The organism is Haliscomenobacter sp. (assembly GCF_041740695.1).
Lineage (GTDB): Bacteria > Bacteroidota > Bacteroidia > Chitinophagales > Saprospiraceae > Haliscomenobacter.
Genome location: NZ_JBGSLK010000051.1, coordinates 1 through 44306, shown reverse-complemented (window position 1 = coordinate 44306; position 44306 = coordinate 1). Strand labels below are relative to the sequence as shown.

Sequence of the window (44306 nt, the reverse complement as noted above, 5' to 3'; positions counted from 1 at the left end):
ATTGCGAGAAGAAACGCTGAAATGGGGCAATCTCTTCTGCAGTTGTTTCAATCCCAACTTAATCCAATTGCGAGTTAATTCTCCAGGCTCGTAGCGATCGATGATGTCGAGTTTCAATCCCAACTTAATCCAATTGCGAGAAATGCGCAAGGCCTTGGGCGACGGCATCCAGTTAAGTTTCAATCCCAACTTAATCCAATTGCGAGCTGTCACAAAAATATACATTATTCCTTAACAACCAAATAAATATCCAAATGTCAAAGAGCGTTTTGGAGCATCAAAAATCGTCGATGTACAATAAGCGGATTTTACCGGGAGATCGACGACTTTTTGTGATGACCCGCCGTAGAAAATCATAAGTCTTTGATTTTTAGCCTATAAAAAATTGTCGGTACTCATTCTTTCCAGTCCAATCACCTCTTTATCCAGCCAACGGGCGTCGCGGCTTTTAAAAAGGATGAAGCTATCCTCGTCTTTTTTCATGATTTTTTGGGCTTCGACGACAAGCTCTTGCAATTTCACCGGGGTGATTTCGCCCTCGAAGACCGAATTCTGGATCCAATTTAAGTAACGGCGGCACAATTTCAGCATTTTACCCACCCTTTTTTCATTGACATCGTAAACGGCGATTACATACATACAACTCAATTTAAAACTTGAATTCAATGCACTAAAATTGGCCTACCGACACAATCACACCCACATAACACACCCACACCCATTCTTCACCACCACATTTTGAACGGTTTGTACTCCCCATCGCCCAGTAGGTGTTTGGTGAGTTTGTAACATTCGAGGCGGATCAGGTGTTTGTAGCTCACTTTTTTGTTGAGGCTGCGGTGTTGGATGGTTTCATTCATGCGTTCGTCCCAGTGCTTGGCGAAGGTTCGGGCACCTGATTCTTTGAGCAGGCATTTGTTGAGTTCCCAGCGGAAATCTTTGTCTTGAATCACTTTTTTATTGAGTAGGGTAAAAATGAGTCGGTCTACCAATACGGGTTTGAAGATTTCGGCTAAATCCAGCGCGAGGGAATAGCGTCGATAGCCGGGTTCGTGCAAAAAGCTGATGGTGGGATTGAGCTGGGTGTGGTAAATTTGTTTGAGGCACTGGGTATAACAGAGCATGTTTCCGTAGGAGATCATGGCATTGACCTCGTTTTTGGGAGGCCGTTTGCTACGTCCGCCCATGTCAAAATCGAGCAGGATTTCGTCAAAAGCCTGGTAATAGTTTTGGCGAATGTTGCCTTCCACCCCCATCAATTCACTGCTGGTTTTGGCCTCCGCCAAGCCTTGCCGTAAATCTTCGATGGCCGCAATTTGCAGCCCCAAATCCCGCTCGCGATTGCCGTAATAGCGCAGCACCCGCAACATATTGGCAGCAGCTCCTTCCAGCAGACTGCGGGCAATGGGCATACGTCGTTTGGCTTCGGTGTAGGCGCGGGTTTGGGCAATTTGCACCTTGCCCGCCAGCAGGTAGTCCCGGGGCATGAATGAACCGGTGTAGTGCTCATAGTAGTTGAAAAAATGCACACAAATGCCTTCCTGCCCCAGAAAGTTGAGTAAGGCCGAGTTGACGTCCAGTGCGCCAAAGATGTACAATTCCTCCACCGACTCGACGGGCAAATGCCGGGGCTGGCCTTCGACGCCCTGCTCGTCCACGGGGCTGAATTTCAGGGTGTTGTCTTTGCGCGAGAGGCGACCGGGATTGAAGAGGTAATAGGGTTTTTTCATGGAATGTACTTGATTTATCGTCACTTAGTTTTATGCTTGCATCCAACCGCGGAGCGGTTAAATTTTGAATAGCCCCGGTCGTCCGGGGTGAAAATAGTGCCGCGTGTTTAGCAACCGCGGCAGCGGTTGAACGGATTGGATTACTGTATTCAACCGCTGCCGCGGTTGTGAAACACATCCATTTTCGCCAAATCCCCGGACGACCGGGGCTATTCAAAATTCAATCGCTCCGCGATTATACGGGTAGCTCAACAAGGAACTTTTTTGATCAAAAATCAACAGCCTTTTTTTCAATCCTCGTCGCCTACGTAGCAATAATCATAATAAGAGCAATTCTTACAAATGCTTTTGTTGATCACTGGCGGGCATTCTTCCTGGGCCAAAATCTGTTCGATATCGCTCAGCCATCCTTCAATGAGGGGAATGTCCTGCTCGGGGTCAAATTCCAGCTGTTGCCGTTGCCGCAGCGTGGGGTACTCAATGATGCCCCGTGCCCCCTCAATGCCATTGCGGTGCAACACGTAGAGGTAATAGCGCACCTGGGCGAGGTGCGCTTGCTCCATTTTGTCGCTCTTTTTGGTTTCGTGTACGGTGTTGGTCTTGGCGTCGTAGTAGTCGATTTTGATGCCGTCGAGCTCCAATTGGGTGTTTTTGGCCGCCCGTTCGGGGTAGGTGCTTTCACCAATGAGTTTGCCTTCGTACACCACGTCGGAGGTGTGCTCCATGCGGATGCCGTGGTGGTGGAGGTACATTTTCCGCTTGCAAGTGTGGAAGTATGCAACGATGGTAGCTGTAAAAAGCATTCATTTAGGTTTAGAGTTGATTGTCATTCAAGTCCAGCATCGATAATTCCAGATATTTTAGCAAGCCTAATTCGTGATCGTAGGGTTTTTTCAACAACCAAACCGGGATGTCAATCTGTCCAGTATTTTTTTTCACAAAAAATCTTTCTGATACTAAAGTTCCATCTTTTCTCCAACGTTGGAATTCATTCTTCCGAATCCCTACTTTCAGCATGTCCGCATGGATAAAATCGAATCGCTTGATCCTTTCCTGGAAGTCCGCTTTTAACTCGATAGGAAGCACTTTAACTCCATCAAATTGATCGTAAAAATCCTGTTCACTCTTTTTGTCTTCATTAAAAGGTACCAGCACATGTTGAATGGAATACCTCAGACTGTCAGCTACTTGATTGAATGCCTGCTGTTCTTTTTCAGAAAACCCAGGATAGACAAAGTCTATTTTGTGTTGCAAGCCTAATTCATCAACAATGCCATCATTTTCGGCTTCTATTTCGCGTAGCGTGACTAAAGTTCGTTCACATACATCGGTAGGATAAATGAAGCGGTCTTTGTCATTGCGCTGTTCAAAGACAAAACAAGGGCAGGGTGCTTTTTTAGTAGCTCGATTCACCCGCCCAAAGCGTTGCAATAAAGCATCCAAAGGAGCAAGTTCAGTATAAATGACGTCGTAATCGATATCCAGACTGACCTCTATAGCTTGGGTGCCCACCAACAAATCGGGCAATTGATCACTTTTTAATTTTGCTTCTTTGGCTGCCCGATCTTCCCCGTTGAAAGCACTGTGTAAGAGCAGGCAATTTAGCCCAGTTTGGGATACTGTTTGGTAAATGTCCTGTGCCCTTTGGACGGTATTGCACACCACAAGTACTTTTTTGCCAGCAGCTACATCGCCACTGATCAAAGGCAGCGAATCGGTGATTTCGCCACCAAGAACCCGAACTCGATGGCGTTTGAATTTTTGGTACAATTCAGTAGAAGCGGCAAGAATACTGAGCTCACCGATGGTTTTGGCAATCAACGCCTTTAAAAAGGAGGGTAGGGTAGCGGTCATTACAAAAGCCTTTACCCCACATTTGCTGATGCTGTATTCCAAAAGTACCATGATTTGGGCCAAAACACTCGGATCATAGGCGTGAATTTCATCAAAGATAAAGTAGGCACCAGTCCATTCAAATATTCCTTTTTCGTACCCCTTTAAACCAAAAATATGCTTGATTAACTGAAAGGGTGTCACTACCCTGAAAGGAGTCATCATTTCACGGAACTGCTTTTTGATGACGGGAATTTGCGCTTTGATTTTTTGGGTATCACCTCCAAATTCTTCAAAAAGTTCGCGGTACAATACTGCATCAAGGTTACCGTGCAACATACCAACCATTGGACTTAGTTCAAGCCCTGGAGTGCCAAGCCTCTTCCACATGGCATTAATTGAGGCGGTAAAAGGCAAAATGTAAAACACCATCCCTCGGCCATGCTCCTGCATTTGTTTGCGCGTCCAGAGTAGTGCTGTCTCCGTTTTGCCCGACCCAGTTGGAGCAGTGAGTATTGCTGAACCAAGGATTTGTGCGGCATTAGTTTGATGCGCATAAGGGCTGCTGAGTTTTTGATCTAAAAAATCGAAATGACTTGGATCAATGATCTGCAAATCTTTTTTGCGGATGAATGCAGAGGCCAGATGATCACAGTGTTTTAGGGCACCCGTCAGCATTAGAAGTGGATGCGCATGGGGAATATTGCGCTCATGCATTTGTTTTTTGTATCGTAAAAAAATGCGCTTGGGGTCATTCACTTTGTACGAACCTATTGAAAATCCATACTGTTTGAGCAACTCCAGCACGGCATTGCTGTCTACCGACTTAAATTGATTGGCAAAATCTCCCTCATCATATAACTCAGTACAGTGCTGTAACAACTTGTTGAAAGGTTTGTGGTGCCCAGCTACCAATTTTTCGATCATGCTCAGGTGCTCGGCAGGAATTTGTAAACCAGACACAAAAGGCAATGAAAAAAGTTCGTGCCGCTGTCGTTCCCATCGCTGCTTCCGATGATGCAACAACACTTTTTGAAATTCAGCATGGGCCTTGCCCAAATCATGGAAGACGATTGTGGTATGCAACAGCTCCCAAAATTCAGGCAAGGCGGCAATCTGTTGAACTTGTGGAAATGCCTCCAGCAGATAAGCTTTGATGTCTAGCAAATCGTCATTGTGTTCGGCCAGGGTTAGCGGCCGGGTGTTGTCCTCATTACTAGACTTGGCTAAGATCACTGATGACATAATCCTGGAGTTTGAAATGGTGGAAATAAATGTCTACTCCATCCTTTTGTAAACTGTTGTCGCGAAAAGCAGGGATTTTAGTTGGTAAATCAAAGTTGTTGAATCGAATGACGGAAAAAGGTTCTGTACCAATGTTTTGCCGAGGAAAAGTATTGGTAAAGTACTTCGGCAGTGCCTGAATCACCCCGGGCAAATAGTTGCCTTTTAAAGGAACAATTTGGCCTCTGACCTTATTGGCTTGTTCGATTTCGACTAATTCAATTTCTGAAATTTGCTCCACACTTGCCAAATCACTTGATCTCCCCAACAATAATGGATAGACAGGTGCACGGAAGTAATCAACAATCTCCGGGTTGCTGCAATAAAGGGAAAGCCTGGTTTCAAACAAAAACTCCCGCTGGATCACATTTGACTTCGCCGAATTACTGCCTTGGCCCTTTTTCCCGGCCTCAATCATATAGATGGTTTCCAGGTCAACCTCTTTGGCTGCAAACTCAAAGTAATAGCCAATCTCCAACGCTTCGTGTTCGAGGTATTGGCCCGCTGCTGCATTGATCAGCCCCAAAACTGTGCTCAATGGTGGGACTTCCAGAGTGGGTTGAAGCCCACTAATCAGATTGGGGTACCGAAAACTAGCCGTCCAGGAGCTGATGTCCAAGCGGTAAGTTTTCATGGAATCTGACTTTTGACCTGAGTAACGTACTTGTCTATGCTTTCGTTGATGGAACCAAGCTCTACCACATCAGGATATTGGCTTTTCAACACTTCCAACTTTTGGACATCATCGCTGCCCAAAAAACCACTGCGATGACCAATGAATACTTTGCCTTGGATTTGCGCTTTGAAATCGCGGATGATTTCTTCTATGCCATCTACATTCAGCTCGAAAACTTGATCACTAATCCCTTTTGAAGTAGCAATGTGTGAAAAGGGGTGATTGCCCGAGTTGGTAGTAGCTAGGATGACGAATTTAGGCGTAACATCGGCCATGTTATTGGTCTGCATCGCGCCTCCGCTCAAGAATTTTAGCGCAGCCAAAGTGTCCTCAATGCGCTGAATTCGAATGGCTTTGTCCAGTCTTACTAACTGATGCGCTTCGCCTTTTGCAGTAGGTAAGTGTGGATCGGCTATTTCGCTCGAACCTGCTTGCGCAAGTGCTTCTTCACGGAGTTTGGCAGATAAATTTTTGAAACCTGTTTTATTGTAGGAGGCAAAAGTACCGACAGCTTCCAAATCCAGCGAGAACATCCCTTTCATGATCGCGCTGTATTCCTGTTTGGTATAAGGAACTGCGTCCCCTTCATGGCGGGACATACTCGACCAGTTTTCTTCTACTTGTACCGATGTAACGGACACAATAGCCGAGTTTTTAAGCGGAGAAGCCCTGGTAACAGTAACATCCTCTTTCTTTTCTTTGCCTTTTTCATCCACCACTACCTCTTTGGCCGCTTTCATGTACCCAAATACATCATCATCGGCAAATTGGATTGGGTTGGCGGCAGTAAACGCTACCTTAGCTTCTCTGGTGATGGGCGAAAGACCCCAATTGAAAGTTTTTTGTAGGGTATTGCGCCACCAGTAGCGCCAGGCTTGGCCAGAAACATAAGTATAGTTGCGGCCGTTTTTGCGAATACGCTTGGTCGCTACACCGTTCTCGGCGTCGGTTGAATTGGATTTTCCAGCATTGTTGAGTGCAACAACGTCTACATCAATGAGGATAAAGCCTTGTGTCTTTAAGTTTTTCATTGTTGATGAATAATTGATGATTAGTTGAATTGTTGTTCTTCCTCTTTTAACTCCTCTTCGCCTTCTAAATCTACGGGAATGTTTTTGTCGCAGAGCTTTTCATACAGGGCAATTAGTAACAGGTCTTTGATTTCCAAACCATAAGCACCTTCTGGGAAAAGTTCTTCTACAAATTCCTCCAAAGTAATGAGTGGGCGCGCAGGCTTTTTTTCCTGATAATGGTCGCCAATCGTTTGGATCAAAAAGCGCTTGAGTTGCGAGACATTGGCTACCTCCAACCGCAATCGATTCAAGCGGCGTTTGATTTTGTCTTCATCCTCAATGAGGTAATCCGCAATTTGGCGGATTTTGGCCAAGGTTGTTTTTTTCATGTTGTGAAGTTGAGTTTGGTACAATTCTACAATGGGCCAGATATTGAATGCCTCTTGCTGATGGTATTTGTTTGCACTCCATTTCAAGAAGTCTTTTAAGATGTTTTGACCTTGTAGAAGTTTAGTGTAAATGATGTTGAACCAGATGCGGTATTCATTGAAACCAAAGTGCTGTGTTTCTTTTTTTACTTCCAGTTCGTATTGTTCAGTAGTGCTGTTGTAGGTTGCGCCGCGATTCTTTGAATTGCGGTAAAAATCGCGCACAAAATTTTGCCAGGTATTGCGGTAACTGATTTTCATTACTTTGCGGTAGAAGGCAAAGAGTCGCTCCGAAAAACAATAGAGATTGATTTCTGGAGAAGCACCAAAATTGGTGAAGTGGTACAAGTGAATTTCTACAGGCTCATCGTCTTCAATCACTACTTGCACCGAACCTATGCATTTACTGGCAAAATCAAATAAGGCATTGGCAGGGTTGGTAAACTCGGATTTGAGCACTCCTTTACCTTGTAGTTGACTCAGCTCACGGATGTTCGAGGTGAAAATTTCTTGGACAAAAAGCTGCTCGACCTTTTCGTTGTTGCTACCCAATACGGCTATGTTTTTACCAAGCTGTAGGGCACCTAAGGGGACAAAAAACATCCGAATAATCACCTCTTTGGCTACTTTGAGCCCTTCTTGGAAACCGTGATGGAAGTTGATAAAAGTGCCAGAGCCTGCTAGAATGTGATTGTCACGCCCCGTACTGAAAAGTCTGGTTGCTTGTCCTAGAATCCGACAATAACCTTGTTCAAAAGGCTCCTCGTTGCTGAGTAACCTGCGGAAATAGGCCATTGATTCTTCTTTTTTTCGTTCGCCTACGAATGCGGGCTGGGTTATTTTGGAGTTGAGAAAAAAAGCATTGATACTTCCGCCCCAATTCCGAACATAGATATCGGTTACCTCCTCAATCAATTGGAGAATGTTTTTGTCTGGGCTTTTCTCTTGGAGCAATTGGAAAATATGTGCTCCGGTATCGGCAAATGGATCACCTGTTCTTTGGGTGAGGTATTCCAGATTGTAATCTAGTGTTGCCATATGGTTAGGTTTAGCAATTTATCAATTCGATTTAATTTGTATTTCTCATAGGTCTAGCCAACTCCACACCCCCAAACCCCATCGCATTTTTCTCCCCAACCCCCGCCAGCAACGCCAACTTCAACAACTCCGGCGACCCATACAACCTGAATCGATACTTGTACCCCCTTACCCGAGTATACTGCGGCGTGCCCGCCATCAAGTCAATTTTTTTCTCTTTGGCCTCGTTCGAGAGCATTACAAAACGAGCAGCACTGGAGTCGCCTGCAATCAGTCCAGCCGTTTGAGCGGCAGCAAATTTGCGTTCCAGGTTGCCGATGATCTGGGCGGGGTACTGTTCATCAAAGGGGCGCAGGTATTCGCGGCTCAGTTTGCCTTCGGGCGTGTTGATCACCGTACTCACCACCACCGGGGAAACCGTAAACAAATCGATGCTTTCACCCAGTGGTGGGAGCATGTCCATTTGAATGGAGCGGATGACGAATTTTGCACCAGATACCTTGTCGCCCAAGAAAAAAGCTCCGGCCTCTTTGAACAGGCCCATCACCATCACTTGCGCGGCCTGTTCGGCCAGGAAATGGATCGAAAAGCTAATCTCGGGGTGCAACAGGATCAGGCGATCGCGCTCGATGCGGTGTTTGACGGTGCGCAATTCGCTGAAGGAATAAAACTTGTAGCGCCGATTGCCTTCTACGTAGCCTTCCTGGTGCAGGAGCTGCGCCAGCACAGGGTCACCGTATTCCAAAACCCGGTAAATCCAGGAGGAGAGTGGGTATTGGTAATTGATGGGCAGTACAGCGTTCTTTTCTAATGCTTGCAGGGTCAGTGTGAATTTCATGGATAGTGGTTTTCGGTTTACAATGTATTTACGAATACGTGAGAAAAAGGTTACAACCCTCCCTCTTTTTATATTGACAAAATTAGTCAAGCACTGTGCAGAATTACTGCATTTTACTTTTTACCTTGAAAAAAAAATCAAAAGGCATGTCGCGCAATGGTCAAGCTTTTGACAGGTATTTGGAAATCAATAGGTTGTTTAATCTGCGTAAAGGCGAAACGGCGGTCGTTACCACCGAAGAAATGTTGGAAAAACTGGGCATCAGCGAGCGGCAGTGGCGTGAGGATGTAAAAAAGTTGAAAGAAATGGGCGCACCCTTGGCCTACGATGGCCGCAAACGGGGTTGGCGCTACACTGAGCCTTTTAATTTTTCGGACAATATTCCGTTAACGGTGGAAGACATCTACAATTTGCGCTTGGCCGTTAGCACCCTGGCCCAACTCAACCAGATTGCCGATTTTAAAGACCTGCCGCAAACGGTGAATAAAATCCGCAAATCGGTGGGACGTTGGGTCGACCACGAAGCCCAGCACAAAGCCATTTATTTCGACCCCTTGCCGCATTACGAAGGCAGCCGCCATTTGCCATTCTTTATGGAAGCCATCGAAAAAGAGCGCCAGGTGCAGTTTGATTATTTTTCTTTTCAGGCAACTGCCCCCAAGAATTACCTATTTGATCCCTATTTTTTGCGGCAGCACCACCAGCGCTGGTATGTGGGTGGCTGGTCGCACGACCCCAATGAACAATTTATCCGCACTTTTCCACTGGAACGCATTGAAGGAGAGCCCCTTTTGACGGGTTCATTCATTGATTTTGCCCAGAAACCCAAAGATTTTAATCCGGTAACCTATTGGCAGCATGTGATTGGCATCAATCGTCCCGCTAAAGGGCCAGTGGAGGCGGTTATCCTCCAGTTCAATCGGGTCCAAGGCAAATATTTTGAATCCCAACCTTTTTATCAACCTTACCAAATCCTGGAAAGAACCGAAGAAAAACTGGTCGTGCAATTGGATTTGATGATTGAAATTGAATTGAAACGCAAGATCGCTTCTTATGGGGATGAACTGCTGGTGCTCAGCCCAGCAAGTTTGAAGGAGGAAATGACGCGCTTTTTTCAAAAGGCGGCGCAACGCTACGGAAGTGAAACAAGCTGAGCAATTCTTTTACAATCAATCACAAAAAAACAACCCAAAGCAAAGCGCTGTCAACGTCTAACTTTGTGTCCTCCGAGTCCTCATTTTTTTTCCTTTGTGGTAAAAAAATGCCGCTTTGGCTACACGTTATCGTTCAAACATTAAGGTGCGTGGCACCGGAACTTTTCCACTGTTTCGGTGCTACGCACCTTAAATACACTGCTTGGCCTAAATGCTATCGACGTTTCGCGGCTCTGCCGCTGGTCGTAAACACTGAATGGTGCAAATTGTATAACTTTTTGTCGCAACAACTTTACAAAACTAAGAGTCGGGCGACAACTCTTCAACCTTTCAACTTTTCAACTTTTCAACTTTTTTTGCTGACATACGGATAATACCGCACATAATCCACCTCCATCTCCGCCGGAAACGCAGCTTTATCGATCCCTTTTTGGCCGCCCCAACCACCACCAACCGCTACATTCAAAATCAAGTGATGAGGATGATCAAATGGCCATTCCTTCCAGGTTGCATTGTCGGGTTTGTCAAAACTGAAATACTCCTGATCGTCCACGAATATTTTGATGTTGTTGGGCGTCCAGTCGCAGCGGAAGGTGTGGTAGGCTTCTTCCAGGCCGGGGACAGCTTTTTTGGTGCCTTTCTGGGTGCCTTGCACGTGGTTGAAAGCAGCGCAGTGGATGGTTCCATGGACATGTTCTACATCAAATCCCACGTGTTCCATGATGTCGATTTCACCATTGTCGGGCCAACCCTTGCTGCCATAAGGCGCATCGCTGAACAACATCCAGATCGCAGGCCAGGTGCCCACACCTTTGGGTAGTTTGGCCCGGGCTTCAAAACGGCCATAGGTGAAATCGCCCTTGCCTTTAGTGACCAAACGGGCGGAGGTGAATTCGCGGTGTTCCATTTTTTCGTTGCGGGCTTCAATGGTCAAATGGCCTTTTTCTATCCATACGTTGGTCGGGCGATCGGTATAGCATTGCACTTCATCGTTGTACCAATTGCAGCCCAAGTCGTAGCTCCATTTTTTTTCGTCGGGTTTCCCAGCTTTGTTGAACTCATCTTTCCAGGCTGGTTTTTTGGCAAAGTTGCTTTTTTGCACTTGGGAAAAAAGAAGACAAGGGGCTATTAGCCAAAGTAATACACTCCAAAATAAACAAGAAGTGATGGCGTTGCGAACTGCGTTTTGCATGTGTATCGTTTTTTTATCCATTAGAAATCGTGACGAAATAACTAAATGACTACAAGAAAGCCTATATTTGCAGCTAAATAAATATTGACATGTTAAGTCGTAGGAACGTCCGCATAAAAGTCATGCAGATGCTCTATTCCTTAGGGAGAGATAAGAGCCTGAAATTTGATGAAGCCATGTTGAGGTATCGCGATAAGGTGAACAAATCGTTCGAGCTATATCTTTTCAATCTGTTGTACCTGATCCGAGTTGCCCAGTTTTCCATTCAAGATGCCGATTCCCGGCGTACCAAGTTAAGACCAAGCGAAGATGACAAAAAGTTTGAGGCCAAATTGGCTCACAATCCCTTGATGGAGTCTTTGAGTAGAAATGAAGGCCTCTATCGCCTATTCAAACAATACAAGACGGAAACTTTCCTGGACGAAGACCACATTCGCTCGTTTTACAACGAATTGTCCAAAAAAGAAGAATACAACCAATACGTTTACAATGATGCGACTACCAACAAGGATCACGAAGAAATGCTTTTGTTGTTGTACCGCACCTTATGCGCCAATGAGCTGTTTTTAGAACTGAACGATGATACCTTCGCGCAGTGGGAGGATGATGAGTCTTTGATCATTGGTTCCATCAAAAAAACGCTGAAGGCACTGCCCGCCGAAAAGGATTTCTTCGAAGCTTACAAGCCCAATGCCGAAGCAACAGTTGACTTTGGTGAATTGCTTTTGCGCAAAGTTCATCACGAAGACGAACAATTGCTCAAAGTGATCGAACCCACCCTGCGCAATTGGGATGTAGAGCGAGTGGCGGTCATTGACATGATTTTGCTCAAAATGGCTTTGGCCGAGCTAATGACTTTTAAATCAATTCCTTCCAAGGTTACGCTCAACGAATTTGTTGAAATTGCCAAAAATTACAGCACAGATAAGAGTAAGGATTTCATCAACGGTATTTTGGATCGCCTGCTCAAACAATTGGCTGAAGAAGGGAAAATTTCCAAAGAAGGCCGTGGTTTGATTGGTGACTAAACGCATTAGGTTTCGTCTACAATTGAATATAACAAATATCATTGGGAAAAGTCAGTTTTTCTAATGAGATATAGTTATATTTGTTACAAAACCTATTTGAAACCAATCTACTGCAACATGAGAACGCTTTTACTTACCCTCACGCTCGCATTCGTGCTGAGCCTCCCAATTGTACAAGCACAACACGATTTGACCAAAGATTACATCGCGGTTCGTGCCCTGTTTCCCAATTACCAATATCAAATTGCCAATGAGTGGAATTGGGATGATTTTTCTGCTGGCTTTGAGTTTGAATATGGCCGCCATTTGAGTGGCCCCCTCAGCCTGGCTTTCCCTTTTAAGATTGGCAAAGCCAATTACCCCATCGATGCCACTGGCAATAGTGTAACCGAAGGTGGTTTATTCAACCTGGACGCCTTGCTGCAGCTCCGGCCCTTCAATTCCAATGTTTTTATTAGCCCTAATATTTTTGCGGGTTTGGGCGCCAATTATGAAGATTTGCGCAGGATGAATTTTGCCCTTCCACTGGGGATTGGGCTCGACTTCAAACTGGGTGGCGGAGTTTACCTCTCTACCAAAGGGGAATACCGCATTGGGTTTACTGAGCTGCGTGACAACATCCAATTGGGTGCTGGTCTGAAATTCTTCCTGGGTGGAGTCCCAGACAATCCTGCCGGAAAGGACACCGACAAGGATGGCATCGTGGATACCGAAGACCAATGCCCCACCATTCCTGGTACGGCCAAAGCCATGGGTTGCCCCGATAACGACGACGACGGTATCGCCAATACCAAGGATGCCTGCCCGGAAGAAGCGGGCCCTGCATCTACCAACGGTTGTCCCGACACGGATAACGATGGAATCATCAACAGCAAAGACGAGTGCCCGACCGAAGCAGGTACGGCCGCAAATAACGGCTGTCCCGACTCAGACAACGACGGCGTCATCAACAGCAAGGATCAGTGCCCTAACGAAGCTGGTCCAGCCAGCAACAACGGTTGCCCGATTCGGGATGCTGATGGTGATGGCATCGTAGATGCCAACGATGAATGTCCCAACGCTGCTGGCCCTGCCTCCACCAAAGGTTGCCCCGACCGCGATGCGGATGGTATTGCCGATAAAAACGACGCTTGCCCAGACGTGAAAGGTACTGCTGCCAATCGGGGTTGCCCGGATACGGATGGTGATGGCGTAATTGATAGCGTGGACAAGTGCCCCAATCAGCCTGGCCCTGCCAGCAACAATGGTTGTCCAGAAATTACCCAAAAAGACAAAGAAACCCTGAGCTTTGCCGCACGCAACGTACAATTTGAATCGGGTAGCTCGGTGTTAAAAGCTGGCTCCAATGCCATTCTGGATCAGGTAGTGGACATTTTGAAGCGTTACTCAGACTACAGTGTACGCATCAGTGGCCATACCGATAGCTCGGGTGGTGATGATTTGAACCTCAAATTGTCCAAAGCACGGGCCAAGGCTTGTAATGATTACCTGGTGTCCAAAGGCATCAGCGCCTCAAGGTTGACTTATGATGGTTTTGGTGAAACGCGGCCAGTTGGCAACAATGCTACGCCACAGGGACGGACACTGAACCGCCGAACTGAGTTTGAATTGTATCAGAAATAAGTAATCAATTGATTCGTGGGGTGCCAGTTTAGGGCGCTCCACGAATTATTTATACAAAAGGCTAATCTCCTCAACCTACCTTCAACCACCCCGTAATACTCATGCGTGGTGCCTGCGTCAGCAAGACCTCGTGCTCCAATTCGCTGCTTTTAAAAAAGACACATTGGCCACTGAGTGGGGCAATGGTTTGCACCCGATCGCTGTGGTAAATGCACAATTCACCACCATCTTCGGGCAGCCAATTTTCATTCAGGTATAAAATCATCGAAAAAGCCCGGCTTTTGTCGCTACGAAACTGATCGAGATGACGCTTGTAAAAACTCCCCTTTTCATACAAGGCGTAATGGAATTCGTAGCCACTAATGCCTGTATAACAACTCTGATTCAGGTAAAGTACAAAGCGATCCATCAGTTCAAAAAAGCTGTTTTCCAGTGGATGTTTGTGTTGGCGATCCAGCCAGTAAATCTGGTCGCCCCGGGTGCTTTGATCCTGATGGTGTACCTCTTGATTGCCGATTCCGGCGGAGTGGAATTGTTGGCCAACGTGCAGCTCGATCAAATGTGCTTTTAACTGGGCTGCGAGCTGCTCCCCCAGAAAATCTTCACTTAACCCTACTTTATCTGCGATAAAACTGTCGATGAGGCAATCAAACTGCTCGTGCAATAGTTTGGATTGAGGTCTGCATGGCGTAAAACCCTGAGAGGGGTAAGGTAGGGCTTTAATCTATACATTCTGGTAATTGAGGGTCAAATACCTGGACTATTTCTAAAACCAGTTATTGCGCTCAGCTGTATGCTTAAATTTGTTGAATTAAAAGTGATTATAGCGCATGAAGGAAATTTTGGATGAGGATTTTGGTGAAAAGGCTAAAGGTGATTTTTATGCAAAATTATCCTTTGGTGCAGCCATGCTGACCTTGTTTTTGTTGGGATATTTATGGGTTACAAGACCGCTTAGGATGAATGCATGTTTTGGCATAAGTCATCATATGTTGGCCCTAAACATAATTCAGTTTTCCACATTGTTTGGTTTCATTTTTGGTTTAATCAGCATGATAAAAAAAGAAAACTCAAAAACCATGGAGCGAGTAGGAATTGGTTTAAATTTTGCCTTTGTATTTTTTATTCTTTGCCTCATCATCGCTAGACAAATAATTGCCTTTTAGTACGAATTTTGGGGATTCGAGGTTTTGGCTACGCATAACGCCCCTCAAACGCTAGCACCACCTCCAAAAGTTCCTCATCCAATTTCCCCACTACAAATTCTAAAATCTCCTGCGGAACTACTTTGTAATAGGCCGCCGCTATCCCACCCGCAATACAAGCTATCGTATCACTATCCCCATTCAGCGAGATGGCTAGTCGGATCGTATTTTCATAATCGCTACCGTCCAAAAAAGCAACAATGGCCTGTGGCACCGAGCCTTGGCATGAGACATCAAAGCCATAATGTGGCCGCAGGGATTCAATCGTAAAATTCAGGTCGTAAGCAAAAGTATTGGCGATGTATTGCCGGATTTCGGCTTTACTCTTGCCCGTCCGGGCCAGAAAAACCGCAGCGGCCGTCGCTTGAGCACCCTTGATGCCTTCGGGGTGGTTGTGGGTGACTTCGGCGGATTGTTTGGCTACCGCCAGCACCTGATCCAGATCATCATAAGCAAAACCAACCGCGCTGACCCGCATGGCTGAGCCATTGCCAAAACTGCCATAAGGCTGCCGTTCTTCGGATTCGAGCCATTTTCGGAAGGTGCCACCAAAACCTCGGCCGGGGTATTTGCGGCCATATTCCCAGATGGTTTTGGCATAATCTTTTTGGTTCAGGATACAATCGGCAACAGCTACAGTGAGGATGGTATCGTCGGTGAAGCGGCAACGCTCATCGTAAAAGTCGAAGTCGAAACTGTCGATTTCCTTCATTTCGTAAATGGAACCAATGACGTCGCCAGCAATGGAACCGAGGATGGTCGGGTGGGAGGGTAGTTGAATCATGTACTTAGTTTTGTTTTGAAACGAAGTCAACTTATTTTTAGTTCCCAACCGATCAGTTATTTTAAAAAAACTCCGCCAACCCACAAGAAAGGGTGTGCGTGTGAGGTGTGAACGTGTGAGTGTGTCGCCAACCCATGGGAATCCCACGATTTAAATCGTGGGTTATATCCGTGGGAGGCCACATCACAATTCAGCCCATGACTTTAGTCGTGGGTTGTATCGTGGGTTGTATCGCGGGTTGTATCGTGGGTCGCAGGGAAAACATTCCGCACAAACCCCAACACCTCCGGAAAAAACCACCGAAACTCCTCATCCATTTCCTCCCTAAAAACCTTCAGCGTCTCCACCGCTCCCTCCAAATGCTCCGGCATAGAGGTTCGGCTTTTCATGCGCATAAAGGTGTACTCCAGCCCCTCATACACGCCATAACTGCGCAACCAATCCGCTTCGACCATACCTTGCACCCTTTTTTGCATGATCGCTGACATACTTGGCAGGTACAGATGCAAAGCCGCATAAGCCTTCTGGCGGAAGCTGCTAAAGTCCTCAGTGGTATACTCCGCCCAATTGTGGGTCAAAAAATAGTCGTAATACACGTCTACGAGCACCGGCGCATACTTGCGGTGGCGCGGATACAAGCGCTGGATGCTCTGGCGGACTGCTGCGTGGCTGTCCGTATAATGATCGATCTGCCGGTGCAGCACAATGCCTCGTTGCACTTCGGCTGGCAATTCATTCACTTCCCGGTTGCTAATAAAATCAGCCAGAAAATTTCCCGCCATCAGGCCTGGATCGTCGCCAGATAAGAAAAAATGAGCCAAAAAATTCATGGTAAAGTTTATCTTTGCCGCGCCTTTTAAAAAATAGTTGAAAAGTTGAAATGTTGAAGAGTTGAAAAGCAGTCTGAAAGATTTTTAGTTGATAAGACCAATGGCCTTTTATACTATCAAACTTTTGAACTTCATTTCAACATTTCAACTCTTCAACATTTCAACTTCTCACAACTTTCTCGCAATATGGCACTAAAATGTGGAATTGTTGGCTTACCCAACGTAGGAAAATCTACCCTTTTTAATGCGTTGACCAATGCCAAGGCACTGGCGGCCAATTATCCTTTCGCTACCAAGGAGCCCAACGTGGGCATGATCACCGTGCCTGACCGCCGGATGGACAAGTTGGTGGAACTCATCGGCCCGCGCTCCGTGGTGCCTACTACCGTAGAAATTGTCGACATCGCCGGTTTGATCAAGGGCGCCAGCAAAGGTGAAGGTTTGGGCAACCAATTCCTGGGCAATATCCGGGAAGTGGACGCCATCATTCACGTGGTGCGCTGCTTTGAAGATGGCAATGTAGTGCACGTAGATGGCAACGTGAATCCCGTGCGCGACAAAGAGGTGATTGACACCGAATTGATCCTGAAAGACATCGATACGGCTGAAAAACGCCTCGATAAAGCCAAAAAAGCGGCCAAAAGTGGCGGTAAGGAAGAGTTGCGCGTGGTCGACCACGTAGACAAAATCCTGGCGCACCTGCAAGACGCCAAACCAGCCCGTTCCTGTGATCTGGACGATGAAGGTGAGGCCATTTTGAAAGACATGATGTTGCTCACCGGCAAACCCATTCTTTACGTGTGCAACGTAGATGAAGCTTCCGTGATCAATGGCAACGCACACTCCGAAGCCTTCAAAAAAGCAGTTGCTGCCGAACCTGCCGAAGTCATCCTGATCAGCGCGGCCATCGAAGCAGACATTGCCGAGTTGGAGAGTTACGAGGAGCGTTTGGAGTTTTTGGGGGAGATGGGCCTAAAAGAACCTGGCGTCAACGTGTTGATTCACGCGGCGTATAAGTTGCTTGACCTGATCACCTATTTCACCGCTGGCGAAAAAGAAGTACGCGCCTGGACGATCCGCAAGGGCACCAAAGCACCAGGAGCAGCGGGCGTGATCCATACCGACTTTGAAAAAGGTTTTATCCGCGCGGAAGTGATCAAATACGACGATTACATCAAATACGGTTCTGAACCTGCGGTAAAAGAAGTGGGTAAAATGGGCGTGGAAGGAAAGGAATACGTGGTGACCGATGGGGACATCATGCACTTCCGGTTCAACGTGTAACTTCCTTAGGTGAGTCTTAGGTGTCTGTGGTTTCTTAGGTGGTGAAATTTTGCCTCGCTTCGCAAGGCTTTTCTTTTTTTACCACCTAAGACACCTAAGGCACTTAAGGTTCACCTAAGTTAGCGTGATCGTTTAGACTTATTCGTCTTATAATCCCGAAACACAAACTCACCCAAGCCATCCAGGCTACTGTAAAAAGCCTTACCGTTGTTCGCCCGCGTGAACGAGTCCACAAATTTGACCAGGTAAGGATCCCGCGCAATCATAAAGGTGGTGATCGGAATGCTCAACTTGCGGCAGCTTTGCGCCAGGTTCAGCGTACGCGTCAAGATTTTGCGGTCAATACCGAAGCTATTCTTGTAGTACTTTTTCCCTTTTTTGATACAAGTTGGTTTCCCATCCGTGATCATAAAGATCTGCTTGTTGGGGTTACGGCGGCGGCGCAGGATGTCCATCGCCAGTTCCAGCCCGGCTACAGTATTGGTATGATAAGGCCCCACTTGTAAGTATGGGAGGTCTTTGATTTCGATTTGCCAGGCATCGTCGCCAAATACGATGATGTCCAGGGTGTCTTTGGGGTACCGGGTGGTGATGAATTCCGAAAGCGCCATAGCCACCCGTTTGGCGGGCGTAATGCGGTCTTCGCCGTACAGGATCATCGAGTGTGAAATGTCGATCATCAATACGGTGCTGGTTTGGCTTTGGTAGAAGGTTTCGTGCACCTCCAGGTCTTCGTGGGTCAGCTTGAACTCTTCAATGCCGTGGTTGATCTGGGCATTGCGGAGCGATTCGGAGATGGCCAATTTGTCCAGTTGGTCTCCAAATTCGTAAGGACGGAGTTCAGCGGTGAGTTCATCACCGCGACCTTCAGATTTGGTGCTGTGGTTGCCTTGTTTGGCTTTTTTGATGTTGCCAAAAACGTCTTCCAGAGCTTTTTGCCGCAGGGCAATTTCCATTTTAGCCGCAATGGTGAAACCACCTTGTTGCTGATCGGGTTGGCGCAGGTACCCTTTGTCAATCAGGTCTTGAAAAAAGTCGGCAATGCCGTAGTTTTCATCCGTCAGCTTGTATTCCTTGTCCAGTTCCGTCAACCAGGACATGGCTTCATTGACGTCACCAGAAGTGTGCAGCAACAATTCCTGAAATATTTTGAGCAGCCTCTCGAAGGGGGTGCCTCCTTCTTCGCCGGGTTGATATTCACCAAATTTCCATCCAATCATTGGACTCTGGGTTATTGTGAAAATTTTGAGCAGAATAGCTTAAACAATGCTAAAATAACTGGAACACCAAAGTAGGGGTATTCGGTTTATCGAAGATAAGAAAAAAATGGAAATAGACTGATTTCTTATTCGTTCCTCAATCCAGGACACAACACTTGAGCAACTCCTCGTAGTCGGGGCGGTCGGAAGAAAGACTGTGGATAAAACTTTCGCGGATTTCGCCATTTTGGATCACAAAAACCCCGGGCATTTGAAAACCGTCCCCCAGCTGAGGCCCGGCACCGTGGCCAGCTACCACTGCTGCGGAAAAACCCCGAATCCAGGAGTGCAAGCCGAAAAGTTGGTTGAAATTGCCTTTCATCAAGCCAAAGGCGCGGTAGAAAGTACATTCTGGGTCGCTGATGTGAATGGCATCCTCTAAATTGTAGCGGGAAAAATAACGCTCGGCGATATCCTGGTCCGTCATGTGGACAAAAACAATTCTGCTTCCGGTTGATTCAATTTCCTTGCGGCGTTTGGAAATATCGGATAGTGCTTCCCTACAAAATACGCAGCCGAAATGGCGCAGGAAGACAAGCAAAACCGGAGCTTTGGCAGCTGTTTTGCTCAGGCTGTCTCCAGTATTGGTGATCATTAGATCAAGAATCTCTCCTTGCATTTCCCCAGAAAGCATAAACAGAATTTTATTAGACAACAAAGGAGAGGGGAAAAGGTTCAGGAGTGGTCGGCAATGAGCAATCAGCTTTTTAGGCCTTGACAGGAAGCTGATTGCTCATTGCTGATAGCTGATGGCTACAGTCCCATATTGTCGTACACGTCCATCACCGACTTCACGGCCACAGAAGAATCGTGCAGCAACTTCATTTCATCGGCATTCAGTTTCAACTCGATCATCTCGGTGATACCGGATTTACCCAATTTGACGGGAATACCTACAAAAGTATCATTCAAGCCGTATTGGCCACTCAGGTTTACGCAGCAAGGGAAGATGCGATTTTCATCTTTCAAAATGGCTTCTACCATTTGTGCAGCAGCAGCACCTGGAGCGTACCAGGCAGATGTACCCATCAGGTTGACCAATTCGCCACCACCTGATTTGGTGCGTTCAACGATGGCGTTGAGTCTATCTGCATCAATCAATTCGGTGACGGGGATACCAGCCACCGTGGTATAACGGGGCAATGGCACCATGGTGTCGCCATGACCACCCATGAGCACAGCCTGGATGTCTTTAGGCGATACTTGCAGGGCTTCCGCCAAAAAGGCACGGTAACGGGCAGTATCCAAAATACCAGCCATACCAAACACTTTGGTGGCGGGCAAACCTGCTGTTTTGAAAGCAGCATACGTCATTACATCCAGTGGGTTGGACACCACGATGATGATTGGCGCTTTGGTGTGCTCGAGGATCGAGCGGGTAACACTGTTGACAATTTTGGCGTTGGTCGAAATCAAATCATCGCGGCTCATCCCGGGTTTGCGGGGTACTCCAGCGGTGATCACCACGATGTCGGAACCAGCAGTATCCGCATAATTGTCGGTTCCCCGTAGGTGAGTGCTGTAATAATCGATGGGGGCTTGTTGCCAGGTATCCAGAGCTTTGCCTTTGGCCATGTTGCCCTGAATGTCCAACAATACGATTTCTTTAACAATGTCCCGGTGTGCCAATACGTTGGCTACGGTAGCTCCTACGTTACCAGCGCCAACAACGGTTACTTTGCTCATTTTATATTCTTTTATGAAAGTTAAAATTGACTGATTTGAAGGTGTAAGGGGCGATAAAATAGTCAGAAAAGCCCAATTAAACCGCCCTTTGGGTAAACCCCGCAATATTAGGGAATTATTTCTGCAATGTTTGGCTGCGGACAAAAGATTTACTGAATTTTTGCAAAACTTTCAAATTCGACTGATTATTATTAGTTTCACACTGAGTTTTACGAGCTTTTAGAGAGACACTAGTTTACATCACCACTTAACACCCCCATGTATGCGTTTTGTACGCTATACGTTATTATTTTGTTTTCTGCTGTTAGGCTGGCTGTTTTTACAGGCCCAACCGCTCATCCCTTGTGCCACTCCTGCAATCAAATCAAGCTGGTTGACCGAGTTTCAAAAGCGACAGCGGACACCCCAATTGCGCTCCGACGAGAACAAATACATCGCCATGACGATCCATGTAGTTGGCACTGATGAAGGCAAGGAGTACATCGGTGGCAATGTTATTTTGGATGCATTGTGCGCACTCAATGAAAAGTACGCGGCCACTGGACTGCAATTTTTTGTCAAAGGAGATGTACAATACATCAACAACAGCATCCTCTTTGACCACGATAAAACAACTTTTCCACAAATTCCCAATCTGTTTTCCCGCTACAATGTCGCCGAAACGGTCAATGTATATTTTGTCCGCGACCCCATGGACGCTTGCGGATACAATTACATGCCCGGTGGAAAAAGTATGGCCGTTGTACTCAGCAATGATTGCACCAATGGCAAAGACGCCAATTGGGCCCACGAGATGGGTCATTATTTGTCTTTGCCACATACCTTTTATGGTTGGGAAATGGAAAATGTTGACCTATCAAAACCCGCACCACATGAAACCAATATGGGGGTTGAAGTGGAAATGGCCAATGGTAGCAACTGTGGCTTAGCCGGGGATGGTTTTTGTGATACTCCATCCGATTATTTATCAGGTCGCTGGGAATGTGACAGCAAAGGGATCAGTGTGATCAAACAAATGGATCCCGATGGGAATTATTTCTGTTCGGACGGTTCCTTGATCATGTCTTATTCTTTGGGGATCTGCGCCAATCGTTTTTCCCCCAGTCAGGTTGGGGCCATGCACAGCTATTTGGGCGAGGCTTTGAACACCCATTTTATGCCTACTGCGCCCTGTAGCAGCATCGAACCAGTAGGAGACATTCTTCAGTTTCCTGGCAATAAAGTGGTGGTGAGTTCTTACAACCGCAAAATTATGTTTCAGTGGAAGCAGGCCGAAAATGCCAGTGGATATTTACTTGAAGTGAGTTTGTTGGCCAATTTTGGCACGGTGGTGTACCGAGGGATCACGCGCGAAACGGCAGTAGAGGTAGCCAATTTAAGCAGCACTAGGCCTTATTATTGGCGGATCCGGCCTTTCAATGCCATGTATGCCTGCAAGTCTTATTCCACTTCCCGTTCATTTACCATCAATCAAACAACTGGTGTACCTCTATTGGAAACAGTACACGAGCTTGAGCTGTTTCCCAATCCTATCCAGCCCGGTGAATCCATTCGTTTGCGATTTGAAGCTGATGAAAACATGGCTTTAAATGCCGTTTTGGTCAATGCCTTGGGCGAAGTAGTGCATCAACAAAAAATCCAGACCAGTATCGGGAACAACGATTATTTGCTCAAACCCAATTTGCTTCCTGCGGGCTTGTACCATTTGTGGTTGAGAGGGGAGAAGGGGGCGATATCGAGAAAAGTGATTGTACATTAAATAAAAAATCGGAACCCTGCATACAAAACGCGGGATTCCGATTCCAATACTGATAATCAATATTTACTTACTGCTGATAATAAGCCTTGTCATTCTTACCACCACCTTGGATCACATCCAAACGGCGCTTGAACTCTTTGGAAGCTTCCAAGTCATTTTTCTTGGCATGGATCTCTTTCAAAGCGATCAAGGTGTTGGTATCGTTAGGATCCAGTGATTCGGCACGTTTGAAGAAAGGCAGGGCCTTTTCAAATTGTGCGAACACTTCGTCTTTCATTTCCTTGTATTTCTTCAAACCCTCTTTGGAATAATCGTTTTCCAAAGTGTTCATTTTTTGCGTAGTTACCGCAGCCTTGTTGTAGTAGAGTGCACCAATGCTGTACACAGCGTCTACGTTTTTAGGATCTTTCGCGATGGCCTGGTTGTAATAATCCAAGGCAGCGTTGAAATACTCATCCCCTTTGGCTTTGTCGCCAGCTGTATCCATCTTTTGGTACAAGTTGTCGTAAACACTGCCCAAAACGGTATACAAAGAAACGTTATTTGGTTCTTTGGCAATGGCTGCTTTCAATTTGTCGATCAGCACATCCAGTTTACCCAATTTCAGGTGGTGGTTGATGTCGGCAAAAAGCAAGCTGATTTCATCAGGGTAGCGTTGACGACCTTCTTCCAGGTATTTGTAAGCTGCATTCGCATCGTCCTTGGAATTCAGGGTGTACAAACTTTCGTAGATGGCCGCTTTGTCGTATTTGGCCGCGTACAATTTCTCCAACAATGGCTTGGCCACGTCGTTTTTCTCCGCCAGCAGTGCAGCTGTAGCGGCTAGGAAAACAGCGTACTGGTAAGACTCTTCGGTGTCCAGGATGCTTTTGGTCGCATTCTTTTTCAGGTCCTCGTGAGAGGCGAGCAGGAAGTTGAAGTTGTCGTAAGCCAGTTGGTATTTTTGCTCTTCAAAAGCTACCCGACCAAAGTTGTCCAAATTGCCCTGAACGGCTTGCAAGCCAGTAAGGATGTCTTTGGTTTCAAATTTTTTGGTCACCAATGGCAATGCCTTGGAATAAGCGGTGTATGCTTCGACAGCTGGAGCTTCTGCCTGGGGCAGGTCTTCCAATTTACCCAAATTGGTGGTTTTGATCTGGATAATCTGTGAAGCAATTTCATTGTAAATTTTGCCTTTGGTTAACCAGGCATCCAGGATGGCCTGGTTTTCGGCAACACCCATTGCTTTGTCGATGGCTTCTTTGGCTTCTTTCAGTTTGGGCTTGTTGTTAAAAGCATCCAGCGTGAAAGTATTGTAAGCTTTTTTTGCATCTTTATAGTCCTGTGCATTTACTGTAATAGTGAGGACCAGTAAGAATGACAGAGCCAGGAAAAACTGTTTTTTCATGTTAAAGATGATTTTGATTGAATAAAGTCATTGTTATGACGCAAATGTTCCGCCGTGGAACGGTTGATTGAGCTAATGTAGGGATATTTAACAAAAATTTAAGCCTAAACCTATTCCGTTACTAAGGTTTCAACGATTTCTCCTTCCTCCCCTTCTTCACCGGCTTCATGTTTGACTACGGTTACATCGGCGATATTGTCGTCGTCGTCTAAGCGGATGACCCGTACGCCTTGAGTGGCGCGGCCCATAACCCGCATTTCGTTTACAGCCATACGAATGATGATGCCAGAGCGATTGGTGATCATGAGGTCATCGTCGTCTTTAACGGATTTAATGGCCACCAGCACGCCCGTTTTATCGGTCACCTGCATGGTTTTAACCCCTTTGCCACCGCGGTTGGTCAGGCGGTATTCCTCTACTTCAGAACGTTTGCCATTGCCTTTTTCGGATACAACCAGGATGGTAGATTCCTTGTCGTCGGGTGCGATACAAACCATACCGACTACGGCGTCTCCATTCTCTTCCGATAAGGTCATACCCCGTACTCCGGCGGCACTACGGCCCATCGAGCGTACGGCAGATTCATTGAATCGCACGGCGTAACCCCGGCGGCTGGCCAAGAATACTTCGTGGCTACCACTGGTCAAGCGGGCTTCCAGCAATTGGTCACCTTCGTTGATGGTGATGGCATTGATGCCTCCGGCGCGTGGACGGGAGAAAGCTTCTACCGGTGTTTTTTTGATTACCCCGTGTTGGGTGCAGAACATGATGAAGTGGTTGTCCACGAACTCCCTGTCCACCAAACTTTCGATGATGATGAAGGCTTTAACCTTGTCTTCCTTCGGGATGGCCAAAATATTCTGAATGGCTCGGCCCGTTGCATTTTTCGCTGCTTCGGGAATTTCGTATCCTTTCAACCAATAACAACGACCTGCTGAGGTAAACAACAGCAAATAGTGGTGGGTATTGGTGACGAACATGTGTTCGATGAAGTCGGCATCGCGGGTTTTACTGCCTCGCGAGCCTCGTCCGCCGCGGCTTTGCTGACGGAATTCAGAAACGGGAGTCCGCTTGATGTAACCAAGGTGGGAAATGGTGATCACCACTTCTTCTTCCTTGATCATGTCCTCCATGTTGATTTCACCGTCGGCAGCCTCAATGGCCGTGCGGCGGGCATCACCAAAGTTGGCCTTGATTTCAGACAATTCCTCCTTGATGATTGAACGACGCAGTTCGTCGCTGTCCAAAATCGAGTTCAGGTAATCGATCAGTTTTTTGATTTCTTCGTACTCGTTGCGCACTTTGTCGCGCTCCAAGCCCGTCAAACGTTGCAAACGCATGTCGAGAATGGCTTTGGACTGAATTTCGGAGAGCCCAAAACTGCTCATCAATCCATCCCGCGCTTCATCTACGGTACGGGATGCCCGAATCAGGGCAATGACAGCATCCAGGTGATCCAGTGCAATCAACAAACCTTCCAGGATGTGGGCACGTTCTTCCGCTTTACGCAAATCGTAACGCGTACGGCGAATCACCACTTGCAAACGGAACTTGATGAACTCCACAATCATGTCCTTGATGTTGAGCGTATACGGACGCCCATCCACCAATGCTACGTTGTTGATGCCATAAGAATTTTGCAGCGGGGTGTATTTGTACAACTGGCTGAGCACCACCTTGGCGATGGCGTCGCGTTTCACTTCCACTACGACCCGAATCCCCTCGCGGTTGGATTCATTGGAGATGGCGGAAATGCCGTCGATGCGCTTATCATTGACTAGCTCAGCAATTTTTTCTTCCAGGGAAGAAATATTGACTTGATAAGGTACTTCGGTGATGATGATGAGTTCCTTGCCGGTCCGGGTGGTTTCAATTTCAACCTTACCCCGCAAAACTACCCGACCACGTCCAGTGCGGAAGCCATCACGAATGCCCGACATCCCATAGATAATGCCACCCGTAGGAAAATCAGGTGCTAGGATGTGCTTCATCAAATCATCAATGGTGATCTCCGGGTCGTCGATGGTTGCAATGACCCCGTCGATGACCTCGCTGAGGTTGTGGGGCATCATGTTGGTGGCCATCCCGACGGCAATACCAGTAGCGCCGTTCACCAAAAGGTTGGGGAAGCGGGTTGGCATGACGGTGGGCTCCTTCAGGGTATCGTCGAAGTTGTTGGCAAAATCTACCGTATCCTTGTCAATGTCCGCCAACATTTCGTCGGTGATCTTTCGCATCCGGGCTTCGGTATAACGCATGGCCGCAGGGCCATCACCGTCGATGTTGCCGAAGTTCCCCTGGGGATCGATCAATGGGTAACGCAAGGACCAATCCTGGGCCATCCGCACCATGGTATCGTACACGGAAGTGTCACCGTGTGGGTGGTACTTACCGAGTACTTCCCCGACAATACGGGCTGATTTTTTGTGCGCTTTGTTGTAGGTGACGCCCAAATCGGACATCCCGTACATGACCCGGCGTTGCACGGGTTTAAGGCCATCCCGAACATCTGGCAAAGCACGTGAAACGATCACTGACATCGAATAATCGATGTAGGCAGACTTCATTTCGTCTTCAATGTTTACGGGAATTATGCGCTGATCTAGAGGCATGCAAAATGTGATTTTTAAAAATGCTTTTTGAGCAAAAAAAAATGGTAGGCAAAGATACGATTTTTATTTTGGGAAGGGTGAATAAGTAGGGAAAAATGATGCATTGATTTACGTTAAAAACGCCATTTTGAGTCTTTTTTTGAGAGAACATCAAAAAGGAGAAACTTATGCTAATCTTTAGGTTAAGCTAAAAAAAATAAAAAATAAATTTGCAAATCAAAAAATAGTCGTACTTTTGCACCGCCTTTAGGGCTTACGTGTAACTTTTTGTCTACTGTACAATCAGCCTACCAATAGCCTGCAAATTCAACAGGCATAATATGTCCAATGGGTCGCGCGACAACTTAGAGAATTACGGATAGTGCGCCCCCGGACAGTAACACAACTTAATGAAACAATTGAATTTTTCTGAACTGGCATTGAGCCAGGAAGTGCAAAGCGCGATCACTGACATGGGCTTTGCTGAGGCTACGCCTATTCAATCCGAAGCAATCCCTCATTTGCTCAATGGGAAAGACCTGATTGGTCAAGCCCAAACGGGTACGGGTAAAACCGCAGCCTTTGGTATTCCTCTTTTGGAATCCATCGATTGTAGCACTCGTGAGGTAGCCGCAATTGTATTGTGCCCTACCCGCGAATTGGCGGTACAAGTAGCTGAAGAGCTGCGCAAATTGGCCAAGTATAAAAAAGGATTGTTCATCTCCACTATATATGGTGGTGATTCGATCCAGCGCCAATTGAAAGAGTTGAAAAGTGGCCCACAGGTTGTCGTTGGTACACCTGGTCGGGTAATGGATCACCTCAAACGCAAAACCTTGCGCCTGGAAACCATCGAAATGGTGGTACTGGACGAAGCCGACGAAATGTTGAACATGGGTTTCCGCGAAGACATCGAAAGCATCCTGGCTCAAATGCCAGTAAGCCGCCAAACGGTGTTGTTTTCTGCGACCATGCCCAAGCCAATCATGGATATCGCTCGCCGTTTCCAGAACAGCCCGGTACACATCAAAGTGGTGAAGGAAGAATTGACCAACGCCTCGATTGATCAGGTTTATTACGATATTCCGGTACAAGCCAAAGAAGCGGTGATTGCACGTTTGATCGAATACTACGACCTGCAACGGGTTATCGTGTTCGCCAACATGAAAAAAACCGTTGATGACCTTACCGAAGGACTCAACCTTTTGGGCATCAGTGCCAAAGCCATCCACGGCGACTTGAACCAAAACCAACGCAATGCGGTATTGACTGCTTTCCGTGCGGGCTCGGTGAACGTACTGGTGGCTACGGATGTGGCAGCTCGGGGGATCGACGTGAGTGCAGTAGACGGGGTGTTCAACTACGACCTGCCTTACGACGCTGAATACTATGTACACCGCATTGGCCGTACGGGTCGTGCTGGAAAATTGGGTAAATCTTTCAGTTTTGTGACTGGCCGCAACGATCGTTACCGCCTGCGCGACATCGAAGATTTCAGCAAAGTGCGCATCGAACGCCGCAATGTACCTACGGTACAGGATTTGGCGAAACAACAGCAAGCCAAATTGTGGGAAAAAGTAACCGAAACGATTGCCGAAGGTGACCTGGAGGCCTACGAAATCATGGCCCGCGATTTCTGCAAAACCAACGGTTTGGACAGCCGCCAATTGGCAATGGCCTTGGTGAAACTGTCTATGCCCAACGTCAACGCAGTTGAAATCCCCAACTTGAACGCCGAGCGCGAAAGACGCCCAGCAAGAGAAGGTGAGCAACGTGAACAACGTGGTGAGTACCGTGGTGGCAATGGCGGTGGCAACTTCAATGGCCCAAGAGGCAACAACAACGGCGGTGGCTATAAATCGGGCCCACCAAGAAAAAAAGAATACGGCTCCCCAAAGGGAGATAGTTACGCGGGCAAAAAGCCAGACGGGAAGAAAAAGTATTCCCGTGAGATGGTGTAAGCTTGAATGAATATACTGTACAAGAGCGGGATTCAACTACGGTTGGGTGCCGCTTTTGTCGACAACTCTTGTTCGAGTTGTTAACTTTTAAATTTTTAATCATGAATATTTTCGTTGCAAAATTAAGCTTTGACACGCAAGACGATGATTTACGCGAAGCGTTCGAGCAATACGGAACCGTTGATTCTGCAAAAATCATTGTAGACCAATCAACAGGGCGTTCAAAAGGATTTGGCTTTGTAGAAATGCCAAACGAGAGCGAAGCGCTCAATGCCATCGAGGGCCTAGACAACAGTGATCTGGATGGTCGTACGATTGTAGCTAAAAAAGCTGAAGACCGTGAAAATCGTGGTGGCGGCGGTGGCGGTAATCGCGGCGGCGGCGGCTACGGTGGCGGCGGCGGTAATCGTGGTGGCGGTGGCGGCTACGGTGGTGGCCGTGACAGTTACTAAATGGGAACGTTTTTGTTCATGCACAATGTAGCGTGAATCAGAGCAGTCTCAACCCTGACGTTCAATACTATTCCGCTCCAGTCGTTCCGAATGGATTCAATTGGAGCGGAATGGTAACACCCGCTGGTACAGGTCTGGAGAGACCTGTACCATTATCTGCACGTATCCAGACGTACGTAATCGAAACAAAATGAGCTTTTTAATTCTTTTAAAATAAACGATCCCCAATAAAAAAATTATTGTTTTCGTTAGATGTCTAGTGCATTAACTCATAAGTTTCACCACACTCTAGCTTGCTCTTTTGTGTAGTCCTACTTATAAGTTAATGCACTAGCTATTTTATCCCATAAACCAATCCTATTCCCACTATGGAAGATTACGACAACCTTGTAGACGCCCTGAAAGGCTTAAAAGCCCAGGGCTACGTTGTGGATTTTAACCTCATGGAGAATAGTCTGGAATGCCGTGCCGGACATTACAAATTGTTGCCCGATGAATTTCAGGTGGATAAATCGACCATGCTGCCGAAGAAAATGCTAGTGAAGCGGTGAAGCTCCTCTTGAACTCCAAAGAAGGTGCTAAACAAGTACGCGAGAATGCCAGCATCTTAATAAATGCCAGCGAAGAAGGCGCGCTACCAGTGGTAGGTCAATTGAAAGAAGCCGGTGCCAATGTAAATGCTGCCCATGAAGATGGTACCACGCCCCTCATGGCTGCCTCCGAAGAAGACCAGGAACAAGTGGTGCAATACCTGCTCAGCGTAGGCGCGGAGGTCAATGCAAAAAACAAACAAGGCTGGACTGCCCTCTCATTTGCTGCGAGAGAAAACCAAGCTGAAACGATACGGCTGCTATTGTCCAAAAAAGCTGACCTGGAAGCCCGCTGTACTTACCGCTCAATGAGTTCTTATGGCCATACAAACAAACCGACTACCATAAAACTAATTTTGGTTGCTTCATATAACAATATTTTTTTATTTTAATAAAAAGGCAATATTAGGAATAGCTTCTAATTATTTTCGATATAGCTTTTGATTTCTTTTTCAATGCCATCTGGAAATTTTGATTCTTCCCCTAAAACATAAACCTGACAAATGGATTCATCATTCATGATTGTGTTTTCATATTCAGTATTCCAGATAACTAAATGTATTTCTAGGTCACTTAATCTATGGATTTTTGCTTTAAGAATTGAATTGTCTCGTATTAATTTCAAAATATTATCATTGTGTTTTTTAAGAATATTTATTGTGTAATTTCGAAGTATTTGATGTTGCCTCAATTCTTCAGGTTGCATTTTTTTATAATATTTTGAGAACAGTTCTATGTAACCTATTTCTGGAAGTGTGCTATATCGGTGTTCCAACTTATTTCTAAGTTCAGCTCTAATTTTTCTTATTCTTTCATATATTTGATAATTACTCCTTAGATCAGCCAAGATTTCATTTAGAACATTGGATTCTTTTTCTGAGCTAGGTTCATTTGATTCTTTTTCAAATAAATTGATCAATTGTAATATTGAGTCTACAATTTTATTTCTTTCAATACCCAATACCCCAAAGCTTTCAAGTCCTTTAATTTGGGCCATTTTTAAATTATCCAATCTTGACTGTAGTAGATAAATTGTATGTTCTATTTTTTGATCATTTACAATCGATTTTAACAACAGTAATGCATCATCTAATCTATCTTTTGAAACTAAAAGTTCCGCCTTTGACAATTTCTCTTTCATGTATAATTTTTAAGGAAGATAAACAAAATATGATTGTCAAACAAAAGAGCATGTTTGATTTTTTTGTTTTAACTGAAAACGCAGCCAAAATTGAGCCATTTGCAGCAAAGCAAAAAAATAAACATGCTCTAAATTAGCTTTAATCCACCTTTATCTTAAACTCCTTCGGAGGCTCCACCCCCTGTAAATGTTTCACAAAATAATCCCATCTACGGCGCATCATGTAAAAACTATCGCCACCATAACCATGCCGCGCATTCGGAAAAATCACCAGATCAAAATCCTTGTTGGCTTTGACCAGGGCATCCACCACCAGGTAGGTATTGTAGGGCGGCACATTGTCGTCCATGGCGCCGTGGGCCAACATCAATTTGCCTTTGAGGTTGGCGGCAAAGTTTTGGTTGGCCTGGCCGTCGTAATTGGTTTTGCCCTGGGCATCCTTCACCAAAAGACCGATGTAGCGTTCGCCCCAGTCGTCTTCGTAATTGCGGTTTTCGTGGTTACCCGACTCCGAAATGCCTACTTTGTAAAAATCGGGATAGCGAAATAGAGCAGCAGCAGTAGCGTAACCACCACCCGAATGCCCCCACATGCCTACCCGATCCAGGTCTAGAAAGGGATTTTTTGCGGCCAATTGTTTGAGCCCAGAAATTTGATCCTCGAGGGTATTGTCGCCCATGTTTCCATAACATACATCGTGAAAAGACTTGGAACGACCGGGGTTACAGGTGCCATCGATCACCACCACTACAAAACCCAACTCCGCCAAAGCCTGATGATCACTACGTGCAGCACTGAATGAACGACTACCTACGCCGCCGCCTTGGGGGCCTGGATAGATGTAATTGATCACCGGGTATTTTTTGCTTTTATCCAGGTTGGTTGGCGTAAACATCAAACCGTACAAGTCCCACTTGCCATCCCGCGATTTTACGGTAATGGGCTCGGGCGCTTTCCAGCCACTTGCCACCAACTTGGAGCGGTCGGTTTTTTCCAGGGTAGCAATCAAGGCACCACTCATGTCTCTCAATACACTCACTGGCGCTACATCCGGTTTGGAATAATTGTCGGTAAAATATTTGCCATCTGGTGACAAGGTAACGTTGTGGTTGCCATCTTCGGGGGTCAACAACTGGACAGTTTTGCCTCCAAAATCCACCCGATAAAAATGGCTGAAATAAGGATCCCGCCCCTTTTCCCGACCATTGGCCAAAAAGTACAGCATCCGATTTTTTTCATCCACTTTCAACAAACGGGTGATTACAAATTCCCCTTTGGTGATTTGTTGCTTCAGTTTTCCAGTAGTGGCGTCGTACAAGTACAAATGGCCCCAGTCATCCCTTTCTGAATACCAGAGGATTTCGTTAGAGGCGGGGAGAAAACGCCAGTTGACACTTCCCTGGCCACTTTCGAATTGGGTGGCCACTTTTTCTTCAAAAATGGTTTTTACCTGGCCAGTTGTGGCGTCGGCAATGCTCAATTTGGCTTCCTTGTGGTCGCGAGAGCTGGATACAAAAGCCAATTTGCTGCCATCCGGGCTCCATTCGTTGTCATCAAAAGCACCGGAGCAAGCAATGTCGTCGCAGAGGGTGCCCCTGCGCGCATCGGCAGGCATTTGAAACCGAATGACTTTGTGGTTGTCTACTTCGATGATGATCCGTTGAATTTTGATGATCTCTTTATCCACCGGAAGGGGGTATTTCCAGGTTTCCAGCTTGGGCGTACCCACATTGGTAGACACCAGGTACATGTCGCTGACGTGCCGTTGATCCTGTTGAAAGGTGGCGATTTTTTTGGAATCGGGCGACCACAGCACCACGGGCCGCTCACTGTGCCGCCAACCAGCGTTGTCGGTGGCATACCCAAAATCTTTGATGCCATCCGTGGTGAGTTGGGTTTCTTGTTTGGTCGCTACGTCCTTGACCCACAGATTCCAATCTTTGATGAAGACTGCCTTTTTTCCATCTGGAGAAAGTACCTCTAGGCCCCCACCTCTGCGGCCCATACCCATGGGGCGCTCGCTTGCATTGGGTACCAAAGACTTTAAATCTGCGGCAGTTTTCCGGCTAGCATCAGTAGGATTGATCAGCACAAATTGGTTGCCAGTAGCGGTACTGACCGAATACCAAAATTTGCCATCGGCCAACCAGTTCGGGTTCACATTGCTGTTGTACACCAGCTTGGAGGTATTGGCGCCTAAAAATTTGACGGCCTGCTCGTAGTTGGCCGCCGTGACATTTTGCTGTGCAAATCCAGCTATGGCTAGAATGCTGAGGATTGCTGTAGTAAATAGATTTTTGTTCATTGTTAAAGATGGTTTTATTTAGTTGTTGGTAATCTGTCCCACGGGGTAGGGACAGATCAGGGGTGAAATTAGTGATTTTTATTAGTGGTTTAAAACACTGTGAAATTGTTTGGATTTAGCTCCAAAGTTCCCCAGCTTGGGGAAAACCTTCCCAGCTTTTGCCTAAAATCCCCCTTTTTCCACCCTGGCTTCATTTTTTTACCCATCTCATTGAAGCGTGGAAAACGTGATTGTTAACGGGCTGAGCAAAACTCAACCAAAACTAAACACGATGAGGCAAAAATTGAACTGGGTTGATGCGCTCAATGAATTGATTCGCATCAATTACGATCGGGTATCCGAATATGAAAAGGCCATCCAGGATGTTGAACATGAAGATGAGCGTTTGGTGACGCTGTTTAATCACCATGCCAGCATGAGCCGCCTCAATGTTCACGGATTGCGCCAACTCATTTTTTCCTTTGAAGGGGAACCCATCATGGACCCGGTCATACGGGGAAAATTGCTGCGGGTTTGGATGGACTTCAAAGCTTCGCTGTTTGGCAAAGACCGGAAATTGGTTTTGACCAGCCTTGAATCCAAGGAGTTGAAAGTCCAGCAAGCCTACGATGATGCTTTGGCGCAACATCATGATTTCCCCTACCGGATTCGTCTTGAGCTGCTCAAACAAAGGCAGTTGTTGAGAAATGCTTTGATCAGCATTCTCGATACTTCCATGATGCATGCAGCAGCAGAAGAAATGATCAATCATTAAGTTTATTAACCTAAAATACCTTTGTGTAATGAAAAAAACGCTTTTTTCTGTAGTGCTTGTAGGTGTACTATTAGCTGGATGCAGTAGGGCAAGTGTCCTTGGGTTATCGATTTTGAAGTGAATGAACGCTTGACAGAACGGAAATGAAATAAAGATTCATTTCCGTTCTGTCCCTTAAATTTTTTTCACCAAATAATTGCCAGCATGAAAAATATCAAAAATATCCTGGTGCCAACCGATTTTTCGGTCAGCGCAAGCAATGCTTTCCACTATGCCCAAGGCCTGGCGGAAGCACTGGACGCCAACCTTACGGTGGTACACGTCAAAGAATATTTTCTTCCCACTTCGGAATTGAGCATGACCCCACTTTTTGAACTCGAGGAGAAAAAAATCCTCACTGAGGCCATTGAGAGCTTCATCAGTGAAGAAAACACCTTGGGAGATGCCGATGTACTAATCGCAACCAAGGTTCAAACCCAAATTTTGAGAGGGGACACCGTGACCCAGTTGATCAAATTGTCAAATGAAGAAGACTGCGATCTAATGGTGGTTGGTACAAGTGGAGAGCACGATTTTTTTTCAAAAATCTTTGGCACGACCTCACTCAGTCTGGTCAATAAAGCCCATTGCCCGGTTATCCTGGTTCCAGTAGACACGAAGTGGACACCCATCAAACGTTTGATGTACGTGAGCAATTATGATGCGATGACCCCCGAGATGATTCGGGAAGCTGCAGCTTTTGCTCAGGGAGTCAAAGCGATGATTCACTTTGTGCACGTACCGGATTCGGGTTCAGAACAGGAAGGCGGCGCTGCCCAAATCCTCTGGGAGCAGTTGTTTACCTTGACCGGACCGAACATGCCCTACCAAGCTACCTGTGTTTTTGGGCAGGATCTCGTTGCTGAATTGGCCAGTTATAGTGAACGGCAGGGGATCGATCTGATGGTATTTGTGAGCAAGCAGCGCAGTTTTTGGGAAAACCTTTTGAGCAAAGATATGGCTCAAAATATGGCGCTGGCCACCCATGCACCCATGATGGTGATGCATTTGAATGAGGATGTAGATTAAGTGTTCAAATTGAAGGCTGATCAATAATGTTAATCAATAGAATTGTCACAACGAAAGACAGCCTGGTACAAAAAACAGTGCTCAATTAGGAACCCCCTCCTTCTGTTTTCAATATCGGTCGCTTCCATTGTAACAATTCTATTGATCTTTATATCGCTTTACTGCCGCTGATGAGCCGCAGGATAATGGCAATCGCAGCAATCACCAATAGTACGTGAATCAGGCCGCCGGCATGAAAACCGAGGAATCCGACCAACCAGGCAATTACTAAAATTACCGCGACTGTATAAAGTATGTTTCCCATGATTTTGGCACATTTAATGATGTGTGGAGAAAAAAATTACAATGCAAAGTTGCGGCTTAATTAATTCAGAAGCCTTACATAAATCCTGGAATTAGTTACATAATTCACACAGTATCAAAAAACAAGGAGAAAACAGAAAATTCCAGTTAAAATGTGTGAAATATGTAACTATGTCCTGCGATTGTGTAATACATCTGGAGTAAAAATGGCTCACCTTTGTACTATAAACTCACTATAAATTTATGAACATGAAAAACTTCAATAAAAAGATCGCACCAGCAGCAGTGATTGCCTTACTGCTGTTGTGTTTTACCAAACTTGAGGCCCAAAAAATGGAATTTGGTTTGCGCTTTATGCCGACTTTCTCATCGTTCGAAGTATTCACGCCGGGCAATGGCCGACAAATCGGCGATTACACCAATGGATACGGATTTGGTGCCACCTTGGGCTACAATTTTACGGATCACATTGGCATTCAAGTGGAAGTGATCTACAGCGCCATTGGCCAGAAATACACCGAAGTTGATGTAGAACGGAAGATCAACCTCAAATATGTCAACGTCCCCCTTTTGCTTTCACTCAATACTGGAAAATCAAAGGTGGTCAATTTTAATCTGGTCGGAGGTCCTCAGATTGGAATCAGCGTCGGAAGTGGCATTTTTACCTCCAATGATGGTGTCGACAATTCGGATGCTGTACTGGCTGTAAAAAATGGTGACCTGGGAGTCGCTTATGGAGCAGGCCTGGATTTTGGGGTCAACTCAGCACGTACCTTCCGAATAGGTTTAGGATTCCGGGGTGTTCAAGGTTTGTTTGACATCAGCGACAACAACGCTACCCTTTCAACGGATGGGTACTACCTCTTGGACCGCTCCAAAGTAAAAACCTATGCTGCGTATGCAGGGCTATCCTTATTGTTTTAATTTAAATGCATAAACATGGGACATTTCTCTCCTTTGGTGCACAAATTATACCAGGACTACGGCGCTAAGCTTTACGTCGTAGCCCTGGAAATTGCACCGAACCAATCCGCTGCTGAAAAAATACTCATTGACACCTTTGTGAAAGTCCATGAGCAGCAATTGATCCAGCTTAACGAACACCCACCCCCCATTTACATCACTTTAATCAAATTACTTTTACAAACTGCACATGAGCACCTTTATAACGATCAACTGAAATATAATTTTAAACTAAAACAATTTGAACATACCCCCTTACTGCATAAATTGATTTGTGAACAAATCAGCCTGGAAAACTATTGCCGTGAAAACAACGTCAGCCGAGCAGAAGCTGCTAGAGAGATACGGAAGGAATTGATGTCGATACGCAAAGTAAAAAGTAAAATGCCTACTTCGCAAGAGCACAAATAAACCCATAAAATACGGACTTGCTCAACTCAACTACTACTCAAAATGGAAATGAATACCTTGATTAGGTTGCCTTTTTATGCGAAGACCTCATTGTTTTTGATCGGTTTGTACATCTTTACCAGTATCCTTTTTATTGCGCAAGACATCATACTACCCCTTATTTATGCTACCATTATTGCCATTTCGATTAGCCCAGGCGTCAATTTTTTGGTCAGAAAAAAAATCAATCGAACCCTTGCTATTTTTGCTGTACTGATTTTGGCCCTGCTGCTGATCGTTGCCTTTGTCCTTTTAATAGCCACTCAAGCCAGTTTGATGGGGCAAGCCTGGCCACAATTATTGGATAAATTTGAATCCTTGCTCAATGAAGGCATTGCCTGGGCTTCGGGGTCTTTCGACATCAGTATCCTCCAAATCAATACCTGGATTGCCAAATCAAAGGCAGAACTGTTGAACAACAGCAGTGCGGCCATCGGCCTTACGCTGACCACCATGAGTGGGGTATTGGCTTCCATTTTCCTGACCCCGGTGTATATCTTCATGATTCTGTACTACCAGCCCCATTTGATCGAGTTTACCCATCGTTTTTTTGGCGTACACAACGACAACAGAGTGAGCGAAATTCTGAGCGAAACCAAGGGCATTATTCAGGGTTATCTGGTGGGGCTTTTTGCCGAATTTGCCATTGTTGCGGTGCTCAATACCTTGGGTTTGTTGGTGCTGGGGATGCAATATGCAATTTTACTGGGCATTCTTGGCGCGCTGCTCAATATCATTCCTTACCTCGGTGGCATAATTGCCATGGCTCTCTTTGCGGCAATTGCCCTGGTGACCAAATCGCCAGTGTATGTGCTGTATGTCATCACCCTCTATTCTCTGATTCAGTTCATCGACAACAATTACATTGTCCCAAAAATAGTGGGTTCAAAGGTCAAACTCAATGCCTTGGTTTCAATCATTGTGGTAATTGTCGGAGCTGCACTTTGGGGCATACCGGGCATGTTTCTTTCCATCCCATTAACCGCTGTTGTAAAACTGATCCTGGACCGGATTGAATCCTGGAAACCCTGTGGCTTTTTACTAGGAGACACTATGCCTCCCTTGGTCAAACTGGATTTGAAATTCAAAAAAAAGACAACAAAAAAGAGTGAATGATGTAACTCTTATAAGGAATTATGTAATGCTTTAAGCTTGTAAATCAGCGATATTTGTATAGTGAAAATTTTTTCACTATTAAAGTTTATGAAATTGAAAAAGAGAAAACTACTGACAATTCTAGGCATAGTTTCGGTCTTTTTATTTACTGGCTGCCAAAAAGATGATTTTGAAGAAATCGTCGGACTTTGCCCAACCGTCACGACAAGCAATCCTTTGGCTGGTGCGACCGATGTGGCGCTCAACAACAGCATTACGGTGAAATTCAATGAGAGAATGGATCCCAATACCATCAATAGTTCCTCATTCACCTTGCTGCAAACGCTGAGCCCCGTAGCTGGAACGGTTACTTACACGGATACTACAGCAACGTTTAGACCTTCCAGCAATTTACTGGCCAACACAAGTTACACCGCCCGCTTGACCACTGCAATTAAGTCGCTTAAAGGCAACGCCTTACAGCGTGACTTTGTGTGGAGCTTCAGAACGGCTATCCTGTAAAAACGGGTATTCTTTAGATCAGCGTACCGTAAATCAAAAAAATGCAAGTGAAAATGAATACTATAAAGAGACTCCGCAAGTCGGAGTCTGCTCAAAAGCTGAGCATAAAAAGTCTGATTTTAAGCACAATATTGTTGGGTGTACCCATGCTGCTACAGGCTCAAGTAACCAGTACCTATTCTCAATCTCCAGTGCGGATCGGGATAGCGGCAGGTGCCAATTTTAATTTTTACCGGGGCTCGACCCAAATGTTGAACCCAAACTTTACGGCGCCAGTAGCTTTTAATTATGCCGACGGTGTTGGTTTTTTCCTGGCACCTTTGATCGAATATGTTCATCCAACTAGTGGTTTGGGCGTTTCGCTGCAAGTTGGCTTCGATGGCCGTCAAAGTGCTTTTAACGAGGAGATTACCCCTTGTGATTGCCCAGCAGATTTGACCACCAAGCTGAGTTATGTGACCGTGGAACCAACGTTGCGCGTTGCGCCATTTGGGTCTAATTTTTACTTGTTCGGCGGGCCCCGCATGGCTTTTAATGTGGAAAAATCCTTCACCTATAAGTTGGGTATTAATCCAGCTTTTCCCGACCAAGCCCCAACACCGGATGTGAAAGGAGATTTGAGTGATGTAACGCCTACCCTGGTGTCCATGCAAATAGGCGCAGGGTACGACATCCCACTCTCTGCCCCAGACTACCCGATGCAAGCGATTTTGTCTCCCTTTATTTCGTTTCAACCCTATTTTGGCCAAAAGCCACGTTCGGTCGAAACCTGGAACATCACCACTCTGCGGGTAGGTGCAGCACTAAAATTTGGACATGGGAAAAAAGATCCCGCAACTACCACCAATACCACCAACGAGCCCCTGCCTACTAACCCGAATGTAGCGGTTGTGGATCCACAAGTTCAGTTTTTTGTGAATTCACCCAAAAACATTCCTGTAGAACGCCGGGTGAGAGAGATTTTCCCCCTGCGCAACTATGTGTTTTTTGATTTGGGCTCCACCGAAATTCCCGATCGCTACATGTTGATCACTAGAGATCAAGTCAAAGATTTTAAGGAAGATCAATTGGAAGTATTTACCCCTAAAAACTTGTCGGGCCGCTCCGCCCGTGGCATGACGGTATATTACAACCTTTTGAACATCCTGGGCGACCGGATGGGAAAAAATCCAGGCACGGCGATTACTTTGGTCGGTTCTTCGGAAAAAGGCCCGGAAGATGCGCGCATGATGGCCGAATCGGTTCAACGTTATTTGGTAAACGTGTTCAACATCAACAATTCCAGAATTGGCATCGAAGGCCGCAGCAAACCCAGCATCCCATCTGAACAACCCGGTGGTACACAGGAGCTTGACCTCCTCCGGGAAGGTGACCGCAGGGTCTCAATTGAGAGTACTTCGCCAGCTTTGTTGATGGAGTTCCAAACCGGACCTGAGGTCTTTTTGAAGCCAGTAGAATACACTGCAGTTCAGGAAGCACCTTATGACAGCTACATTACTTTTTATGTGATGGGTGGCAACGAGGCATTGAATTCTTGGTCTATGGACATTAAGGATGAAAAAAATAGGGTGCAAACTTTTGGCCCCTATACCCGTGAAAATGTAAGTTTACCCGGGAAAACGATCCTGGGCACCCGCCCGAATGGGCACTTCAACGTCACGATGACCGGGAAAACCAAATCGGGCAAAACCGTGACCAAAGAGTCCGCTGTAGACATCGCGCTATGGACTCCACCTACCAATGAAGAGGGCATGCGCTTTAGCGTCATTTATGAATTTAATGAATCAAAAGCCATCTCCATTTATGAAAAATACCTCAATGACGTGGTCATCCCCAAAATCCCCCAGAATGGAACTATGATTATTCACGGCCATACCGACATCATTGGTGACGAAAGTTACAATCAAAAACTGTCTATGGATCGTGCCAACAATGTCAAAAGCATCCTCGAAAGTGGTTTGCTGAAAGCAGGCAGAAACGATGTGAAGTTTCAAACCTATGGCTCTGGCGAAGATGAGAGTTTGTCCCCATTTGCTAATAATTACCCCGAAGAACGCTTTTACAACCGCACCGTAATCATTGACATCATTCCTCGGAATTAAGTCAATTGATGAAAACGCGCTTCAGGAGGCTGTCTGTACAAAAGTATAGGCAGCCTTTTCCCTATTTATAATCATCAAAAACAATCCAATGCGAAGCCTAGGAATAAACATCAATACAAACGTAAATGGGCTGATGGTCAGTTACAACGATGAAGGGCCAGCTGAAGCTCCAGTCGTCTTGTTCATCCATGGATTTCCTTTTAATAAATCCATGTGGAATGCTCAATTTGAAGCACTTAAGCCTACTAATCGGGTCATTGCGTATGATGTACGCGGGCATGGAAATTCTGAAGCTGGAACCGAGGATTTTTCGATTGAGCTTTTTGTTGAAGACCTGCTTGGATTTATGGATACCCTGCAACTTGACCAAGTAATTTTGTGTGGCTTATCTATGGGCGGATACATTGCCTTAAGCGCTATTGAAAAACACCCGGAACGTTTTAGTGGGTTAATATTAAGCGATTCTCAATGCCTCGCAGATACCCCGGAAGCAATAGAAAAAAGAATGGCGGCGATTGAAAGCATCCGAGAAAAAGGGGCGGAATTGTATGTTGAGCAAAGCATTCAAAACCTTTTTGCTGCAGCATCTTTTGAAACCAAACAAATGGAAATAGGCAACGTAAAGGAAATGATGAGCAAAACCACTGCACAATCTATGTGCAATACCTTGCATGCTTTGTCGGTGCGTAAAGAAACCTGTAGTAAATTATCGGAGCTAACGGTGCCTATTCTAATCTTAGTGGGAAAAGAAGATAAAATCACTCCACCCAAGGTAGCTCGTTTGATGCTTGAAAAAACCCAGAATTCTACTTTGACCATTATAGAGGATGCTGCCCATTTGGCCAACATAGAAAACCCTCACGATTTCAATCAACAACTGATGGAATTTATAGATCGATACTTTCCAAGCCATTAACACTTGCATCTTTCGACTGCTGATTTTCCGTTATGCTACTAAATAACTTGCTACTCATCATCGTACTGTTGATGGTGGTTTCTCTTTTCTCTATGTTGAGCGAGAAATTGCGGATTTCTTATCCAATTTTTTTAGTGATTTGTGGCTTGTTCATTGGGTTTATCCCTAAAGTATTGGACACCCCCCTGGAGCCAGACTTGGTCTTCCTCATTTTTTTGCCTCCACTGCTTTACGCTGCTGCCTGGAACACCTCCTGGAAAGATTTTTGGGCCTTGCGTAAGCCCATTGGGTTATTGGCCTTGGGCCTGGTCATTTTTACTTCCTGTGCAGTCGCCATTGTTGCCCATGTGTTGATCCCTGGCTTTTCCTTAGCCCTGGGCTTTTTATTGGGAGGGATCATTTCACCACCCGATGCGATTGCGGCGACCTCTGTGTTGGAAAAATTAAGGATTCCCAAGCGAGTGGTCGATATTTTGGAAGGAGAAAGCCTGGTCAACGACGCGGCGAGTTTAATCGTGTTTCGCTTTGCCTTAGCGGCAGTGTTGACCCATAAATTTGTTTTGCTAGATGCTGGACTCAATTTTGTAATCGTTGTAATCGCTGGAGTTCTAGTCGGATTGGGCATCGCCTTATTTATTTACTGGGTACACCGCTTTTTACCCACTACGCCCAGTATCGATACGGCCATTAACTTGGTGGCACCCTATCTGATGTACGTTACCGCCGAGCATTTTCATTTTTCGGGAGTATTGGCGGTGGTCAGTGGTGGGCTTTTCCTCAGTGCGCGCTCCACCGAAGTATTTTCATTCAACTCCCGACTGCAATCGCAGGGAGTATGGGATACCCTGGTCTTTTTGCTCAATGGGGTAGTTTTTATTATGATTGGCCTGCAACTTCCCATGATTTTAAAAAATCTGGATCCGGCTCCCATTAATCATGCCATTTATTATGGTGTGATCATCAGTATAGTGACCATATTGGTGCGCATCATTTGGGTTTTTCCGGCGGCCTATTTACCCCGATTGCTGAGCAAAAAAATCAGGACAAACGAAGCAGCCCCCGACTGGAAACCGGTTTTTATCATCGCCTGGAGTGGGATGCGTGGGGTAGTTTCACTAGCCGCAGCTTTATCAATACCGCTTACTTTGAGTACTGGTGCCGCATTTCCCCAGCGTGACCTGATTTTGTTCATTTCCTTTATTGTCATCCTCTGCACTTTGGTGTTACAGGGTTTGAGCTTACCTTTTTTAGTTCATGCATTTGACTTGGAAATCAAAGACGACAAAACCGAGCAGGAACTGGAAATACAAATGTACCTGGTATCCAGTGTTTTGGCGTACATCAAAACCCGGTATAGTGAAGAAATTGAAACCGACCATGCTTTTGGGGTACTGAAAAGGCGCTACGAACACTTAATGAAAACCCAACAAAAACAATTGTCCGTGGAAGAAGATATGCCTTCTTACATTTTCGCTTATCGGGCTGCGCTGTTGGAATTGATCGAGGTACGGCGAAAAGCTTTGGACGAAATGAGTGCAGATAAAAAGTATCCTAGTGAACTGATTCGCAACATTGAAAAAAGAATCGACCACGAGGAAGCGAGTTTGAGTATAGCTTTAGAAAAATAAGTGGGATTTATGTAACTCTTCTCTTTGATAGTGTAATGCTTTCAGTTTCTAATTCACTCACCTTTGGGGACAAGAATAATTCACATTGTAAAATTTAAAGATTTGAAAACTTCACTACCCAATGCACTAACAGTTATTGCATTATTATTAATCCCCCTTCTTACCTTTGGGCAGGTACTAAATCCGGGTGCCTCCTTCAGTACTTATCGTACCTTAAGTACTGCATTCATTGCAGGTAATAATGTGTTGCTTTCTGGAAGCATTGAGGGTGTTGAGAGCCTTCAAGACACTTGCCTCATCAAGGGCAATTCATTCATTTGCCCGGGGAGTCCAGCTCAACTTTGTGCACCTGCGCTTGCTGACGCTTATTTATGGAGTACTGGTGATACGACCAGATGTGTCTATGTGAGTTTACCCGGTACGTATTCGGTTACCGTCACTGCTGTTGGAGGCTTGGTCAGTACTTGTAGCAAAACCATTGCTTTAAACCAAGACACCACTTGTGAGATCACGGGCAATACTGTGATTTGTCAAGGACAAACAACCCAACTCTGTGCAGCAGTCGATGGCGCAATTGACTATTGGTGGATCACGGGAGCACAAACCCAGTGCATCAATGTAACCACGGCGGGCACCTATTCGGTAACTGTGACTAACGCCAATGGCTGCAAAAGTGAATGTACCAAGATTGTCACCGTAAGTGAAACAGATACTTGCCTGATCACGGGTCCAGATGTCATTTGTCCAGGCCAAACCGCCCGACTTTGTGTACCTGCGGGAGCTAGTGATTATTGGTGGATCACGGGGGCACAAACCCAGTGTATTGACGTGAGTACGGCGGGTACTTATTCGATAACCATCACGGATGCCAATGGCTGCAAAAGTGAATGTACCAAGATCGTTACAGTGAGTGAAACAGACACTTGCCTGATCACTGAAACCGTCATCTGTCCAGGTCAAAGCACCCGGCTTTGTGTACCTGCAGGCGCCAGCGACTATTGGTGGATCACAGGAGCCCAAACCCAGTGTATCGACGTGACCACGGCTGGCCTCTATTCGGTAACCGTGACCGATGCCAATGGCTGCAAGAGTGAATGCAGCGTGATCGTCGCCTTGAGCGGACCAGACACTTGTCTGATCACTGAAACCGTCATCTGCCCAGGTCAAAGCACCCGGCTTTGTGTACCACTAGCGGGCGCTAGCGACTATTGGTGGATCACTGGGGCACAAACCCAGTGCATCGACGTGACCACAGCTGGCCTCTATTCGGTAACCGTGACCGATGCCAATGGCTGCAAGAGTGAATGCAGCGTGATCGTCGCCTTGAGCGGACCAGACACTTGTCTGATCACCGGCCCAGATGTCATTTGTCCAGGTCAAACCGCCCGGCTTTGTGTACCTGCAGGCGCTAGCGACTATTGGTGGATCACGGGC

Annotated in this window: 39 protein-coding genes and 1 pseudogene; 20 read left to right on the top strand and 20 right to left on the bottom strand. The window is 46.0% G+C overall.

The genetic code is table 11. The annotated features are described in order from the left end of the window. Positions 1 to 375: 375 nt before the first annotated feature. The 8 genes from cas2 to cas6 all read right to left on the bottom strand — a co-directional run bounded on the left by cas2 (position 376) and on the right by cas6 (position 8840). Positions 376 to 639, bottom strand: coding sequence for a CRISPR-associated endonuclease Cas2 (cas2, locus tag ACEW9O_RS11140; RefSeq protein WP_373550238.1), 264 nt, complete (start codon positions 637 to 639; stop codon positions 376 to 378). An 86-nt stretch (positions 640 to 725) separates the two neighbouring features. Beyond that, positions 726 to 1730, bottom strand: coding sequence for a type I-B CRISPR-associated endonuclease Cas1b (gene cas1b / locus ACEW9O_RS11135; protein WP_373550237.1), 1005 nt, complete (start codon positions 1728 to 1730; stop codon positions 726 to 728). Between the two features lie 290 nt (positions 1731 to 2020). Then, positions 2021 to 2533, bottom strand: coding sequence for a CRISPR-associated protein Cas4 (locus tag ACEW9O_RS11130; protein WP_373550236.1), 513 nt, complete (start codon positions 2531 to 2533; stop codon positions 2021 to 2023). 10 nt (positions 2534 to 2543) lie between these two features. Continuing rightward, positions 2544 to 4808 carry a CRISPR-associated helicase Cas3' gene (cas3, locus tag ACEW9O_RS11125; protein ID WP_373550235.1) on the bottom strand — a complete coding sequence of 755 codons (2265 nt, stop codon included), beginning with the start codon at positions 4806 to 4808 and terminating at the stop codon, positions 2544 to 2546. Continuing rightward, complete coding sequence (cas5b, locus tag ACEW9O_RS11120) at positions 4780 to 5481, bottom strand: type I-B CRISPR-associated protein Cas5b (protein WP_373550234.1); 702 nt, start codon at positions 5479 to 5481, stop codon at positions 4780 to 4782. The genes cas3 and cas5b overlap by 29 nt, the downstream gene beginning before the upstream one ends. After that, the gene (gene cas7i / locus ACEW9O_RS11115) at positions 5478 to 6554 is read right to left on the bottom strand and encodes a type I-B CRISPR-associated protein Cas7/Cst2/DevR (RefSeq protein WP_373550233.1); all 1077 of its coding nucleotides are present in this window, start codon (positions 6552 to 6554) and stop codon (positions 5478 to 5480) included. The genes cas5b and cas7i overlap by 4 nt, the downstream gene beginning before the upstream one ends. A 20-nt stretch (positions 6555 to 6574) precedes the next feature. After that, positions 6575 to 8002, bottom strand: coding sequence for a type I-B CRISPR-associated protein Cas8b1/Cst1 (locus ACEW9O_RS11110; protein ID WP_373550232.1), 1428 nt, complete (start codon positions 8000 to 8002; stop codon positions 6575 to 6577). A 31-nt stretch (positions 8003 to 8033) separates the two neighbouring features. Then, the gene (gene cas6 / locus ACEW9O_RS11105; protein WP_373550231.1) at positions 8034 to 8840 is read right to left on the bottom strand and encodes a CRISPR-associated endoribonuclease Cas6; all 807 of its coding nucleotides are present in this window, start codon (positions 8838 to 8840) and stop codon (positions 8034 to 8036) included. Positions 8841 to 8986: 146 nt separating this feature from the next. Here cas6 and ACEW9O_RS11100 point away from each other — a divergent pair, with 146 nt between their 5' ends. Continuing rightward, complete coding sequence (locus tag ACEW9O_RS11100; RefSeq protein WP_373550230.1) at positions 8987 to 9994, top strand: helix-turn-helix transcriptional regulator; 1008 nt, start codon at positions 8987 to 8989, stop codon at positions 9992 to 9994. A 346-nt stretch (positions 9995 to 10340) separates the two neighbouring features. Here ACEW9O_RS11100 and ACEW9O_RS11095 read toward each other — a convergent pair whose 3' ends face one another. Beyond that, a complete protein-coding gene (locus ACEW9O_RS11095) occupies positions 10341 to 11186 on the bottom strand; it encodes a glycoside hydrolase family 16 protein (RefSeq protein ID WP_373550229.1) in 846 nt (281 codons plus the stop codon). Between the two features lie 128 nt (positions 11187 to 11314). Between ACEW9O_RS11095 and nusB the strand changes: the two genes are divergently transcribed. Continuing rightward, the gene (gene nusB, locus ACEW9O_RS11090) at positions 11315 to 12214 is read left to right on the top strand and encodes a transcription antitermination factor NusB (protein WP_373550228.1); all 900 of its coding nucleotides are present in this window, start codon (positions 11315 to 11317) and stop codon (positions 12212 to 12214) included. A gap of 117 nt (positions 12215 to 12331) precedes the next feature. Beyond that, a complete protein-coding gene (locus ACEW9O_RS11085; RefSeq protein WP_373550227.1) occupies positions 12332 to 13837 on the top strand; it encodes an OmpA family protein in 1506 nt (501 codons plus the stop codon). A gap of 70 nt (positions 13838 to 13907) precedes the next feature. Here ACEW9O_RS11085 and ACEW9O_RS11080 read toward each other — a convergent pair whose 3' ends face one another. After that, entirely contained in the window at positions 13908 to 14501 is a 594-nt protein-coding gene (locus ACEW9O_RS11080; protein WP_373550226.1) for a 2OG-Fe(II) oxygenase, read from the bottom strand. 166 nt (positions 14502 to 14667) lie between these two features. Between ACEW9O_RS11080 and ACEW9O_RS11075 the strand changes: the two genes are divergently transcribed. Further along, entirely contained in the window at positions 14668 to 15003 is a 336-nt protein-coding gene (locus ACEW9O_RS11075) for a hypothetical protein (RefSeq protein ID WP_373550225.1), read from the top strand. 28 nt (positions 15004 to 15031) lie between these two features. Here ACEW9O_RS11075 and ACEW9O_RS11070 read toward each other — a convergent pair whose 3' ends face one another. Together ACEW9O_RS11070 and ACEW9O_RS11065 are read right to left on the bottom strand one after the other, a co-directional pair. Then, positions 15032 to 15826 carry an ADP-ribosylglycohydrolase family protein gene (locus ACEW9O_RS11070; protein WP_373550224.1) on the bottom strand — a complete coding sequence of 265 codons (795 nt, stop codon included), beginning with the start codon at positions 15824 to 15826 and terminating at the stop codon, positions 15032 to 15034. Between the two features lie 203 nt (positions 15827 to 16029). Next, positions 16030 to 16656 (bottom strand): ACP phosphodiesterase, encoded by a 627-nt coding sequence (locus tag ACEW9O_RS11065; RefSeq protein WP_373550223.1) that lies wholly within the window; start codon positions 16654 to 16656, stop codon positions 16030 to 16032. A 186-nt stretch (positions 16657 to 16842) separates the two neighbouring features. Between ACEW9O_RS11065 and ychF the strand changes: the two genes are divergently transcribed. After that, positions 16843 to 17940: a redox-regulated ATPase YchF gene (ychF, locus tag ACEW9O_RS11060; protein ID WP_373550222.1), complete on the top strand. Its 1098-nt coding sequence runs from the start codon at positions 16843 to 16845 to the stop codon at positions 17938 to 17940. 119 nt (positions 17941 to 18059) lie between these two features. Here the strand turns inward: ychF and ACEW9O_RS11055 are convergent, their stop codons facing one another. From ACEW9O_RS11055 to mdh, 3 genes are all read right to left on the bottom strand, one after another. Then, positions 18060 to 19160: a VWA domain-containing protein gene (locus ACEW9O_RS11055; RefSeq protein WP_373550221.1), complete on the bottom strand. Its 1101-nt coding sequence runs from the start codon at positions 19158 to 19160 to the stop codon at positions 18060 to 18062. A 136-nt stretch (positions 19161 to 19296) separates the two neighbouring features. Next, a complete protein-coding gene (locus ACEW9O_RS11050) occupies positions 19297 to 19833 on the bottom strand; it encodes a SelL-related redox protein (protein ID WP_373550220.1) in 537 nt (178 codons plus the stop codon). Between the two features lie 119 nt (positions 19834 to 19952). Further along, the gene (gene mdh / locus ACEW9O_RS11045) at positions 19953 to 20885 is read right to left on the bottom strand and encodes a malate dehydrogenase (protein WP_373550219.1); all 933 of its coding nucleotides are present in this window, start codon (positions 20883 to 20885) and stop codon (positions 19953 to 19955) included. Between the two features lie 262 nt (positions 20886 to 21147). Here mdh and ACEW9O_RS11040 point away from each other — a divergent pair, with 262 nt between their 5' ends. Next, a complete protein-coding gene (locus ACEW9O_RS11040; RefSeq protein WP_373550218.1) occupies positions 21148 to 22644 on the top strand; it encodes a zinc-dependent metalloprotease in 1497 nt (498 codons plus the stop codon). 67 nt (positions 22645 to 22711) lie between these two features. Here the strand turns inward: ACEW9O_RS11040 and ACEW9O_RS11035 are convergent, their stop codons facing one another. Next, positions 22712 to 24031: a hypothetical protein gene (locus ACEW9O_RS11035; protein WP_373550217.1), complete on the bottom strand. Its 1320-nt coding sequence runs from the start codon at positions 24029 to 24031 to the stop codon at positions 22712 to 22714. 110 nt (positions 24032 to 24141) lie between these two features. Continuing rightward, positions 24142 to 26643: a DNA gyrase subunit A gene (gene gyrA, locus ACEW9O_RS11030; RefSeq protein ID WP_373550216.1), complete on the bottom strand. Its 2502-nt coding sequence runs from the start codon at positions 26641 to 26643 to the stop codon at positions 24142 to 24144. A gap of 389 nt (positions 26644 to 27032) precedes the next feature. On the opposite strand from gyrA, the gene ACEW9O_RS11025 reads away from it, so the two are divergent. From ACEW9O_RS11025 to ACEW9O_RS11010, 4 genes are all read left to right on the top strand, one after another. Continuing rightward, a complete protein-coding gene (locus ACEW9O_RS11025) occupies positions 27033 to 28583 on the top strand; it encodes a DEAD/DEAH box helicase (protein WP_373550215.1) in 1551 nt (516 codons plus the stop codon). A 101-nt stretch (positions 28584 to 28684) separates the two neighbouring features. Then, complete coding sequence (locus ACEW9O_RS11020) at positions 28685 to 29035, top strand: RNA recognition motif domain-containing protein (protein WP_373550214.1); 351 nt, start codon at positions 28685 to 28687, stop codon at positions 29033 to 29035. A 368-nt stretch (positions 29036 to 29403) separates the two neighbouring features. Then, positions 29404 to 29586, top strand: coding sequence for a hypothetical protein (locus ACEW9O_RS11015; protein WP_373550213.1), 183 nt, complete (start codon positions 29404 to 29406; stop codon positions 29584 to 29586). Continuing rightward, positions 29583 to 30017: an ankyrin repeat domain-containing protein gene (locus ACEW9O_RS11010; RefSeq protein WP_373550212.1), complete on the top strand. Its 435-nt coding sequence runs from the start codon at positions 29583 to 29585 to the stop codon at positions 30015 to 30017. Before ACEW9O_RS11015 ends, ACEW9O_RS11010 begins: the two co-directional genes overlap by 4 nt. Before the next feature lie 26 nt (positions 30018 to 30043). Here ACEW9O_RS11010 and ACEW9O_RS11005 read toward each other — a convergent pair whose 3' ends face one another. Together ACEW9O_RS11005 and ACEW9O_RS11000 are read right to left on the bottom strand one after the other, a co-directional pair. Continuing rightward, positions 30044 to 30766 (bottom strand): hypothetical protein, encoded by a 723-nt coding sequence (locus ACEW9O_RS11005; protein ID WP_373550211.1) that lies wholly within the window; start codon positions 30764 to 30766, stop codon positions 30044 to 30046. A 139-nt stretch (positions 30767 to 30905) separates the two neighbouring features. Beyond that, a complete protein-coding gene (locus tag ACEW9O_RS11000) occupies positions 30906 to 33071 on the bottom strand; it encodes a DPP IV N-terminal domain-containing protein (protein WP_373550210.1) in 2166 nt (721 codons plus the stop codon). Positions 33072 to 33342: 271 nt separating this feature from the next. Between ACEW9O_RS11000 and ACEW9O_RS10995 the strand changes: the two genes are divergently transcribed. After that, positions 33343 to 33825, top strand: coding sequence for a PA2169 family four-helix-bundle protein (locus ACEW9O_RS10995; RefSeq protein ID WP_373550209.1), 483 nt, complete (start codon positions 33343 to 33345; stop codon positions 33823 to 33825). A 204-nt stretch (positions 33826 to 34029) separates the two neighbouring features. Beyond that, positions 34030 to 34893 (top strand): universal stress protein, encoded by an 864-nt coding sequence (locus ACEW9O_RS10990; RefSeq protein WP_373550208.1) that lies wholly within the window; start codon positions 34030 to 34032, stop codon positions 34891 to 34893. 148 nt (positions 34894 to 35041) lie between these two features. On the opposite strand, the gene ACEW9O_RS10985 is transcribed toward ACEW9O_RS10990, so the two are convergent. Further along, entirely contained in the window at positions 35042 to 35197 is a 156-nt protein-coding gene (locus tag ACEW9O_RS10985) for a lmo0937 family membrane protein (RefSeq protein ID WP_373550207.1), read from the bottom strand. Between the two features lie 248 nt (positions 35198 to 35445). Here ACEW9O_RS10985 and ACEW9O_RS10980 point away from each other — a divergent pair, with 248 nt between their 5' ends. The 8 genes and pseudogenes from ACEW9O_RS10980 to ACEW9O_RS10945 all read left to right on the top strand — a co-directional run. After that, complete coding sequence (locus ACEW9O_RS10980) at positions 35446 to 36120, top strand: porin family protein (RefSeq protein WP_373550206.1); 675 nt, start codon at positions 35446 to 35448, stop codon at positions 36118 to 36120. Between the two features lie 15 nt (positions 36121 to 36135). Continuing rightward, positions 36136 to 36570 (top strand): hypothetical protein, encoded by a 435-nt coding sequence (locus tag ACEW9O_RS10975; protein ID WP_373550205.1) that lies wholly within the window; start codon positions 36136 to 36138, stop codon positions 36568 to 36570. Positions 36571 to 36618: 48 nt separating this feature from the next. Next, positions 36619 to 37725, top strand: coding sequence for an AI-2E family transporter (locus ACEW9O_RS10970; protein WP_373550204.1), 1107 nt, complete (start codon positions 36619 to 36621; stop codon positions 37723 to 37725). 93 nt (positions 37726 to 37818) lie between these two features. Next, entirely contained in the window at positions 37819 to 38226 is a 408-nt protein-coding gene (locus ACEW9O_RS10965; protein ID WP_373550203.1) for an Ig-like domain-containing protein, read from the top strand. Positions 38227 to 38279: 53 nt separating this feature from the next. Further along, a complete protein-coding gene (locus tag ACEW9O_RS10960) occupies positions 38280 to 40328 on the top strand; it encodes an OmpA family protein (protein ID WP_373550202.1) in 2049 nt (682 codons plus the stop codon). A 133-nt stretch (positions 40329 to 40461) separates the two neighbouring features. Continuing rightward, complete coding sequence (locus ACEW9O_RS10955; protein WP_373550201.1) at positions 40462 to 41244, top strand: alpha/beta fold hydrolase; 783 nt, start codon at positions 40462 to 40464, stop codon at positions 41242 to 41244. A 32-nt stretch (positions 41245 to 41276) separates the two neighbouring features. Continuing rightward, complete coding sequence (locus ACEW9O_RS10950) at positions 41277 to 42872, top strand: Na+/H+ antiporter (RefSeq protein WP_373550200.1); 1596 nt, start codon at positions 41277 to 41279, stop codon at positions 42870 to 42872. Positions 42873 to 42974: 102 nt separating this feature from the next. Next, positions 42975 to 44306 (top strand): annotated as a pseudogene (locus ACEW9O_RS10945) (hypothetical protein); the annotation flags it as partial.

What these genes read in the sequence shown, in the direction of transcription:
- gyrA (WP_373550216.1), bottom strand. Translation starts at nt 26,643, where the DNA reads ATGCCTCTAGATCAGCGCATAATTCCCGTAAACATTGAAGACGAAATG.
- ACEW9O_RS10955 (WP_373550201.1), top strand. Translation starts at nt 40,462, where the DNA reads ATGGTCAGTTACAACGATGAAGGGCCAGCTGAAGCTCCAGTCGTCTTG.
- ACEW9O_RS11040 (WP_373550218.1), top strand. Translation starts at nt 21,148, where the DNA reads ATGCGTTTTGTACGCTATACGTTATTATTTTGTTTTCTGCTGTTAGGC.
- ACEW9O_RS11035 (WP_373550217.1), bottom strand. Translation starts at nt 24,031, where the DNA reads ATGAAAAAACAGTTTTTCCTGGCTCTGTCATTCTTACTGGTCCTCACT.
- ACEW9O_RS10975 (WP_373550205.1), top strand. Translation starts at nt 36,136, where the DNA reads ATGGGACATTTCTCTCCTTTGGTGCACAAATTATACCAGGACTACGGC.
- ACEW9O_RS11020 (WP_373550214.1), top strand. Translation starts at nt 28,685, where the DNA reads ATGAATATTTTCGTTGCAAAATTAAGCTTTGACACGCAAGACGATGAT.
- cas1b (WP_373550237.1), bottom strand. Translation starts at nt 1,730, where the DNA reads ATGAAAAAACCCTATTACCTCTTCAATCCCGGTCGCCTCTCGCGCAAA.
- cas5b (WP_373550234.1), bottom strand. Translation starts at nt 5,481, where the DNA reads ATGAAAACTTACCGCTTGGACATCAGCTCCTGGACGGCTAGTTTTCGG.
- ACEW9O_RS10990 (WP_373550208.1), top strand. Translation starts at nt 34,030, where the DNA reads ATGAAAAATATCAAAAATATCCTGGTGCCAACCGATTTTTCGGTCAGC.
- ACEW9O_RS10985 (WP_373550207.1), bottom strand. Translation starts at nt 35,197, where the DNA reads ATGGGAAACATACTTTATACAGTCGCGGTAATTTTAGTAATTGCCTGG.
- ACEW9O_RS11110 (WP_373550232.1), bottom strand. Translation starts at nt 8,002, where the DNA reads ATGGCAACACTAGATTACAATCTGGAATACCTCACCCAAAGAACAGGT.
- ACEW9O_RS11055 (WP_373550221.1), bottom strand. Translation starts at nt 19,160, where the DNA reads ATGATTGGATGGAAATTTGGTGAATATCAACCCGGCGAAGAAGGAGGC.
- ACEW9O_RS11015 (WP_373550213.1), top strand. Translation starts at nt 29,404, where the DNA reads ATGGAAGATTACGACAACCTTGTAGACGCCCTGAAAGGCTTAAAAGCC.
- ACEW9O_RS11085 (WP_373550227.1), top strand. Translation starts at nt 12,332, where the DNA reads ATGAGAACGCTTTTACTTACCCTCACGCTCGCATTCGTGCTGAGCCTC.
- ACEW9O_RS11065 (WP_373550223.1), bottom strand. Translation starts at nt 16,656, where the DNA reads ATGAATTTTTTGGCTCATTTTTTCTTATCTGGCGACGATCCAGGCCTG.
- ACEW9O_RS11050 (WP_373550220.1), bottom strand. Translation starts at nt 19,833, where the DNA reads ATGCTTTCTGGGGAAATGCAAGGAGAGATTCTTGATCTAATGATCACC.
- ACEW9O_RS11095 (WP_373550229.1), bottom strand. Translation starts at nt 11,186, where the DNA reads ATGCAAAACGCAGTTCGCAACGCCATCACTTCTTGTTTATTTTGGAGT.
- ACEW9O_RS10980 (WP_373550206.1), top strand. Translation starts at nt 35,446, where the DNA reads ATGAAAAACTTCAATAAAAAGATCGCACCAGCAGCAGTGATTGCCTTA.
- ACEW9O_RS11005 (WP_373550211.1), bottom strand. Translation starts at nt 30,766, where the DNA reads ATGAAAGAGAAATTGTCAAAGGCGGAACTTTTAGTTTCAAAAGATAGA.
- ACEW9O_RS11000 (WP_373550210.1), bottom strand. Translation starts at nt 33,071, where the DNA reads ATGAACAAAAATCTATTTACTACAGCAATCCTCAGCATTCTAGCCATA.
- cas2 (WP_373550238.1), bottom strand. Translation starts at nt 639, where the DNA reads ATGTATGTAATCGCCGTTTACGATGTCAATGAAAAAAGGGTGGGTAAA.
- ACEW9O_RS11075 (WP_373550225.1), top strand. Translation starts at nt 14,668, where the DNA reads ATGAAGGAAATTTTGGATGAGGATTTTGGTGAAAAGGCTAAAGGTGAT.
- ACEW9O_RS11100 (WP_373550230.1), top strand. Translation starts at nt 8,987, where the DNA reads ATGTCGCGCAATGGTCAAGCTTTTGACAGGTATTTGGAAATCAATAGG.
- cas7i (WP_373550233.1), bottom strand. Translation starts at nt 6,554, where the DNA reads ATGAAAAACTTAAAGACACAAGGCTTTATCCTCATTGATGTAGACGTT.
- cas3 (WP_373550235.1), bottom strand. Translation starts at nt 4,808, where the DNA reads ATGTCATCAGTGATCTTAGCCAAGTCTAGTAATGAGGACAACACCCGG.
- ACEW9O_RS11130 (WP_373550236.1), bottom strand. Translation starts at nt 2,533, where the DNA reads ATGCTTTTTACAGCTACCATCGTTGCATACTTCCACACTTGCAAGCGG.
- mdh (WP_373550219.1), bottom strand. Translation starts at nt 20,885, where the DNA reads ATGAGCAAAGTAACCGTTGTTGGCGCTGGTAACGTAGGAGCTACCGTA.
- ACEW9O_RS11070 (WP_373550224.1), bottom strand. Translation starts at nt 15,826, where the DNA reads ATGATTCAACTACCCTCCCACCCGACCATCCTCGGTTCCATTGCTGGC.
- ACEW9O_RS10995 (WP_373550209.1), top strand. Translation starts at nt 33,343, where the DNA reads ATGAGGCAAAAATTGAACTGGGTTGATGCGCTCAATGAATTGATTCGC.
- nusB (WP_373550228.1), top strand. Translation starts at nt 11,315, where the DNA reads ATGCTCTATTCCTTAGGGAGAGATAAGAGCCTGAAATTTGATGAAGCC.
- ACEW9O_RS10950 (WP_373550200.1), top strand. Translation starts at nt 41,277, where the DNA reads ATGCTACTAAATAACTTGCTACTCATCATCGTACTGTTGATGGTGGTT.
- ACEW9O_RS10960 (WP_373550202.1), top strand. Translation starts at nt 38,280, where the DNA reads ATGAATACTATAAAGAGACTCCGCAAGTCGGAGTCTGCTCAAAAGCTG.
- ACEW9O_RS10970 (WP_373550204.1), top strand. Translation starts at nt 36,619, where the DNA reads ATGAATACCTTGATTAGGTTGCCTTTTTATGCGAAGACCTCATTGTTT.
- ychF (WP_373550222.1), top strand. Translation starts at nt 16,843, where the DNA reads ATGGCACTAAAATGTGGAATTGTTGGCTTACCCAACGTAGGAAAATCT.
- ACEW9O_RS11025 (WP_373550215.1), top strand. Translation starts at nt 27,033, where the DNA reads ATGAAACAATTGAATTTTTCTGAACTGGCATTGAGCCAGGAAGTGCAA.
- cas6 (WP_373550231.1), bottom strand. Translation starts at nt 8,840, where the DNA reads ATGAAATTCACACTGACCCTGCAAGCATTAGAAAAGAACGCTGTACTG.